Here is a 56560-nt window from a genome sequence, read left to right as displayed (position 1 = left end):
TGGCCCAGACCAACGATCCGGAACTCGACAAGGTCGCCGAAAAGGCCGCCAGAATGCTCGGTCTCGTCTACGAACGCCGCGCCACCGGCTATGGCGACCTGACGGCCGGAATGGCGCACGCCGCAGCGGTCACCGGCTAGGCTGCCCCTCTTCCGCGCGTAACGCTGCAAGTATATCGGCAAAGCTCGTCTTGCAGACGAAAGCCAGCCTGTCCCTCGCCCGCGACGCGTCGTAGACCCGGTCGATGGAGGAAAACATCGTCCAGCCTTTTCGCGCGTAGAGGGCCGGAAAATCCGGAAAGTAGCGCGCGACGACCGACGGGGCATCGGCAATCAGCGCCGAGCAATCATCGGGCCGGAACGGCGTCGGCGCGCAGACGATGAAAATGTCGAAACCCAGCTCTGGTGCCTTTTCCAGGGCAAGGATGTGGGCATCGGCCGCGTCCTCCACCGTCAATCGGCGAAACAACAGCTCATTGGCCTTGGTGTTGGCGTCCGACTGTTCGATCGCATGCGCCATGTCGTCGGCTTCGGGAAAGAAGCGGGCCGTGCGGAGCACCACCACCGGCAGCCCGTGCTGGATGTGATAGAGGCGGCAGAGATGCTCGGCCGAAAGCTTGGTGACGCCATAGATGTTGCGTGGCTCGGGCGACATCGCTTCCGTCAGCCAGGTCGCCTTGCGCGCACCACCGCTGAACCCGTCGCGTATTGCCTGCGAAATCATCAGCGAGGTCGTCGAGGTGAAGACGAAGCGCTGCACGCTGGCCGCCACCGCCGCGTCGAGCAGGTTGAGCGTGCCTTGCACATTGGTGGCGACGAAATCGCTGTTGGCGCGGCTCTCTATGTTGGGCTTGTGCAACGCGCCGCTGTGGATGATCGCCTCGATCCGGTTGTCCCGAACTGTCCGCATGACAAGGTCGCGATCAGCGATTGAGCCGACGATGAGGGTCTCCGCCGATGGTACAGGATCGAGGCCGGTGACATCGTGCCCGAGCGCGCGCAGACGCGGCGCCAAAGCGCTGCCCAACCAACCCGACGACCCCGTGAGCAAGATTCGCATTCGTCACACCATGATTTTTGACCGTGACGCTGTTAAGCACGGATGACAGGCGCCAGCGACCCGATAAGTTATGCACCAGCCGGCGCTGCGCCAGACTTCAACCGGGAGGCCTCCTATGACACTTCGCCCGCTGTTCGTCCTTGTCGGCCTGCTCTGCTGCACTCTTCCCGCTCATGCCGACGGCGAGATACAGAAACTCATCACCCCAGCCGACAAGACGCGGCTCGACAAATATGGCGAGACCCGCAAGGCAGCCCTTGCCGAGGCGAAGGCAGGCAACCCGGTCGAGGTCAAGCAACTCGATGCCCTGCTGGCAAAGCCGCTGGTGGCCTTTTCCGACAAGGACCTGACCGGCAGCTGGCAGTGCCGCACGATCAAGGCCGGCGGACCTTTGCCGCTCGTCATCTATGGCTGGTTCAAGTGCAAGGTGACCGACGACGGTTCCGGCTGGCGGCTGGAAAAGATCAGTGGCTCGCAGCGCACCAAGGGCCGTTTCTTCGACGATGGCGAGAAACGCGCGATCTATCTCGGCTCCTTTTATGTCAACGATGATCCGGCAAAGCCCTATGGCAGCGGCCCGCAAACCGATCAGGTCGGCTACGCCTTCCGCAACAGCGCCAAGGAATGGCGCATCGAATTCCCGGCGCCCTACTATGAATCGAAGCTCGATATCATCGAATTCAAGCGCTGACCGTGTATCGAACGGCTGATCACCAAGGATTAACCCGGACACCCTAGCATCCGTCCATTGTCGAGAACGGGTTGCTTGGAGGGGGCAGGATCCATGGCAGCAGCAAGATCCAGTACACGTCCGATCGTGGTCGTCACCGGGGGCGGCCAGCATGTCTGGGCTATGATTAATGCAATTGCCGATCGCGTTGGTCCTGTCAGCGTCGTCCTCGAAACGCCTGAATCCAAAAAGCAATTGCTTCGCGGCCGGGCTCGCCGCCAGGGCTGGATCTCCGCCGTCGGCCAACTTGGCACGATGGTGCTGAGCAGGTTGGGCAAGCGATTCCTGGCCGGCCATAGCGCGCGATTGATTGCCGAGGAGAAGCTGGAGGTTGAGCCGCGACCAGGCCAGGAGATCATCCAAGTAGCCTCGGCCAATGGGCTTGAGTGCCTGCAGGTGATCCAGAAGATCCGGCCAGGCGTTGTGCTGCTCAACGGTTGCCGACTAATCTCGGCTGAGATGCTGAGCAAAATGCCCTGCCCGGTGCTCAATTACCATGCGGGCATCACGCCGAAATATCGCGGCATGAATGGCGGCTATTGGGCTCTGGTATCAGGCGATGCGCAGAATTTCGGCACGACTGTCCACCTCGTCGACGCTGGCGTCGACACTGGTGGCGTGCTGAAGCAGGCGCGCGGCAGATCCAAGAAAGGCGACACCATCTCAAGTCACGCGCTACGCCAGACGGCGTTCTCGCGCGACATCTGCGTCGAGGCGGTCAGCGATGCTCTGGCTGGAAAACTCACGACGATCGATCCCGGCCTGCCTTCGAAACTGTGGTATCACCCGACGATCTGGTTCTACGTCTGGACGGGCCTCAGAACCGGCATCTGGTAGCGAGTTCCTCGCCCGTATCCGCATGCCGCACGCTGGCTCTTCCGGCGCGTCGAACCTGCCGCCGGCACACGCCGCAAACGAATAAACCCACCTTTCATTTTACGACATCCAAATGCGTCGTTTTTGAATGCACGCGCGTCGTCCCATAACAAGCGGCCCCACTGCGCTTGCGGCAATGCTCGCAGATCGAGGAGTGAGAATTCATGGCCGATCTGATCGTCGTCTACTGGCGCGACATCCCAGCCCAAATCATCGTCAAGAAGGGCCGGCAGAACGCCAAACGCGAACTGCCGCTGCGCTTCACCGAAGCGATCGACATGTGCGCCATGCGCACCGGCGCCGGCGGCACCGATGACTATCTGGCCGAATGGCGCAAGGCCGATCCCATTCCGGTCGGCGACGACCTCGAAGCCGAGGTCGAGAAGGCGTTCAACGACATCGATACCAAATACGACCGTGAGCGGCTGGTCGCTCTGGTCAAGGCGGGCGGCAAAGAAAATGTCTGAAACCATTCCTGCCAAAGATGGCCAAAGGGTTGTCCAGCCGGTTACCCAGGCCACTCTGGTCAAGAAGGCAGCGCCGAAATCCGACTACAAGCCGGCCGACGTGTCGCCGCAGCGGCGCGTGCAGCGTTCCTTCGCGGTCAGATTATGGTCTGTGCGGCACTCGCGATTACTCGAATGGTTCTACGCCAAATTCGCCGACATGTTCCTGCTCCTCCATCCCCTCTGGAAGGGCATAGGCTACGGCCGCATCGAAGGGCCGATCAAATTCGTCGAGAAGCGCGTCAAAGGCTTCATGTTCGACTGCCGCATGTGCGGCCAGTGCATCTTGTCCTCGACCGGCATGTCGTGCCCGATGAACTGCCCCAAGCAATTGCGCAACGGCCCTTGCGGCGGCGTCCGCGCCAACGGCAATTGCGAGGTCGAGCCCGATATGCCCTGCGTCTGGGTCAAGGCCTGGGAAGGCTCGCAAAACATGGTGCACGGCGACAGGATCCTGACCGTGCAGAAGCCGGTCGACCAGTCGCTGCGCGAAACCTCGGCCTGGCTGCGGGTGACCGCGCAGGCGGCCACCGCGCGCGAAGCGGCCGCTGCTGCCAAGAATGAGACGGCCAACACCGGGGCGTCGGCATGATCGGCCGCCAGCGCGACGAGAACCCGGCTGGCATCCACCTGCCGCTCGAACCCCTGCCCGGCCACACCTCGCGCGGCCGGCTGGAACGCGTCCTGCGGCGCGGCGAGTTCGCGGTGACCACGGAACTCAACCCGCCCGACAGTGCCGATCCGGAAGACGTCTATAACAGGGCAAAAATCTTCGATGGCTGGGTCGACGCCATCAACGCCGTCGACGCATCGGGCGCCAATTGCCACATGTCGTCGGTCGGCATCTGTGCGCTTTTGACCCGCATGGGCTATGCGCCGATCATGCAGATCGCTTGCCGCGACAAGAACCGCATCGCCATCCAGGGTGACGTGCTGGGTGGTGCCGCCATGGGCGTCGCCAACATGCTGTGCCTCACCGGCGACGGCGTGCAGGCCGGCGACCAGCCCGGCGCCAAGCCGGTGTTCGACCTTGACTGCATGTCACTGTTGGAAACCTGCCGCATCATGCGCGACAATGGCAAGTTCCTGTCCGGCCGCAAACTGACCACGCCGCCGCAGCTTTTCCTGGGTGCTGCGATCAATCCGTTCGCGCCGCCGATCGATTTCCGCCCGCATCGCCTGGGCAAGAAGATCGCCGCCGGCGCGCAATTCGTGCAGAGCCAGTATTGCTTCGACGTGCCGATGTTCCGCACTTACATGCAGAAGGTGCGCGACCTCGGCTACACCGAAAAATGCTTCATCCTGGTTGGCGTCGGCCCGCTCGCCTCGGCGAAGACAGCCAAGTGGATCCGCTCGAACGTGCCGGGCATCCATATTCCCGATTCTGTCATCAAACGGCTGGAAGGCGCCCAGGACCAGAAGAAGGAAGGCAAGCAGCTCTGCATCGACATCATCAACGAGGTGAAGGAAATATCAGGCGTTTCCGGCGTCCATGTGATGGCCTACCGGCAAGAGGAATATGTCGCCGAGATCGTCGATGAATCGGGCGTGCTGAAGGGCCGCCAGCCGTGGAAGCGTGAGATTCGCCGCGACGACCAGATGGTCGCCGATCGGCTCGAGCACATACTGCACGACGACATTACGGAAACGCAGGTGGACATGGTGAAGACCGCGCACTGATGTATGTCGCCCAAAAGTGGGAACCGGTTTTGGGACAACGACATACTTTAACTCGAGGCGAAGCGCGGACGGCCACCCATTCGCTTGAACGAAACCAGACACCGATATAAAGAAATCTTTATATCACGGCGGAGAGAATTCATGACCCGTACCATCGTCGCTTCGGCGACACGAGAAATCATCATCGGCTTCGACCAGCCGTTCTGCGTGATTGGTGAACGCATCAATCCGACCGGTCGCAAGAAGCTGGCCGCCGAGATGATCGCGGGCAATTTCGAGACCGTCATCAGGGACGCGCTCGAGCAGGCAGCGTGCGGCGCCACCATGCTCGACGTCAATGCCGGCGTCACCTCGGTTAACCCGAACGAGACCGAACCCGGCCTCTTGGTGCAGACGCTGGAGATCGTGCAAGGGCTTGTCGACCTGCCGCTGTCGATCGACAGCTCCGTCACCGCCGCGATCGAAGCCGCACTGAAGGTTGCCAAGGGCCGCCCGCTGGTCAACTCCGTCACCGGCGAGGAAGAAAAGCTCGAAGCCATCCTGCCGCTGGTCAAGAAGTACAACGTGCCCGTCGTTGCAATCTCCAACGACGAGACTGGCATTTCGATGGACCCGGACGTGCGCTTCGCCGTCGCCAAGAAGATCGTGCAGCGCTGCGCCGATTTCGGCATCCCCGCGCATGACGTCGTCGTCGACCCGCTGGTGATGCCGATCGGCGCGCTGGGCGATGCCGGCCGCCAGGTCTTCGCGCTGCTGCGTCGGCTCCGCGAAGAGCTCAAGGTCAACACCACCTGCGGCCTGTCCAACATCTCGTTCGGCCTGCCGCATCGCCACGGCATCAACGCCGCCTTCATCCCGATGGTGATCGGCGCCGGCATGACCTCGGCCATCATGAACCCGGTGCGTCCGCAGGAAATGGAAGCCGTGCGCGGCGCCAATGTGCTGAACGGCACCGACGAGAACTGCACCAACTGGATCCGCACCTACAAGGATTACAAGCCGGCCGAAGGCGGCCAGGCGATCGCCGCCCCGACCCAGGTCAATGCGCCGGGTGATGGTGCTAGCAATGGAGGTCGCCGCCGTGGCGGCCGTGAAGCCCGGATGGGCCGAGGATAAGCGCGCAATCGTGAATTCACCTGCAAACATCACCGACCCGCTCGTGCTGTTCATGCCGTCGGGCAAGCGCGGGCGGTTTCCTGTCGGCACCCCGGTGCTAGACGCCGCGCGCCAGCTTGGCGTCTATGTCGAAAGCGTCTGCGGCGGACGCGCCACCTGCGGACGCTGCCAGATCGAAGTGCAGGAAGGCAATTTCGCCAAGCACAAGATCGTTTCCTCCAACGACCACATCACGCCCAAGGGCGCCAAGGAAGAGCGCTATGAGCGCGTTCGCGGCCTGCCCGAACGGCGCCGCCTCTCCTGCTCGGCGCAAATCCTCGGCGACCTCGTCATCGACGTGCCGCAGGACACGGTCATCAACGCGCAGACCATCCGCAAGGATGCCGACACCAGGGTCATCGCCCGCGATTCGGCGATCCGCATGTGCTATGTCGAGATCGAAGAACCCGACATGCACAAGCCGCTTGGCGATCTCGACCGCCTGAAGATCGCGCTGATGCACGACTGGGGCCTGAAAAGCCTCGATTTCGATTTTTATCTGCTGCCGCAGGTGCAAGGCATCCTGCGCAAGGGCAACTGGACCGCGACTGCCGCCATCTACAAGGATGCCGACTCAGAGACCGCGCGCGTCGTAGCGCTTTGGCCCGGCCTCAAGAACGAAGCCTATGGGCTGGCCTGCGATATCGGCTCGACAACCATCGCCATGCATCTGGTGTCGCTGCTGTCGGGCCGCGTCGCGGCCTCGTCGGGCACGTCGAACCCGCAGATCCGCTTCGGCGAGGATCTGATGAGCCGCGTCTCCTATGTGATGATGAATCCCGACGGCCGCGAAGGCATGACGGTCGCCGTGCGTGAGGCGATCTCGGGTCTCGTCGACAAGGTCTGCGCCGAAGGCAATGTCCAGCGCAACGATATCCTGGACAGCGTCTTCGTCGGCAATCCGATCATGCACCATCTGTTCCTCGGCATCGATCCGACCGAACTTGGTGGCGCCCCCTTCGCGCTCGCCGTTTCGGGCGCGGTGCACATCAAGGCATCCGATATCGGCCTCAAGCTCAACCAGGGCGCCAGACTCTACATGCTGCCTTGCATCGCCGGCCATGTCGGCGCGGACGCGGCGGCGGTGACGCTATCGGAAGGCCCGCATCGCCAGGACGAGATGATGCTGATCGTCGATGTCGGCACCAATGCCGAGATCGTGCTCGGCAACCGCACGCGGGTCGTGGCTGCTTCTTCTCCCACCGGCCCTGCCTTCGAGGGTGCCGAAATCTCCGGCGGCCAGCGCGCCGCCCCCGGCGCCATCGAGCGCGTGCGCATCGATCCCGACACGCTGGAACCGAAATATCGCGTCATCGGCTCGGAACTGTGGTCCGACGAGCCGGGTTTCCTCGACAGCGTTCAGGCGACCGGCGTCACCGGCATATGCGGCTCCGGCATCATCGAAGTGGTGGCCGAGATGTATCTCGCCGGCATCATCTCGGAAGACGGCGTCATCGACGGCGGACTTTCGGCCCGCTCGCCGCGCGTCACCGCCAACGGCCGCACCTTCTCCTATGTGCTGAAGGAAGGCTCCGCCGCATTGACGGAAGATGGGCCGAAGATCACCATCACCCAGACCGACGTGCGCGCCATCCAGCTTGCCAAGGCAGCGCTTTATGCCGGCACCAAGCTGTTGATGGAAAAGCAGAACACCGAACATGTCGACCGCATCCACTTCGCCGGCGCCTTCGGCTCCTTCATCGATCCGAAATACGCCATGGTGCTCGGCCTGATCCCGGATTGCGACCTCGACAAGGTCTCGGCCGTCGGCAACGCCGCCGGTGCCGGTGCCCGCATGGCGCTGCTCAATCGCGGCTATCGCCGCGAGATCGAGGACACGGTCAGCAAGATCGAGAAGATCGAGACGGCGCTGGAACCGAAATTCCAGGAGCATTTCGTCTACGCCATGGCGCTGCCCAACAAGGTCGATCCGTTCCCGAAACTGTCGGCGGCGGTGAAACTGCCGCCGCGCAAGACGGTCAGCGAGGACGGCGTTGCCGGCGACGCCGCTCCGCGACGGCGTTCGCGCGAAGGCCACGCCGCCAGGCGTGGACGGGAATAAGCGGCCGCGCCCAGGCCACCGCCTTTCCAAACTCATTTGCATGCAAATGTTTCCGAATCGCTTGATCCGGAAACCAAAACGCTGTTTTCGTGAAATTCGCCAGATACATGGCAGGCGCATTCAACCGGCATCGAATGGCAGGCTGGAGATATCTTTCAGCCGTCGCAACGCTCCAGAGGAGACAACGATGTCAATGCTCGAAAGCCTCGGCCGCTATGGCACGGCCATCAAGAATGCTCACGACCGCAGCAAGGCGCGGCGCTTGTTGAACAGCCTGCCGCCTGAGATTCAGAAGGACATCGGCTGGCCGGTGTCGCCGCGATCCAGCGAAAAGGCAGCACTCATCAACACCATCTGGAGCGCCGCGCGCTGATGACCTTCGCCGACAAATGCAAATTGCTCGGCATGCGCCGGGGATCTCGCATGTCCCCGGCGACCACCAGCAACCGGCTGCGTGCCGCACTTTTGCCGCGCCGCTGAGCATCGCGGCGCGGATCACACCAGCGTGTAGACGCGGGCGTGAATCTTGACATTTTCAGCCACGGCACGATCTTTCGATTTAGGGGGTTCTCTTAGTCGGCTTTGGCCGAAGTTCGCGTATCCGCATGCCAAGTTTGAAAAGCCATGTCGTGTCTTTTGTCCTGCGGCACAGCCGCAAGCAGGCATTTGCCAGTCCGGAAAATCTGCAGCGCTGGATCGCGGCCGCCCGCAAAACCGAGAACCACCGCCCGCCCGCCTCGCTGCACCAGCGTCTCGACATCGAGATGCATACGGTCGATGGCTTCCCCGTCTACGAAATCGCACCCAGGACCGGCGAGCAGAAGCGGATTCTCTACTTGCACGGTGGTGCCTATGTCTTTGAAATCACCCCCTATCATTGGCACCTAATCGCCGAGATGGCGGATCGGCTGGGCTACGGGATCACGGTGCCGATCTATCCAATCGCTCCCGAACACGATTTCCATGCCATGTTCGGAATGGTTGGCGATGTCTACCGGCAGATGCTCACCGAGACGGAAGCCGAAGACATCGTCTTCATGGGCGATTCCGCCGGCGGCAATATGGCTGTGGTGCTGACCATGATGGCCGCCGAAGAAGGACTGCCCCTGCCGTCGCGGCATGTGCTCATTTCGCCGGGTCTCGACGTGTCGCTTACCAATCCCGCAGTGTTCGAGGCGGAACGCAACGACCCTTGGCTGGGCATAGCTGGCGGACGAGAGGCAATTCGCCTGTACAGTGCCGGCATCGATCCCAGCGATTGGCACATCAGCCCGGTCTATGGAGATTTGTCCGTGCTGCCAAGAACGCTGCTTTTGACCGGCTCGCGCGATCTTTTGACTCCCGACAATCTGATCTTCGCCGAAAAAGCCCGCGCAGCCGGCGTTGAAATCGATCTTGTCTATGAGGAAGGCATGTTCCACGTCTGGCCGCTGATCGACATGCCGGAAGCGCGGCGCGCCCGCGAGCGCATCGTCGAATTTCTCGGGGAGAGCCGGATCGTACAAGATACGAGATTAAGGCCTGAAGAGCGCCCAGCCGAAGCGGCGGAGTAGCTTATATAATCGTCCTTACCAGCCGGTCAGAACTTGCCGGTTTCCCGGAAGACTTCGAAAGTCGCGCGGATATGGTCGGCAACGGCCTTGACCGGGGCACTGGCATCCGGCGCCACCACCATTGCCAGATTGTAGGTCCCGATGTCGGGCATGCCGTCCTTCGGGCAGAGTTCGACCATGTCATTGCCGAGGAACGACTTCGGCAATGGCGCCACGGCGAGATCGGACATGATCGCGGCGCGCTGGCCGGCCGTGTGCGCGCTCATATAGGCGATGCGGTAGTTGCGGCCCTCGCGGCCAAGCGCGTCGAGCGCCCCGGCACGCCAGGCGCAGCCCTCTTCCCAAAGCGACACCGGCAAGGGCTCGCGCAAATGCGCGCAGCCGCCCTTGGCACCGGCCCAGACGATCGGCTCGGTCAGCAGCACCTCGGCGCCGAGCGCGCTGGTCTTGTAGGAATTGGTCAACAGCGTGATGTCGAGCGCCCGGTCGTCCATGCGCCGGCGCAGATTGCTGCTCTGGTCTATGGTGACGTCGACGGCGATCGACGGATGCGACTGCGCGAAACGCTTCAGCACATGCGGCAGCACGCGCTCACCGTAATCGTCCGGCGAGCCAAGTCGCACCACACCGACAATCTCGGGAATGATGAACTTCGACACCACCTCGCGATTGATGGACAGCAGCCGGCGGGCATAGCCGAGCAGCATCTCGCCGTCCGTCGTCAGCGACACCGAGCGAGCGTCGCGCGCGAACACGGAGCGGCCGAGAATGTCCTCGAGCTTCTTGATCTGCATTGAAACGGCCGACGGCGTGCGGAACACGGCATTGGCGGCGGTGGTGAAGCTGCCGGTCTCGGCAATCGCCACGAACGTGCGCAAAACATCGAGATCGAGCAGTGGCAGCGGATGATTGAGCGGGGCGTTCATGGCAACCGACCTTCAATTTTTCTGATACAAAACATCATTCCATTTCGTTTGATTGAACATCAGAATGGGAGGATAGTCAACTCCATCGAAGCAGTAGCTGCCACAAGCAGCCATGAAACGACCTCGACACAGACCTGCATTCGACACGAAATGAAGTTGAAACAAACCCGCAGTAGCCAACTCGCTGTCTGGCACTAGCCAACCCAAAGGAGAAAGAGATGTCTATCCTGTCGTCCCTTGGTCGCATCGCGACCGAATTCAGCGCGGCACGCGCCCGCTATCAGACCGAGCGCGCTATCCGCTCCCTGCCGATCGAACTGCAGAAGGATATCGGCTGGCCTGAAGCTTCCGACACCAAGACCGGTACTCGCAATGGCATCGGATCCTGGGCTGGAGCAAAGTAGATCGTGTGTACCATGTGCTGAAGGCCTGCCGTGCAGCCCGCCCGGCAGGCCTTCTCTGTTTTACTTGTATTCAACTGAGCTTTGGAGCCATGTCGCCGGCGCATGACGCATATGAGAAAGCCGCATAGCGGCTCCTGTTTCCAATTAATGCCTTGTAAATAATCGTAAATTTTGGGCACCTTGCTCAAATCTGTCGCTATCGATGTCGCATTTCATATCAAGCGCTTCGCTTTTGCGATTTAGTTTCTGCTTACACAAGCCTATATCGGCGCCAGCAAACGAGCTGCCCCACTCCATCAAGCGAAGGCGACCCGTCTAAGCAACAAATGGAGATGATTATGAAGCTTTTTGCACGCCTCTTTGCCCGCCGCGAAATGAACCTGACCACCGCTCTCGAGCGTCAGCGTCTTGCCAACACCATGCCCGGCCAGACCGGCGCCATGAATGCGGCGCGCCTCGGCTTCATCGCCTGAAGATTTCTAGAGGCAGCGCATCCCCGCCGCTGCTTTAAAACTGCAACGCCGCCTGGCTCCAGCCAGAGCGGCGTTTTGTTCTGCGCGCAGGCCGTACGTTGCCCGTCCCTTGAACAGTTCGTGCCACTTCCAGGGCTCGCTGCACGCCGATTGCCCATTTGCGACCCATGTCGCAAATTTAATCTTGTCGTAGCGGCGTAGCCGATTGACAGACATGGTTTTTCCTGATGTCGCTATGCTATTCGCGACATCCTGTTCGCGCCATGGCTGTGTGAGGTTCCCTTGAACGCGGTAAAGCATCCGATCAAGCGATCGTTTGTATTCTTCCTTATTCCCGATTTCACCATGATCGCTTTTGCGACCGCGCTCGACCCGCTGCGCTCGGCCAATCGCATGCTCGGCTACGAGGCCTATCGCTGGCGCCTCGCCAGCATCGACGGCAAGCCGGTGCGCGCCTCGAACGGGGTCGAATGCGCGGTCAACACGTCGCTCGAGGATGAACGCAAGAAGATGGCAGGTCCCGACCGGCCGAACATGGCCATCGTCTGCAGCGGCATCAATGTCGAGCGCTACCAGAACAAGTCCGCCTTCGCCTGGCTGCGCGAGGAATACAATCGCGGCGTCGCCGTCGGCGGCCTGTGCACCGGCGCGCATATCCTTGCCGCCGCCGGCCTGTTGTCCAACAAGCGCTGCGCCATCCACTGGGAGAACCTGCCGGGCTTTTCCGAAGCGTTCCCGAAGGCCAATGTCTTTGCCGACCTCTTCGAGATCGACCAGAATATCTACACCTGCGCCGGCGGCACTGCCGCGCTCGACATGATGCTGAAGCTGATCGGCGACGACTTTGACGAGAACCTCGTCAACCGCGTCTGCGAGCAAGTGCTGACCGACCGCGTACGCAGCCCCACCGACCGCCAGCGCCTGCCACTACGCGCCCGCCTCGGCGTCCAGAACTCGAAAGTGCTGACCATCATCGAACTGATGGAGGGCAATCTGTCGGAGCCGCTGTCACTGATCGAGATCGCCGACCATGTCGATCTGTCGCGCCGCCAGATCGAGCGGCTGTTCCGCACCGAGATGGGCCGCTCCCCTGCCCGCTACTATCTGGAAATCCGGCTCGACCGCGCCAGGCATCTGCTAATCCAGTCGTCGATGCCGGTAGTCGAGGTGGCGGTCGCCTGCGGCTTCGTCTCGGCATCGCATTTCTCCAAATGCTACCGAGAACTCTACGCCCGCTCGCCGCAGCAGGAGCGCGTAGACCGCAAGCAGCTGCTGGCGGCCTGATCCGATACGCCCACGGACAAACAGGCTAGTGTCATGATATCGTCAGGCAGCGGCGCGCCCCGCTGCCTGAAACCAACCTCAGTAATCGTCGCAGGTGCATTCCGCCGAGGAGATACGGTCGTTCCAGTCACTGCCGCCCAAATTGCGGATCCTGCGCGTGATCTCGATCGAGCGGCCGCCCATCCGAGAATCCTCATAGGCCACGAGCGTGCAGCCGCGGCGAACGATCACCGACGACACACGGTCATTCCAGAACTGGCCGCCACGAAAATTTACGGAATCCTCGGCACCCATGCCGATGGACCGCCCGCGAAAATTCCCGTTCTCGAACATGATGCAGGCAGCCTGGTTGTATTGGGCGCTGGCGACGTCGGCATACAGCAAGGACGCGACTGCGGTCAGGATGGCAAGACGTCTCATCGGTGTTTCCTCGGTTTGGCAGCGCTCCTGGCTGGATCACGCGGCCTGCCCAGTTTGCCACTGCTTCGGTAGCGGAGGCAAGCCTGGAGCTTAAGCCCGAGCAGATAGGCAATGGGAGCCGGTTCGGTCAAAGATCACGCTCAATGGGAAGAGCTTTAGCGGCTGTCGAACATCCAGCTGCGGTTTCGCCACATTTTCTCGCCGACCAGACAGTCGGTGGTGGACCTCTCCTGTGCCAATATCACCGGCGGATGGGCGGCTTCTTCCGCCGCCCATTGCGGCGAGGCCGGACCGGCGAGTTCCAACACCAGCTTGCGGCGAATGGCTTCGGGAAACTGCGTCCAGTCATTGACCGGGATCATGAAGGCTCCGGGACCACCAATAACGCAGTCGCTGTAGTAGCGATCGAGATTGCTGACGTCGTAGGCGCCGGTGAAGCCGCCTCGCGTCATCAGCGGCAGACCGTTGATGACGATGCCTTGCTTGATCAGCTCGTCGCGGGTCAGGTTGACCGGCGCGCCCTGATTGTTGGGGCCGTCGCCCGAAATGTCGATGACCCGCTTCGTGCCTCGGTAGCCGCTTTCGGCGAACAGGTCGTTGCCGAACTCCAGCGCTCCGGAGATCGAGGTGCGCCGCGCGCTGTTGGGCGGCTGCGCCGACAACTGCGCAACCACGCGCTCGGCGTCGGTGCGGCTGGCGATCACCGTCCACGGCACGATGACGCGCTGCCAGGTGGTACCGGCCCATTCGACATAGGTGACGGCGATCTTGCCATGGGCGCCATCGGCAATGGCCTGCAGCACATTGTCGTGCGTCAATGCGGCTGCGTAGCCATGACGCTGGATCTCGAGCTCTTCCGGCGACATCGACAGCGAGACATCGACGGCCAGCACCAGCTCGACATCGACGGGCTCGTCAGCAAGGGACGCCGGCGCCAACCAAAACGTCAGCGCGAACGCGGCACAGCCCGAAAGCAAATGTCTAGCACAGGCAAAAGCAGACATTCCGCAAGGGTAAGCGAAAGCAGCCCGTTTAAAAAGGGAAAAGCCCGACCAAGGCCGGGCTTTGCGTTCTCAAATTCTGCTGCTTCAACTGCGCGGCTTCAAATTCTCCGGATCATAAAGCGGCTTGTAGCCGACGGCGGCGACTTCGACCGGATATGTCTCGCCGAAATACTCGATGGTGAGCTTGCGGCCTTCCTGGGCGTACGCCCATGGCAGATAGGCGAGGCCGATGTTCTTGCCGATGGTCGGACCATAGGCCATCGACGTGGTGAACGACCGGCGGCCGAGGTCGTCGACCAGCGTCTCGCCGGTCTTCGGGTCCATCACCGGCATCGTGCCGACAGGATAGCGGGCAACGCCTTTGGAATCGACATTACTGGTCATCACCAGCGTGCACAGCATGGCCGGTTGGTGCTCGCGGGCGCGGTATTCGACATGCTTGGCCTTGCCGCAAAAGTCGTTCTCCTTGACCTTCGGACGCGCAAGATCGGCTTCGAGCAGGTTGTACTCGGTCAAAAGGTCGGCGTTCTGCAGGCGCAGGCTCTTTTCCATACGGCGGGTGTTGGCATAGGTCTCAACGCCGAAGGGCATCACGCCGGTCGAGCGCAGCGCGTCCCAGACAGCCAGGCCGTCCTCGTAGCGCATATGCAGTTCCCAGCCCTGCTCGCCGACATAGGAGATGCGGAAAGCGGTGACATCCTTGCCGCCGATCCGGACCGGCTTGATCGCCGCGAATGGGAAGTTCTCAACAGAGAGCCCGTCCGGATTTTCGACCACCTTCTGCAAGGTCGCCCGGGCGTTCGGCCCCCAGATGCCGATAGTGACATACTTCTCGGTCACGTCGGTGATGGTGACGTCGAAATCTTTGTCCTGTGCCGTGCGGCGCATGTACTGGAAGTCGCGCGGACCGGCGTCGGCGCCATCGATCAAACGGCAGCGATCGGCCATGCGGATGACGGTAAAGTCGGCGCGCACCATGCCTTCCTCGTCGAGGAAGTGGGTGTAGATGCCCTTGCCGATGTTGTTGTCGCCGCCGATCTTGGCCGCGCACAGCCATTCCAGCAGCGCGACATGGTCCGGACCTTCGATGTCATACATGGCGAAATGCGACAGGTTGACGATGCCGCAATCCTCGCTCATGGCGAGGTGTTCGGCATTGGAGACGCGCCAGAAATGGCGGTTGTCCCACTCGTTCTCACGCACCGGCACCCGGTTGCCGTATTTCTCCAGCAGATGCTCATTGGCGGCGTAGCCGTGGGCGCGCTCCCAGCCGCCGAGCTCCATGAAATAGCCGCCGAGTTCCTTCTCGCGTTCCCAGAACGGCGAGCGCCTGAGGTTGCGGCCTTTGGAGAACGGCTCGCGCGGATGCACCGCCGGATTGTAGACCTTCATCGCCGTCTCGGTGCAGCGATCCCAGATGAATTGCTCCTTGGTCTGGTGCGGATAGAACCGTGCATAGTCGATGGCATGGTGATCGATCGCGGTGCGACCGTCGGTCATCCAGTCGGCGATCAGCTTGCCCATGCCGGGACCATCCTTGACCCAGATGGCAACGGCATACCACAGGCCCCGCACCTTCTGGCTCTCGCCCATGGACGGGCCGCCATCCGCGGTCACCTGCAAGAGACCGTTGAAGGAATGGCTCTCATTGTAGCCGAGTTCGCCGAGGATCGGCGTCAGTTCCATGGCGCGTTCGAGCGGTGCCAGGATCTGCTCCATGTCAAGGTCGCGCTGTGAGGGCGAAAGCCGCGCCTGGTCCTTCTCCAGCAGGTCGCGCGGATGGCAAAGGCGCGGATTGGTCTCTTCGTAGTAACCCCACTCGATCTGCCCGCCCTCGGCGGTCTTGGGGTCGCCGGTGTCGCGCATATAGGCGGAGTTGCCCTGGTCGCGCAGCAGCGGCCAGCCGATCTCCTTGCCGGTGCCGGCGAACTCGTTGTATGGGCCGAAGAAGGTCAGCGGATGGTCGATCGGCATGACCGGCAGGTCCTCGCCGACCATTTCCGCGATCAGCCGGCCCCATATACCGGCGCAGACGACGACATAGTCGGCCTCGATGGTGCCGCGGTCCGTCACCACGCCTGATATGCGGCCGTCCTTGACGACAAGCGACCGGGCCGGCGTGTTGGCAAAGGATTTGAGCTTGCCCGACGCTTCCGCCTGGTCGACCAGCTTGCCGGCGACGGTCTGCGAGCGCGGAATGACCAGACCGGCGTCCGGGTCCCACAGGCCGCCTTGCACTATCGCTTCTTCGATCAGCGGAAACTTTTCCTTGATCTCGGCCGGTTCGATCAGCCGGGCGCGCGTGCCGAACGCCTTGGCCGAGGCAATCTTGCGCTTGATCTCTTCCATGCGGCTATCGTCGCCGACGCGGGCGACCTCAAGACCGCCGATGCGCGCGTAGTGGCCCATCTTCTCGTAGAAATCGATGGAGTAGAGCGTCGTCCAGCACGACAGGAAATCGTGGCTGGTCGTGTAGCAGAAGTCGGAGGCGTGCGCGGTCGAGCCGATATCGGTCGGGATGCCTGATTTGTCGATGCCGACGATGTCGTCCCAGCCGCGTTCGATCAGATGATGGGCGATCGATGCGCCGACAATACCGCCCAGGCCGACGATGACGACCTTCGCCTTTTTCGGAAACTCTGCCATTGCCCGCGACTCCAAAGTGATAAAGCGGGCGGACTATAGGGCGGAGCGGCAGCACGATTGAAGCCTGTTTGCGACATTGGCAAAAAGCCGAGCGACCCGACGGCAGAATGCTTCACACCGGCGCCTGGGGCGGTTCGCTTTTCGGTGGGCTAACTCAGGCGAAGGCCCAGATGTCCTCGGCCTGGAAACCGACCTGATAGCCTGATGTCTTCAGCTTGACCACGACCTGGCCGATCTCGGCGGCCGGCAGCGCGCCAACCTCGACCTTGATCATACCGGGGCGGTAGCGCTTGAGGTCGAGCTGTTCGAAGACGATCCAGTCGGCGCCCTCGCAATCGACGAGGAAGGCGTCGATATGGGTGATGCCGTTGCGGTCGAGCAGCGTCTGCAAGGTCTCGGATGGCACCTCGATGTCCCTGAGATGCGGTGCGAACTTGTTGAAGTTGGTGTCGGCCTCACCCCAGGCATTCTTGCCCGACATCAGATTGGTGTCTGTGACCGACGAGCAGCCGATGAACTCGATCGGCAGCGTGCCGGCCTCGAGCGCGGCGGCATCGAAGGTGTGAACGGTGATTGTCCCCTTGGTCTTCGTCACCGCCACCGGCTCGATGATGAACCGACCCGTGTCGGGGTAGTTGGCGCGCAGTCGTTTCTGATTGTACGGGATCGGCTCGACCAGCATGGCGCGTGCGCCAGATATGCGGTGTAGCCACGGCGTGACGTCATCGAACAGCGCACCGTCGCAGGCTCCGACATTGACCATCTGAAACGGCCGTCCTGCCCCACCAAACCGCGCCTTCAGCGCTGCCTTGGCCAGGAATTTCGTGCCGCGCAGCGACGGCCCGCGATCGAGAACGCCACTGGGAAGACCGAGCGACAGGGCAACGCGCGCCAGGCTGGATAGCGAACTCATGACTTGTCTCCGGGAATGATTTGCGAGGCAGCGCGATTCTGGCTGCGGGCCACGGCTGCCCACCACGCCATGAACGGCGTCGCCAGCAGCAGGAATGGCGGGATCAGATGCGGGAAATAGATGCGTGTGTCGTGGATCGGAAAGACGGTGAACTTCGCCAGCGCGCCGAGCACCAGTGCCGCGAACAGAATGCCGGCGCCGCGATCGAGACGGAAGCCGGCGCGGGAGGTGGCAAACCAGCCGGCAAGTGCCAGCACCGACACGCCGACCCAACTGTTCAGGTTGACGGCGCGCAGCAGCGAGGTGGCGAAAGCTCTGAGATAGGCACCCACCGAGAATGGCGGTTCGAACCCGTCCATATTGTAGTGCTGCTCGATGCTGGAGAACCACAGATGCGGCCACCAGCCGGGATGATGCGCCCAGTGCGAGATGGCGAAATAAGCGACGAAAGACGAGGCAAAGCCGGCCAGAGCACCCCATGACTTCTGCCGGAACACGACCAGCAGGATTGCGAAAATCGCAAGGAAAACAATATTGTCCGGCCGCACCATGAAGGCGAGGAAGAGCAAGGTCGCCGTCGCCACCTCGCGGCCGCGGACATAGGCATAAAGCCCGCCCAGCAACAGCGCCGATGTGAGCAGATCCGGCGTCGAGGCGCGCGCCGCATCGCCGAAATCGGCCATGATCAGCACCGCGCCGACCACAGGCGCCAAGGCCAGGGCCCCCTCGGAGCGCAGCCACATCAGGGCGATCGCGCCGAACAGCAGAACCGAGAACACTGAGACCAGGCGCATCGCCTCGACCGGCGACATCACCGCGCTCATCGTCGACAGGATCTCGGCGTAGAGGAACTTGATCCGGTACATGCCGAGCAGCGAATGGAAGTCGGCGGCATTCTCCGCCATATGGCTGCGGAAGCCGCCGCCATCATCGGTCAGCGCCTTATAATCGCTTGCCGAAACGCCCGATTTGACTGTGTTGTAGGCATAGTCGTGCAGCGCTTGTGCATCGGGATAGGTGCCCTCCTCCGCTATGGCGAGATAGGGCAGCATGTCCCAGTTCGCGTCGGGCATCACCCACGCCGTGAACGCCGTCAACAATATGTAGAGCGCGAAGGCCGCGGCGCCGATGGGTGCCGCCAGCCGCGCATAAGTCCCCTCGCCCCACGCCAGACCGGTGAGCCGGTCGAGTGGGTTTTGTGGAGCGGGCGACTTGGTCAGCATCGTTGTACCCAGCGAACTCGCTTAACGAACCTGGCTTTTGACGAAATCCTTGACGATCGACACGATGCCGCGCGACAGCAGGCTGTCGAAGGCATCGACGAAGCGGTCGACATGCTCGCGCTGGCAGATCAACGGCGGCTCCAGCCGGATGACGTTGCGGTTGTACTCGGTGAAGGCGACCAGCACGTCGTAGTCGCGCAGCAGCAACGCGCCGACGAAGCCCGACAGCGAGCCCTTCAGCTTGTCGTCGAGCACGCTGACGATCGGCCGCAGCACCATCGGCAAGGTCTGCGAGAAGTCGTGGAACTCCAGGCCGACCATAAAACCCTTGCCGCGCACATCCTTGATGATCTTCGGGTACTTTTCCCTGAGCGCTTGCAGCCGCTGCAACAGATAGTCGCCGGTGACGGCGGCGTTGTCGATCAGCCCCTCGTCATAGAGCACGTTGAGCCCCTCGATCGAAGTGACGCAGGCCTCGCCCATGCCGCCGAAGGTTGCCATGGCATGGATCATCGCCGTTTTCGGCGTGCCATAGGCCTTCATGTAAACCTCGCGCCGCGCGATCATGGCTCCCACCGCCGCCTTGCCGGCGCCAAGCGACTTGGCCAGCGCCGTCACATCGGGAATGACGCCGTAATGCTCGAAGGCGTAGAAGCGGCCCGAACGGCCGTAGCCGCACTGCACTTCGTCGGCGACCCACAGCACGCCATACTGGTCGCACAGCGCCCGCAGCTTCTGCCAATATTCAGCAGGCGCCTGGATGATGCCGCCGCCGCCCTGGATGGTTTCCAGCACGATGACGCCCACCTCCGGGTCGGAACGGAACAGGCGCTCGACCGCCTCGATGTCGGCAAACGGGATGCGGACCGTGTTCTCAGCCATCTTGAAGTCGGCGCGGTAGAGTTGGCCGTCGGTGATACCCAGCACGCCCTTGGTCTTGCCGTGGAAGGAATTTTCGGCATAGACGATCTTCGGCCGCTTCGGGCCGGCGGCGCGCTCGGCGAGCTTCACCGCCGCTTCCATCGCTTCCGAACCGGACGAGCCCAAAAATACCATGTCGAGATCGCCGGGCGAGCATTTGGCGATGTTGTGCGCAAGTGCCGCCGCATATTGCGACATGAAGGCGATGGCGATTTCCTGGCGCTTCTCCTCCTGGAATTTCTTGCGTGCTTCCAGGATGCGCGGATGATTGTGGCCAAAGGCCAGCGAACCGAAGCCGCCGAAGAAGTCGAGGATCTTGCGGCCGTTCTGGTCGATGTAGAACATGCCTTCGGCACGCTCGATCTTGATCTTGTGGAAGCCGAGCAGCTTCATGAAGTGCAGCTGGCCGGGGTTGAGATGCGCTTTGAACAGGTCGGTCATGCGGGCGACATCCATCGCCTTGGCCTGTTCGACGCTGATCAAATCGGGCTTGGCGATGGTGGCGGGCGACAGCGCCGGCGCGCTGACCATGGTGCGCAAATTGGTCTGTTCGGGCTTGGCCATGACGGTCATTTCAATCTCCTGTCTGCGCGCACGACCAGGGTCGGGCGCAACGAAAGCTGTTTTGCGAGCCGCTATTCGGCGGGCACATGTTTGGTGGCGACTGCGTGACCGGCTTTCTTGGCGCGGTACTCGCTGTAGGCGGCGATCAGCATGTCCTCGTCGCGATATTGCGGCACCCAGCCGAGCTGGCGCCCGGCCTTGGACACGTCGAGCACGCAGTCCTCGTCGGCGATCAGATACTGTTCCGGGTCCATGATCGGCATGTTCAAGAGGTCGAGCAGGTCGAGCGTGCGCTTGACCGTCCAGCCCGGTGTCGGGATCAGGATCGATTTCGAGCCGGCATGCCTGATCAAATCGCCGAGCAATTTCTTGACCGGCGGCGGATTGAGCGAACCGAGATTATAGGCCTCGTTTGGCACGCCGGCCTTCCAGGCCGCGCGCGCGGCCTCGGCGCAGTCGAACACCGAGATGAACTGATAGGGATTCCTGCCCGAACCGATCATCGGCACGGGAAGGTTCCAGTCGATCAGCTTGAACAGTTTTTCCAGAATGCCGAGCCGGCCGGGACCGATGATCAGGCGCGGGCGAAACAGCGAGATCGACATGCCGCGCTCGCGCCATTGCGCGGCAAGTTCCTCTGTCTTCTGCTTCGACCAGCCATATTCGCCCAGCGGCGCCACCGGGTGCTCCTCGGTCATCGGCGTGACCGTATGGCCGTAGATCATGTCGGTCGTGTAGTGGACGAGTTTTGACGCACCGGCTCCGTCCATGGCCTGCATGATGTGCTCGGTGCCATGGAAATTCACAGGGAAAAAGAAATCGTGCCGCTTGGCGCGCACCTGGATCGGCGACAGCATCTTTGCCGACAGATTGTAGACCATGTCGTCGGCCGTGAGCCCAACCGCCGCGACCGAGGCCGGATCGGTGACATCGCATTGGATAAAGCGGACGCTGCGATAGTGCGGCAGGTCGCTCTTGACGATGTCGGCGACGACAACCTCTTCACCATCGGCGACAAGCTTCGGGGCAAGATGGCGGCCGACGAAACCGTCGCCGCCGAAAATCACATGTCTCATCGAACGATCTCGTTTGCTTGGATCTTGTCGGGCGTGATGGAAGCGGTCTGGTCCTCATGCCCTTGCTTACCCAAATCCCGGCCACTTTGCGCGATCAGCACCGTGCCGACGCAGATGAAGGCGATGCCGGCGATGCGCCAGCCATTGAGGTCCTCGCGGAAGACGAAATAAGCGAAGATGGCGACGGCAACATAGGCGAGGCTGAGGAACGGATAAGCGAAGGAGAGCTCGACCTTGGACAGCACATAGAGATGCGAGGCCATCGAGATGACGAAGGTACACAGGCCAAGGAACACCCAGGGGCTGAAGACGATCTGCAGCAGCTTGACGAGCGGATTGACGCCCTCGAACGAGATCGGTCCGAGCGACATCATGCCTTGCTTCAGCATCAGCTGCGCGGCGGCATTGGTCATGACGGTAAAGAGAATGAAGACGATGTATTTCATGTGTTCCAAGCCACCCCTTCGCGCTTCCTATTACAAACCCGCAAACATTTGGTGAAGTCCCAACAATGTTTTGAGTGAATTGCGTTGTTAATCACCAATTAATCAAGAATTATTCGAATTTTATCTACTCGGCGGCCTCGACGGAGCCTCGTCGCGCATCCAATCTCTTCGCAGTGCGCGCCCAGAAGTCAGACATGAAGGCGTGGTCGCGGAGCGCTTCCAGCCGCTGCCATTCAGGAAAGGACGAAGCGAAGATTTCGGCCCCCATGCGGGCGTCCTTGTACGGATTGACCGCGCCGCCGGCCTCGACCGTGATGCGGTCGAGCTCCCGCAGCAGCGCCAGCGTCGCAGTCCCCCTGTTGGGGAAATCCAGTGTCAGCGTGTAGCCGGGACGCGGAAACGACAGCAACGCCGGCGAGCGGATGGAGCCGAAGCGTTTCAACACGGTGAGGAACGAGCCCTGCCCGGCTTGCCTTGCAGCCGCCAGCAATGCCGGCACGGCCTCCCGCGCCGTCTCTTCCGGCACCACGCTCTGGTGCTGGAACAGCCCTTTTGGCCCATAGAGCCGGTTCCAGTCGCGCACCCCGTCAAGTGGAAAGAAGAAGCCCTGATATCCGGCCTGGCGCGGCACCGTTGCTCGGCTCTTCCTCCACCTGTAGGCAGCGTTGAAGGCGGTCAGGAACGGCCGGTTGAGCACATTGAACGGCGGTTGGACCGGTACCGAGAAATTGCCGCCGGCGCGCGAGGCGGCATGCGAGCCGTGCTCGGCGTGATTGCCTGTAAACAGCAACCCGCGACCGCTGTTGCGGCCGCCGGCCAACTGGTCGATCCAGGCGACCGCATATTCATTGGCCTGATCCGCCGCCCCGGCCAGGTCGAAGAATTCGCAGAGATCGCGAAACGGCGTCGCCTTTTCGACGATGTCGAGGGAATGCACCCGCATCAACCGGATCGAGGCCGACAGAATGAGGCCGGTCAGCCCCATGCCGCCGATCGTCGCCGCAAACAGCCGCGCATTGTCTGTCGCCGAGCAGCGATGGGTCTTTCCATCGGACCTGAGCAGCGTGAAGCTCTCGACATGGCAGCCGAAGGTGCCGCGCCGATGATGGTTCTTGCCATGCACGTCATTGGCGATGGCGCCGCCGAGCGTGACGAATTGCGTGCCTGGCACAATGGCGGGGAAGAAGCCGTAAGGGGCGGCGTGGGCGATGATGTCGGACAAGAGCACGCCGGCCTCGGCCTCGAGAACACCGGTTTCGGCGTTGAAGGCGTGGATCCGGTTCAGCGATCGCATATCGACGACCGCTCCGGCCTCGTTCTGGCAGGAATCGCCGTAGGAGCGGCCATTGCCATAGGCAAGCAGCGACGCCGGCTTGGCCCGACCGCCCTTCAGCAGCGCGATCGCCTCATCGGCCCCGATGGCGCGCGGCGCCGGCGGTGTGGCAAGGCCAAAGCTTGGGAAACGTCCGGCGGTCATGCCTACCAGCCCCCGATGACCAGCATCACCGCACCGATCAGCACCACGATCTGGCTGCGCCAGTCGCGGATGATGAACACGACCGGATCGTCATGCATCTCGTTGCGGCGCGCCAGGATCCAGACGCGCATGGTGAGATAAAGCACGATCGGCGCCAGCGGCCAGATCAGCCATGGATGCGGATAGAGCTCCCGCACCGCGACACTGTCCATGTAGAGCGCCAGCACCAGCGCCGAGGAGAAGGCCGAGGCCATGCCGGCCTGGGCGACGATCTCCTGGTCCTCCGTGCGATAGCCGCGACCGGCAATGCGCTCGCCAGGCGGGATGGCGGTGGTGCGCAATTCGACGAAGCGCTTCACCAGCGCCAGCGACAGGAAAAAGAAGATAGAGAAGGCCAGCAGCCAGAACGAGACGTCGACGCCGGTCGCCGCCGCACCGGCCAGGACGCGGATCGTGTAGAGGCCGGCGAGCGTCAGCACATCGACCAGCAGCATGCGCTTGAACGACAGCGAATAGGCAGTGGTGACGACCATGTAGCCGCCGAGCACAGCCATGAATTCGGGCGACAGGAACAGCCCGGTGCCGATGCCGATCGCCAAAAGCACCGCGATCGCGCCAAGGCCGAACGGGATCGACAGCGCACCGCTGGCGAACGGCCTGTTGCGCTTGGTGAGGTGTTTGCGGTCGAGCGCGAGGTCGAAGAAATCGTTGAGGATGTAGATGGCCGATGCCACCGCACTGAACGAGACGAATGCCAGCAGGCATTCCCAGATCATGTCGGTGTTGAAATATTCATGCGAGAGCACCATCGGCACTGCGATCAGCGAATTCTTCAGCCACTGATGGACACGCAGCATCTTGACGATGGTCCGCAAAGTCGGCTTTGGCGCCGGCATCGTCTCGGCACCATGTGCCGCCTGCCAGCGCGCGGCATGGCGGTCGGGCGCGACGACGATCGCGTTGCGCGCTGCATCGAAGACCTGGAGATCGTGACGGCTGTTGCCGGCATAGTCGAAACCGCCATCGCCATAGGCTGCGATCAGCGAAGCGCGCTTCCTGCCCGAGGTGAGATTGGCGAGACCATCGGTGGCCAGCACCTGGTCGAAAATGCCGAGATGGGCCGCGATGGCGTCGGCGAACTTGCGCGGCGTACCGGTCGCCAGCACGATCTTGCGGCCTTCGCCGTGCTCAGTCCGGAGGCGGCAAAGCAGCACCTCGCGATAGGGCAGCGATGCCGGATCGATGTCGATGCGCTGCGCGATCGCCTGCTTCAGCCGCGCCGGCCCGCCGGCGGCCCAGAAAGGCACGAGGAAGATATAGAGCGGGTTCTTCTTGAGAAGGATGAACAGCCCTTCCCACAACAGGTCGGTCGCGATCAGCGTGCCGTCGAGATCGACCGCAAGCGGTATTGCGTTCCTGTCCGACCGCGCATCCATGTCCTGCCCTGCCCGCGTAGAGTTGCGCGCCGCTTTTCGGCGTCTTGAGGCTGGTATAGCGGGCGATGACGTAGCGAACGTTAAAACGCACGGTTGCAGACGGCTGCCATGGGGGTATTTCCGGCGTCATTGTTAAACAACCGCTACCGGAAACGATAAAAGGCCGGGCAAATTCCCGGCCTCCGCAATCGTGACGCCAGGATTACTTGATGCGGGCGACACCGCCCGAGATCTCGACGGTTTCCGAACCGGTCAGGGCTTCGAGGTCGCCATTGGGCAAGGTGACGAAGCAGCCATTCGGGCAGAACTCAACCGTTTCGCCACCGGCCAACGCAAGGTCGGTCTTGCTGCCGCCCTCGGTGACGACCAGCGTTCGGGTCTCGGCGTCCTTGTTGACCGCGCTCGCGGCATGGACCGAGCCGATAGCGGCGACCAGGGCGACGGCAGCGACGAGAGACTTCCACATGGTGCAATATCGGTGTTCCCACCGCCTCTGTTGCATTTCGCAAGGCATTTTCGCCTTTGCATGGAGCTTATATGAGATGGAAGCTGAACCGCAACTGAATGCCCCATTCATGCCGCAATCGGCTTTCGATGGTTGAGACTCACGGATTCCCAGCTTAATCTGGATCCGGCTTCCTGGTTTTGCGGGACTTGACCAGTCGCTTCTTCTCCGCCTCGGCTTCGGCCTTCACCTGCTCCTGTTCGGCGAAGTCGGCCTCGATCTTGTCGTCGTCTGTTGGCCAGGCCTTGGGCTTGTGGGCCTCGACCACGGCGCGTGGCGTCGAGGGCATCTCGATGTGTTCGCTGCTGAATTTTTCAAGCACGGCAAAACGGATGTCGTTCTGCGCGATGTTGCCGTTCATCACATCGGCCAGGAACACGCGGATCTCGAATTCCAGGGCGGCAGGGCCGAAATTGGAAAATAGCACGAAGGGTTCGGGGTTCTTCAGCACCATCGGGTGGCTGCGGGCGATCTCCAGCAGGACGGCATGAACCTGCTTGACGTCGCTGCCATAGGCGACGCCGACCTTGATGTCGATGCGGCCGAGCTTATTGCGGTGCGTCCAGTTGCCGACGGCGTTGTTGATCAGGTTCGAGTTGGGCAGGATCACCGATTGCCGCTGGAAGGTTTCGATCTCGGTGGCGCGCACGCTGATCTTCTTGACTGTGCCGCTGACATCGCCGGCAACGATCCAGTCGCCCACCTTGAACGGCCGTTCGGCCAACAGGATCAGGCCGGAAACGAAATTGGACACCACGTTCTGCAGGCCAAAGCCGATACCCAGGGAAAGCGCGCCTGCGACCAGTGCCAGGCTGGACAGGTCGATGCCCGCCGCCGAGATGCCGACCAGTGCCGCGAGCGCGACGCCGGCGTAGCCGACCGCCAGCCGGATCGAGTTGCGCACGCCGGTATCGACCTTGCCACGCGCCATCACGGAACCGTCGAGCCAGCCCTGGAACCAGCGTGTCAGGAAATAGCCTATGACGAAGACGACGATGCCGGAGAGGATGCCGGTGACCGAGATCGTCACCGAGCCGATGTTGATCCCGGTTGCGAGCTTGTAGGCCCAGGCCTGGATATCGCCGGGCTGGAAACCCCACATCAGCAGGATCAACGGCAGGAACACCAGCACGATCATCACATTGATGGCAACGCTGACGACAAGGCCGAGCTGGTCGAGGGCTGTATCCTCGTAGCTGGATTTGGCCGACAGCCAGCGCCCGACGGTCGTGTTGGCGAAAGCACCCTCCTCGCCGATCGCCTGCGCCGACAGGAAGCCGATATAGGCGGTGATCAGCACGGTGCCGGTAACGACGACCTGCAACGAAACGAACAGAGCAAGGCCGATGTAACCGAGCAGCGCCGCGACGATGGTGAAAAGACCGAGCGCAAGCGCCGTATAGCGCAGCCATGCCGGCCAAGGCCGCCAGCTTCCGTCACGCGCCTTGAACGGCCTCAGCATCGCCATCAGGATCAGGATGACGCCGACGATGATGGTGGCGCCGAAACTGCGGGCGATGGTCAGCGACAGCGGCGAGCCCATCTTGTCGTTGATGACCGACAGGAAATAATTGACGCCGATGACCACGGCCATTGCGGTCGTCAGCCGCACCAGCCAGCGCGCCGGACCTGTCTCGACGGGGATAAGGCGCCAATTCGGCAGCCGCGGCTCGAGCGCCGCATTGGTCAATCGGTTGACGCAGAACACCACCCCGATGACGGCCGCGAGCGCATTCAGGAAGAGGCCGATGTCGCCACGCAACACATTGTAATAGTTGAAAAAGAACACCGTGGAGGCCAAGAACACGCCAACCGCCAGCGTCGGCAGCAAGGTCGACCAGAAGGCCACCGACAAGCGGCTGAGATAGGATGGATCCTCATTGGCAGGGTCGGCTTCGAACACGCGCCCGAACAGGCGCCGGCCACCGACCAGCAGCACCAGCGCCAGCCCGAGCGCCACGAAGGTTGCCGCCAGAATGGCCTGGAACTTGAACTTGAAAGCGAAGCTTAGCCATGACGACACCGCTTTGTAGAAACTGCCGAATTCGTCCCTGGCGTCCGAAAAGACCTGCGGGCTGAGCGCGTCGGACAGCACATAGCGCTTGGTGAGCACATTGCGGAACAGCTCGCTGCGCATGTTGCCGATCTTGTCGATCAGCCCGCTGATACGGATCGAAAGCGATTGGGCTTGCGCAATGACGGCGTTGATCTCCGCCTTTTCCGACACCAGCGCCTCGCGTTCGCCGCTGACGATGTCGGGCTCCGGCGGCTGACCCGCCGCAGGTGCCGCGCCAAGCTGCTCAAGACGGCTGTTGATCTCGCCAAGACGCGTACGGAAGGCCAGTGCGCTGTTCAGCGATTGCCGCGACAGCTCCTCGAGTTGCAAGCGGATATCGACAAGGCTGCTATCCTCCTCGCCGTCCTGCTGTATCTGCTTCTCGAAATTGTCGGTCTTGGTCGTCAGCGCCTGGATGATCTTCTGCTGGTCGGCGACCAGTCCGGCAGGCGCCTGGCCAAGCCCCTGTGCCACCGCATCGAACGACAGCGGCGCCGAGACGACAAGCGTGAGGATCAAAATGAGACGAAGCAATCGGAAAAGCATGATTTGTTGGCGACTCATCGGCGGCAAAGGCAATTTGAAAGCCTGTCCTTGATAAAGACGGCCCTATCATGGGGCAAGCCGTCGCATTGCGGACCCATCCGGTCATTGACGCCGACCGATCCCCGACCAATGCGTCGGCCAGTCGAAAGGCAATGGCGCAATACTGGCTTTGCGGATGCAGCCTGCTCTATAGTCTGCCGCATCGCCCGAACCGGATGACAAATGATGGCAGAGTACTCGGCCTTTTCGCTGCTCGCGAACGCGCTCAACGGAAACAAGGATTGGAAGCCGGCATGGCGCAAGCCGGACCCGAAGGCGTCCTATGACGTCATCATCATCGGCGGCGGCGGTCATGGGCTGGCGACCGCCTATTATCTTGCCAAGGAACACGGCATCACCAATGTCGCCGTTGTGGAAAAGGGCTGGCTCGGCTCCGGCAATGTCGGCCGCAACACAACGGCGGTGCGCTCGAACTATCTGCTGCCGGCCAACACCCGCTTCTACGAACACTCGATGAAGCTGTGGGAAAACCTTTCGCACGAGCTCAACTACAATGTCATGTTCTCGCAGCGCGGCTGCCTGAACCTGGCGCACACGCCGGCCCAGTTCGACGACTATGCAAGACGCGGCAATGCCATGCGCCATCTCGGCGTCGACGCCGAACTGATGACGAAGGCGCAGATCAAACGTCTGATTCCGGCGATCGATATCTCCGACAGCGCGCGCTTTCCGGTGGTTGGCGGCCTGATGCAGCGACGCGCCGGCACCGCCCGCCATGATGCGGTGGCCTGGGGCTATGCGCGCGGCGCCGACCGTCGCGGCGTCGACATCATCGAAAACTGCGAGGTCACCGGCTTCCTGCGCGACGGCGACCGCATTTCAGGCGTGACGACGTCCCGTGGCGACATCCGCGCCAGGAAGGTGGCCGTTGCGGTCGCCGGCAGCACCGGACGTGTGATGCAACTGGCCGGCATCGAGACGATGCCGATCGAAAGCCATGTGCTGCAGGCCTTCGTCACGGAATCGCTGAAACCATTCATCGACACCGTAGTCACCTTCGGCATGGGCCATTTCTACATGTCTCAGTCGGACAAGGGCGGCCTCATCTATGGCGGCGACATCGACGGCTACAACAGCTACGCCCAACGCGGCAATCTGCCTGTCGTCGACGAGGTGATGAGCGAGATGCTGGCGCTGTTTCCGGGCCTTGCCCGCGTGCGCATGTTGCGCTCCTGGGGCGGCGTCTGCGACATGTCGATGGACGGCTCGCCGATCATCACCGCCGGTCCCCTGCCCGGCATGTATCTCAACTGCGGCTGGTGCTATGGCGGCTTCAAGGCGACGCCGGCTTCCGGCTGGTGCTTCGCCTGGACCATCGCCAAGGACCAGCCGCATGACCTCAACGCACCCTTCACGCTCGACCGCTTCCATCGCGGCCTGGTGATCGACGACAAGGGCCAGGGTGCAAACCCGCGGCTGCATTAGGCATTAGGTAGAATCCAATGTTGATCACTTGCCCCTATTGCGGCCCGCGCGACGTCACCGAGTTCACCTATCAGGGGGACGGCAACCGCGAGCGGCCCGACCCCGCCTCGCAGAATTTCGAGGCATGGAACGCCTATGTCTATGACAGGCTGAACCCGGCCGGCGACCACAACGAAATCTGGCAGCATTCCGGCGGTTGCCGCGCGCATCTGCGGGTCGTGCGCAACACGCTGACGCATGAGATTTTGAGCGTCGCCTTCGTAAGGGGTGATCATGGGCGCGGCGATCACACCTCGGCCGCGCGCCGCAAGGCGGAGGGCAAGTCATGAGCTCGCGCCGCACCGACACTGGCGGCCGCATCGACCGGCTGAAGACCATCCGCTTCACCTTCGACGGCGCGTCCTACACCGGCCATGCCGGCGACACGCTGGCATCGGCACTGCTGGCCAAGGGCGTCACCCTTTACGGCCGCTCGTTCAAATGCCACCGTCCGCGCGGGCTGCTGACGGCTGGCGTCGAGGAGCCCAACGCGCTGGTGACGGTGCTCAAGGGCGAGGCTCGTGAACCCAACATCCCGGCGACCATGGTCGAGATCCATGACGGCTTGGTTGCCGTCAGCCAGAACCGTTTTCCCTCGCTTGCCTGGGATATCAACGCCGTCAACCAGCTCGGCGGCAAGATCCTGTCGGCCGGCTTCTACTACAAGACCTTCATGGGACCGGTGGTCGGCCCGCTCAAAGGCACGCGCTTCTGGATGTTCTGCGAGCATTTCATCCGCCGCGCCGCCGGCCTTGGCAGCGCCGGATCGGCGAAGGACCCGGCCCGCTACGAACGCATGAACGCCTTTTGCGACGTGCTGGTGGTCGGCTCCGGCCCGGCCGGACTGATGGCCGCCAAGGCCGCCGCCGATCAGGGCGCGCGCGTCATGCTGGCCGATCTCGAGCCGCGTTTCGGCGGCTCGGCCAACTGGTCCGATGAGACGATCGATGGCGCGCCGGCCGCAGACTGGGCCCGTCGCACCGTCGCCCAGCTCGAAGGCCGCGACAATGTCCGGCTTTTGCCGCGCACCACGGTGTGGGGCTATTACGACAACAACACGCTTGCCGCGCTCGAACGGGTCAGCGACCACAAGGAACAGCCAGGCAAGGGCGAACCGCGCCATCGCTATTGGGCGATCCGCGCCAAATCCGTGGTCCTGGCCACCGGTGCTTTTGAGCGCCCGCTGGTATTCCCCGGCAATGACCGGCCAGGCGTGATGCTGGCGCATGCCGCCGAGCGCTACGCCAACGAATTCGGCGTGCTGCCGGGCGAGCGGATCGCACTGTTCACCAACAATGACAGCGCCTATCGGGCGGCGGTCGCCTTGAAGAAGGCCGGTGCCGCGGTCGTCGCCATCGCCGATGTCAGGCCGGAACTTTCGCCGGAGATGCGCAAGCTGGCCGCGGAAGCCGAGGCCGAGATCTTCGCCGGCCATGCCGTCGTCGCCACCGAAGGCGGCAAGGCGCTGTCCGGCCTCAAACTGCAGCGCTTCGACATGACCAATGGCACGCTCATCGGTGATGCCCGCAGCATCCACGCCGATTGCCTGCTGATGTCGGGCGGCTGGTCACCGACCATCCATCTGGCCAGCCAGGCCGGTGCCAAAGCGGAATGGAACGCCGCGCGGCAAGCTTTCCTGCCGCCAAAGCCGACACAGAGCTGGATCGGCGCCGGCGCCTTCACAGGCAGTTTTTCGACGCTCGAAGCGCTCGCCGAAGGACGCGCCGCCGGCCTCGCCGCCGCCGGCGGGCAGAGCACACCATCCATGCTGCCGACCGTCGAAGCAGTGCCTGACGATCCCGATCCCGCCCCGGTGTTCGAGATCAGGGCCAAGGGCAAGAGCTTTGTCGATTTCCAGCACGACGTCACGGCAGAAGACGTGCGGCTTGCACACCGCGAAGGCTTTGTCTCGGTCGAGCATCTCAAGCGCTACACCACGCTCGGCATGGCGACCGACCAGGGCAAGAGCTCCAACGTGCCTGGCCTGGCCATCATGGCCGAAGCGCTGGGCAAGCCGATCCCCGAGGTTGGCACGACACGCTTCCGGCCGCCTTTTGCGCCGGTGTCGATCGGCTCGCTGGCGGCGGAACGCTTCGGCGACCTGAAGCCCGAGCGGCTGACGCCGATGCATGACTGGCATCTGGCCAATGGCGCGACGATGTATTCCGCCGGCCTCTGGTATCGCCCTATGATCTACGGGCTTTCAGGCGAAACGGTCGAGCAGGCCTATGTGCGCGAAGCCAAGGCGACGCGCGAAAGCGCCGGCATCGTCGATGTCTCGACATTGGGCAAGATCGCCGTGCAAGGCCCTGACGCCGCCGCATTCCTCGACCGCGTCTACACCAACATGTTTTCGACGCTCGCCGTCGGCAAGGCACGTTACGGCCTGATGCTGCGCGAGGACGGCCTTGCCTTCGACGACGGCACCACATGGCGGCTCGGCGAGCAGGATTTTCTGATGACCACCACCACGGCCAATGCCGGCAAGGTGATGCAGCATCTCGAATATTTCCTCGACGTGATCTGGCCGGAGCTGAAAGTCCACGTCACCTCGGTGACCGACGAATGGGCAGGTGCCGCGATCGGCGGGCCGAGGGCCAGGCAGATCCTTGCCGCTTGCGTCACCGGCACCGCGGTCGACAATGCCACCTTGCCCTTCATGGGCATCGTGCGTGGCGATATAGCAGGCGTGCCGGTGATGATATGCCGGCTGTCCTTCTCCGGTGAAATGGCCTTCGAGGTCTATTCCGGCGCCGGCTACGGCACCCAAGTCTGGGAAGCGCTTGTTGAAGCCGGCAAGCCGTTCGGGCTGGTCACCTACGGGCTCGAGGCACTGGGCACCATGCGCATCGAAAAGGGCCATGTCACCGGCGCCGAGATCGACGGCCGCACCACGGCACGCGACCTGCATCTCGACTGGATGCTGTCGAAGAAGAAGCCTTTCATCGGCTCGGCCATGATGGACCGCGAAGGCTTGGTCGCATCGGACCGCCTCGAACTGGTCGGCCTGATCGCCCTCGATAACCGGCCGCTCAACGGTGGCGCCCACATCGTCGAGGAGGTTGACGAAGCCAATCCGCACGACTCCATCGGCCATATTACCGCCTGCTGCTATTCGCCGGCGCTCGGCAAGCATATCGCGCTGGCGCTGGTCAAGGGCGGCAAGGCACGGCAGGGCACGCGCGCCCATGTCTCCGATCCCTTGCGCAACCGGTTCGGACCGGTCGAGATCGTCTCCAACCACTTCTTCGATCCGGACGGGAGCCGCATGCATGGTTGAGCGCCAATCACCCGAGCCCTTGTCGCCGCTTGAGCCCGAATTCCACGTCGGCTCGCACGGCAATTTCGAGCATGGTGTCGAGATCATCCTGACCGAGACGAGGCCGGGGTCGATCGTGCAGCTCGCCGCCTGGCCCGGCGAGGAGAAGAAGCTGATCGCGGCCATCCGCACCGTCACCGGGCTTGCCCTGCCCGATGGCGCCGGCGGTGGCCTGAGCGACGGCGTGAAGTCGGTTTTCGGCTTCGCGCCGGGAAAGTTCACCGTTGCCGACGAGGCCGAAGGGCTGGCCGCTGCCTTTGCCAAAGCGGTCACCCCCATCATCGGCACCGTGACCGATCTTTCACATGGCCGCACCGCCATCCGCATTGCCGGGCCTAAGGCTGAATGGGTGCTGGCGAAATTCTTCGCCATCGACTTTTCGCTGCCGGCCTTTCCCATCGGCGCCGGCCGCTCGACCACCCATCACGACATCTTCGCCCAGATCCAGCGCACCGGCGCCGACCAGTTCGACATCTATGTCTTCCGCTCGTTTGCACGCTCGTTCTGGAAGGCGCTCTGCCACGCCAGCGAGGAAGTCGGCTACGAGGTGCAGTAGGCGGCGGTGCCGAACGGTCGCATCGCTCCTGCTTCTGGCATCAAGGCCAGCCGGTTCTGCCGCTAGAGAATCTGGCCGCAGGCGCCCATGGTGCGAAAACGTGGCCGCCCAACCGGCCCAGGGATATGAAATCCCTTCTTCAAGAGTCGGCACATTCGTTTGGTTCGAACATCTCCATGACCGCAGAACTATCCGCCGGCGCCACGGATCGCGCCGATGTGCCGGCCAGAGCCTTGCTCCTGCTGCCGCTAACGGTCGCCTGCGGCGTGTTCATGACCAGCCTCGACCAGAATGTCGTGGTGACCGCGCTGCCGGGCATCAGCGAAAGCCTCGGGCGTCCGCCCAGCCAACTCGGCCTCTTGATTACCGTCTATGTTGCCAGCCTGATCATTTCGATGCCGCTTGGCGGCTGGGCCGCCGACCGCTTCGGCCTGCGCAACGTCTACTGCTTTGCCTTGCTGGTATTCGCCGCCTCGTCGGCGCTCTGCGGACTGTCTGATAACATCTGGACGCTGGTCGGTGCGCGTGCGCTGCAAGGCTTTGGCGGCGCCTTGATGGGCACGCTCGGACAGGTCGTCATCCTGTCGACCTTTCCGCGCAGCCGAACGCTGAAGATCAACATGTACATCTCGCTGGCCGGCCAGTCCGGACCGTTGGTCGGTCCGCTCGTCGGCGGCGCGCTGACCACCTACATTTCCTGGCGCTGGATCTTCTTCATCAACGTGCCGTTCGCGCTGGCTGCGGCAATTCTTGCCGCCTCGCTGTTTCCGACGATGACCAAGCCGGTGCGCACGCCGTTCGATTTTCCGGGCTTCCTGCTGGTCGGCAGCGGCATGGTCCTGCTGGTCTTCGGCATGGATTCGCTTGCCGCCAAGGATGCCGCGGGCGGCATCATCGCCGCCGAACTGGCGCTGGCGCTCGTTATCCTGACCATCGCCTCGTTCTACTGCCTGCGCGTGCGCAATCCGCTGCTCGATCTCAAGCTGTTGCGCATCCGTACCTTCCGCATTTCGTTCCTCACCGGCGGCGGGCTGGATACGATCGGGCTCAGCTCGGTGGTGTTCCTGCTGCCCTTGATGTTCCAGCTCGGCTTCGAGATGAGCGCGGTGCAGGCGGGATCGCTGACCTTCGTCGCCGCGGTCGGCTCCGTGGCCATGCGGTTCTTCATGCCGCGTGTCCTCAACCGTTTCGGCTTTCGCCGCGTGCTGGTCTACAACACCCCGATCGTCGCCGTGATGGTCGCCGGCTTCGCCTTGATGCAGGCGACCACGCCGGTGTGGATCGTGCTCACCTACATCTTCGTCTTCGGCGTCTTCCGCTCCGCGCAATGGGCCTCGACCGGCAACCTCGCCTATTCCGACATCGCGCCCGAGCAGCTCGCCCGTTTCAGCGCGCTCTATTACATATTATGGCAGCTGGCGGTGGCGATCAGCGTTGGCTTGGCCGCCGCGGCACTGTCGTTTCTGGCGGGCGGCGGCCCTGCCGTCGCCGACGACTTTCGCGTCCTGTTCGTGATCGAGGGCGTCATCACGCTCTGCGCGCTGCTTGCCTACCTCAAGCTGACGCCGCAAGACGGCGCCCATGTCAGCGGCCACGGCGCACAGATGAACACGGAATGAAGCTGGCTGGCTTACTCGCTGAACGTCACCCACTCTTCCAGCGGCACGCGGTCGGTGCGGAAGGCGTTTTCAGGTTTTGACGTATCTTCATAACCAACCGCCATGCCGCAGACGACGATCTCCTCGTCGGGAATGTCGAGCACCGGTCGGATCTGCCGGTGATAGGGCGCAAAGGCTGCCTGCGGGCAGGTGTGCAGACCCCTGCCCCTAGCTGCGACCATGATGTTCTGCAGGAACATGCCGTAGTCGATCCATGAGCCCTGGTTGAGGCGGCGATCGATGGTGAAGATCATGCCGATCGGGGCGTCGAAGAAGACGAAGTTGCGGTCGTGCTGGGCGCGCATCTTGTCGACCTCGCGACGACCGATCCCGAGCGCGCCATAGAGGCCGAAACCGTTGGCGCGGCGGCGGGTCAGATACGGCTCGAAGAACTGCGTGGGATAATACCGGTACTCGTCCCAATCAGCTTTTTCGGCGCGAATGCCGGAATTGAGGATGGCGTCTGATATCCGCTGCTTGCTCTCGCCCTTGGTGACATAGACTTTCCATGGCTGCATGTTGGTGCCGGATGGGGCGCGCGCCGCAACCGCCAGAATGGCGCGGATGGTGTCGTCGTCGACCATGTCGGGCAGGAATGCGCGCACCGAACGGCGCGACAGGATCGCCTCGTCGACAATCTCGGCATCGCCCGCGATTCGGGGGTTATTTTCCAGCATGGGCCGTCCCTTACCCTTTGTCTCGATCGGACGTCCCCACTCGCCGCTCTCGGCGGAGCCTTTGCATGAACCGTCAAAATCGCGCAAGCAAATCTTGTGCATCCGTGAAAATCTACTTGATTTTTTCATGAGCTTGATTTCTCATGAAATTTGACGGTATTTTTTCATGAAGAGAGCGTTTTGCCTTCGACTACCGCAAGAACATTGCAGGGACCTGACGAACGCGTGCTGGCCGGCGATATCAGGGCCCTGCGCAAGGCGCGCGGGCTGACGCTCGCCGAGATCGGCCTGAAGCTTGGCCGTTCGGTCGGCTGGGTCAGCCAGGTCGAGCGCGGCCTATCGATGCCATCGCTCGGTGACCTCCGAGCCTTCGCCGAACTGTTCGGCGTGCCGATCAGCCTGTTCTTCAGCCATGACGTGCCTGTCGAAAGCGAGCGCGGCGTGGTCGTGCGTGCCGGCAGGCGCCGCACGCTTGGCACAAGCGAATCCGGCCTGGTGGAGGAGCTTCTGTCGCCCGATCTCGGCGGTAGCTTCGAGATGGTGCGTTCGGTCTTCGCGCCGGGCGCGGAACTGAAGGCCGAGGCGCAGCGACCGACCGAGGAAGCCGGATACGTCGCGTCCGGACTGTTCGACATCGAGATCGGAGGTGTCTGGCATCGGCTTGGCGAGGGCGACTCCTTTCGCTTCGAAGGCAAGCCCTACCGCTGGCGCAATCCGGGTGCCGAGCCGGCAATTGTCATCTGGGTGGTTTCACCACCCGTCTATTGAGTTCAAGTTTGGAGAAGAACATGGCGGGTTTGCCGAGCACGGCGCGCGTGGTGATCATCGGAGGCGGTGCCGTCGGCACCTCCTCGCTCTATCATCTCGCCAAGGCGGGCTGGACCGACTGCGTGCTGCTCGAAAAGAACGAGTTGACCTCCGGCTCGACCTGGCATGCCGCCGGCAACGTGCCGACCTTCTCCTCGTCCTGGTCGCTGATGAACATGCAGCGCTATTCGACCGAGCTTTATCGCGGGCTGGCCGACGCGGTCGACTATCCCATGAACTATCACGTCACCGGCTCGCTGCGCCTTGCCCACACGAAAGAGCGCATGCAGGAATTTCAGCGCGCCAAGGGCATGGGCCTCTACCAGGGTATGGACATAGACATTGTCGGTGTCGACGAGATCCAGCGCCGCTATCCTTTCATCGAGACGCATGACCTGAAAGGCGCACTTTACGACCCAAGCGATGGCGACATCGATCCGGCGCAGCTCACCCAGGCGCTGGCCAAGGGTGCGCGCGACATGGGCGCGAGGATCATCCGCTTCTGCCCGGTCACAGGCGTGCGCCGTGAGAACGACGAATGGGTGGTCGAGACGGCACAAGGTGAGATCCGCTGCGAGATCGTCGTCAATGCCGCCGGCTACCGCGCCGCCGAAGTCGGCCGGATGTTCGGCCGCGACGTGCCGATGATGGTGATGAGCCATCAGTACATTTTGTTCGAGGAGATTCCCGAACTGGCGGCATGGTCGAAGGAACAGGGGAAGAAACTGCCGCTGCTGCGCGACGTCGACACCTCCTACTATCTTCGCCAGGAGAAGAACGGCATGAATCTCGGCCCCTATGAGCGCAATTGCCGCGCGCATTGGGCCACCCACAACGACCCGATGCCGGAGGATTTTTCCTTCCAGCTGTTCCCCGACGACCTCGACCGGCTGGAACATTATCTGGCCGATGCCGTCGCCCGCGTGCCGATCCTTGGCACCGCCGGCCTGTCCAAGGTCATCAACGGCCCGATCCCCTACACGCCGGACGGCAATCCGCTGATCGGCCCGATGCCCGGCGTTCCCAATGCCTTCGAGGCCTGCGTCTTCACCTTCGGCATTGCCCAGGGTGGCGGCGCCGGCAAGGTGCTGGCCGAATGGGTGACAGAAGGCCAGACCGAATGGGACATGTGGTCATGCGACCCGCGCCGCTTCACCTCCTTTGCCGCGGCGCCGGACTATTGCGTCGCCAAGGGCATGGAGATCTACGGCAATGAATACGCCATCCAGTTCCCGCGCCATGCCTGGCCGGAAGGCCGCGACCGCAAGCTGTCGCCGATCCACGATCGCATCAAGGCGCTCGGCGGCCGCTTCGACGCCTATAATGGCTGGGAGCGCGCCACCTGGTATGCGCAAGAGGGCGATGATGTTTCAGAGGAAGCGACGCTGACCTTCCGCCGCGAAGGACCCTGGCACCATCGTGTGCGTGAAGAATGCCTGGCCGTGCGCGATGCCGCCGGCATTTTGGACCTGCCGGGCTTCTCGCGCTTCAACCTCGAAGGCCCGGGTGCCGCCGAATGGCTGAGCCTGCAGGTCACTGGGCTGGTGCCGAAGCCAGGCCGCATCGGCCTGGCCTATTTCGCCGACGACAAGGGCCGCATCGTCACCGAAATGTCCGTGGTGCGCCACGACGATAACCTGATGACGCTGATCACCGCGGCGGTCGCGCAATGGCATGATTTCGAATGGCTGAAATCGCGCATGCCCAAGGATACGCCGTTCAGGCTGATCGACCGGACCGAGGAATTCTCGACCCAGATCCTGGCTGGCCCGAACTCGCGAAAAATTCTCGCTGATGTCTGCGAAGCCGACCTCACTCTGCCATGGCTGACGCATCAGGAAACCAAGATCGCCGGCCGCTGGGCGAAGCTTGTGCGCGTGTCCTTCGCCGGCGAACTCGGCTGGGAAATCCACACCAGGATCGACGACACCGCCGCCATCTTCGATGCCATCTGCGCGGCGGGACAACAGCATGGGCTGAAGCCGTTCGGCATGTATGCGCTGGATTCACTCAGACTCGAAAAAGGCTACCGCACCTGGAAGGGCGACCTGTCGACCGACTATTCGATCCTGCAGGGCGGGTTGGAGCGCTTCGTCAAATGGGACAAGCCCGACTTCCGCGGCAAGGCAGCACTCCAGAACGAAAAGCAGCAAGGCGTGAAGAAGCGTTTCGTCACACTGGTGGTGGAAAACCCCGGCGATTGCGACGCTCCGTCAGTTTCTACACTCTGGCACGACGGCAAGATCGTCGGCGAGACCACGTCGGGCGGCTGGGGTCACCGGGTCGACAAATCGATCGCACTCGGCATGCTGCGCGCCGACCTGGCCGAACCAGGTACATCAGTCGAGGTCGAAATCTTCGGTGACCGCTTTCAGGCGATCGTGCAGAAGGATGAACCGCTGTGGGATCCGAAGAACGAAAGGCTGCGCGCATGAAGAAAATCATCCTCACCGATGGCGGGATGGGCCAGGAACTGGTCCGCCGCAGCAAGTCCGAGCCGACGCCGCTATGGTCGGCCAGGGTGCTGATCGACGAACCGGATCTGGTGCGCGACCTGCACGCGGAATTCATCCGTGCCGGCGCCCGCGTGATCACCATCAACACCTATTCTGCGACACCCGAACGCCTGGCGCGCGAGGGCGCGGAAGACCTCTTCAAGCCATTGCAGAAGCGCGGCATCGAATTGGCCAGGCAGGCCCGCGACGAGGCCGGCGATGCAGCCATCTCCGGCTGCCTGTCGCCGCTTTTCGGCAGCTATGCACCGGCACTGACCATTTCCTTCGAGGACACGCTCGATATTTACCGCCGCATCGTTGCCGAGCAGGCCGATGGCGTCGACCTGTTCCTGTGTGAAACCATGGCGTCGGCGGACGAAGCCCGCGCGGCGGTCACCGCGGCATCGGAAAGCGGCAAGCCGGTATGGGTGTCGTGGACGCTGGCCGACCACGGCAAGCCACGGCTGCGCAGCGGCGAGACAATAGCCGCCGCGGCAGGCGCGCTCGATGGCCTGGCAGTCGCCGCGCGGCTGGTCAATTGCTGCCGGCCGGAAGCAATCGCCGCGGCTTTGCCTGAACTGATCGACCTCGGCGGCCCGGTCGGCGCCTACGCCAATGGCTTCACTTCAACCGAAGCACTCAAGCACGGCGGCACCGTCGATGTGCTGCACGCCCGTCACGACCTTGGCCCGGATGCTTATGCCGACCAGGCGATCGGCTGGGTGGAGGCCGGGGCAAGCATCGTTGGCGGCTGCTGCGAAGTCGGACCGCCGCACATCGCCGCCCTGCGCGACCGGCTCGAACAGGCCGGCTACGAAATTTCGGGAGTTTTGCATGCCTAGACCATCATCGCGTATTTCCGGCATCGTGCCTTCGGGCAAGGACGGCTGGGAAGTCCATTTCGCCGCCTGGACGCGCAAGGAGGCCGGCGAAGACATCATCATGCTGTCGGTCGGCGACCATGATTTCGACACGCCCTCGCCGACGATCGAAGCCTGTGTGACCGCGGTTCGCGGCAGCAATCATCACTACACCCCGCTTCCCGGCTTGCCGCGCCTGCGCAGGGCGATGGCGGCGGCCTCGAGCGCCTGCACCGGCGTCGAAACGTCGCCGGATCAGGTGATCGCCACGCCGGGCGGCCAGGCCGCACTCTACGCCGCCGTGCAGGGCGTGCTCGACCAGGGCGATCACGCCATCGTCGTGGCGCCCTATTATGCCACCTATCCCAACACGTTCAGCGCTGCTGGCGCTGAGTTCACCGTCGTCGAGACACCGGCCGAGGATGGCTTCCAGCCGCGTGCCGACATGATCCGCGCGGCAATCCGGCCGAACACGCGCGCCGTCCTGATCAACACGCCGAACAATCCGACAGGTGCTGTCTATTCGCGCGAGCGGCTGGAGCAGTTGGCAGAAGTCTGCCGGGAGCACGACCTCTGGCTTCTGTCGGACGAAGTCTACTGGACGCTCGGCGGCGGCGAGCACGTCTCGCCGCGCTCGCTGCCAGGGATGGCCGAGCGTACGCTGGTCATCAATTCGATGTCCAAGAGCCACGGCATGACCGGCTGGCGCATGGGCTGGCTGACGGGACCGGAGGAGATGATCACGCTCATGATCAATCTCAATCTGGTGACGACCTACGGCCTGCCGGCCTTCATCTCGATCGCTTGTTCCGAGGCGCTGGAGAACCGTTACGGCGTCAAGGAGATCGCCGAACGTTACGCGGCACGCCGCACCGTCTTGCTCGACGCCGTGCGGGGCATGAACGATGTCACCGTGCGCGGTTCGGAGGGCGGCATGTATGTCATGCTCGACATCTCGGCCGTCGAACCGGACGACGAGAAATTCGCCTGGGCCCTGCTCGACAACGAAAAGGTTGGCGTGATGCCCGGCTCCAGCTTCGGCGAGGCGGCCGCCGGCCACATTCGCATCAGCCTCTGCCAGCCCGAACCCGTGCTGCAGGAAGCTGCACTTCGTCTGCGCCGCTTTGCTTCCAGCTACCGTCGCGAGGCAGCATGACCGCCAAGGCAGTTCCCGCCAAAGCAAGAGCGGTCATCATCGGCGGCGGCGTTTCCGGCTGTTCGGTCGCCTATCACCTGGCCAAGCTCGGCTGGACCGACATCGTGCTTCTCGAACGCAAACAGCTGACGTCGGGCACGACATGGCACGCCGCCGGCCTGATCGGCCAACTGCGCGGTTCGCAGAACATGACGCGGCTGGCGAAATATTCCGCCGACCTCTACGTCAAGCTGGAAGCCGAGACGGAGGTCGGCACCGGCATGCGCCAGGTCGGTTCGATCACCGTAGCGCTGACCGAGGAGCGCAAGCACGAGATCTACAGGCAAGCGTCGCTGGCGCGTGCCTTCGATGTCGATGTCCGCGAGATTTCGCCCAGGGAAGTCAGCGAGATGTACCCGCATCTCAATGTTTCCGATGTCGTCGGCGCCGTTCATCTGCCGCTCGACGGCCAATGCGACCCCGCCAACATCGCCATGGCCCTGGCCAAGGGCGCGCGCCAGCGCGGCGCCACCATCGTCGAGAATGTGAAGGTCACCAAGGTCCATACCAAGGCCGGCCGCGTCAGCGGCGTCTCCTGGGCACAGGGCGAAGAGCAAGGCACGATCGAGGCCGACATCGTCGTCAACTGCGCCGGCATGTGGGCACGCGCACTGGGAGCGCAGAACGGCGTCACCATCCCGCTGCACGCCTGCGAGCATTTTTACCTCGTCACCGAACCGATCCCCGGCCTCACCCGTCTGCCGGTGCTGCGGGTGCCGGACGAGTGCGCCTACTACAAGGAGGACGCCGGCAAGATGATGCTGGGCGCTTTCGAGCCGGTGGCAAAACCCTGGGGCATGGACGGCATAAGCGAGGATTTCTGCTTCGATCAATTGCCCGAGGACATGGAGCATTTCGAGCCGATCCTCGAAATGGGCGTCAACCGCATGCCTATGCTGGCGACCGCCGGCATCCACACCTTCTTCAACGGTCCCGAGAGTTTTACGCCTGACGACCGCTACTATCTCGGCGAGGCGCCGGAACTGTCCGGCTACTGGATGGCGGCCGGCTACAATTCGATCGGCATCGTCTCCTCCGGCGGCGCAGGCATGGCGCTGGCGCAGTGGATCAATGACGGCGAAGCTCCCTTCGACCTGTGGGAAGTCGACATCCGCCGCGCCCAGCCGTTCCAGAAGAACCGGCGCTATCTCAAGGAACGCGTCTCCGAAACGCTCGGCCTGCTCTATGCCGACCATTTTCCTTACCGGCAGATGGCGACATCGCGGAATGTCAGGCGTTCGCCGCTGCACGAGCATCTGAAGGCGCGCGGCGCCGTTTTCGGCGAAGTCGCCGGCTGGGAGCGCGCCAACTGGTTCGCACGCGAGGGCCAGGAGCGCGAATACCGCTATTCCTGGAAGCGCCAGAACTGGTTCGACAACCAGCGGGAAGAACACCTCGCGGTCAGGAATGGCGTCGGCCTGTTCGACATGACCTCGTTCGGCAAAATCCGTGTCGAGGGCCGCGACGCTCGGCACTTCCTGCAAAGACTGTGCGCCAACGACATGGACGTCGCGCCGGGCAAGATCGTCTACACCCAGATGCTCAACCAGCGCGGCGGCATCGAGAGCGACCTGACGGTTTCGCGGCTGTCGGAAACCGCCTACTTCCTCGTCGTCCCCGGCGCCACACTGCAGCGCGACCTGGCTTGGCTGCGCAAGCACGTCGCCGACGAGTTCGTCGTCGTCACCGACGTGACGGCGGCCGAAAGCGTGCTCTGCCTGATGGGCCCGGACGCAAGAAAGCTGATCCAGAAGGTCAGCCCCAACGACTTTTCCAATGATAAAAATCCGTTCGGCACGTTCCAGGAAATCGAGGTCGGCATGGGCCTGGCCCGCGCCCACCGCGTCACCTATGTCGGCGAACTCGGCTGGGAACTCTATGTCTCGACTGATCAGGCGGCCCATGTCTTCGAGGCGATCGAGGAGGCAGGTGCGGGTGTCGGCCTGAAGCTTTGCGGCCTGCACACGCTGGATTCCTGCCGCATCGAAAAGGCCTTCCGGCATTTCGGCCACGACATCACCGATGAAGACAATGTGCTGGAAGCCGGCCTCGGCTTCGCGGTGAAGACCGCCAAGGGCGACTTCATCGGCCGCGATGCCGTGCTGCGCAGGAAGGAAGCCGGCCTGTCACGCCGGCTCGTCCAGTTCCGCCTGAAGGATCCAGAGCCCCTGCTCTTCCACAACGAGGCGATCCTGCGCGACGGCAAGATCGTCGGCCCGATCACTTCAGGCAATTACGGCCATCATCTCGGCGGCGCAGTCGGGCTAGGCTATGTGCCCTGCAAAGGCGAGAGCGAGGCGAATGTGCTGGCCTCAACCTACGAGATCGAGATCGCCGGCGAGCGCTTTGCGGCGGAAGCCTCGCTGAAGCCGATGTACGATCCGAAATCGGAGCGGACAAGGATGTAGCGCCTCTTACCCTCCCCCTTGTGGGGAGGGTCGGCTCGCGGTCGGAGCGGAGCGGAGATTGCGGGACGGGGTGGGGATAGCGCCCTACGAGACCCCGCTTCTCAAAACCGCTCCAGCTTCGCCCGCACCTTCGCCAGAAACGCCGCCCGCGTTGCCGGCGTCGAGGCATCCATCAAATAGTGCGCCAGGAAAAACGTCCGGCAGCGCGTCGCGCATAGCGCCCGCATGCCGCGCAGCAGGGTCTTGCGTCCCGGCTGGCCGACGACGATGCTCCACCAGGTCGGGGCGCCGCAGGTGGTGATGACGCCGACCTTGGTTACATGCGTCATCAGCGACTTGATCCGCCCCTTGCCGGCCGGCAACTTGAAGGCGACGTCCGTCGCCCACACCCGGTCGAGCCAGCCCTTCAGCATCGCCGGCAGTCCGTACCACCAGGTCGGATAGACAAACAGGATCGCTTCGGCCCAGTTGAGCAGTTCGAAATGCGGCTTCAGCGCCGGGTCCTGCGGCGCCTGGTCATTGTAGGAGCGTCGCTCGTCGCAGCCCATCACCGGGTCGAACTTCTCGGCATAGAGGTCGAGCAGCCGCACCTCCCAGCCTCGTCGCATCAGCACGTCGATGGCGGTGTCGCGAATTGCCGCACAGAAGCTGTCCGGCACCGGATGGCAGTAGACCACCAGCGCGCGCATCAGAAGGCATCCATGCGTGCCGCGACCTTGGCCATGAAGGTCTTGCGCGTGCTGTCGGTCGACAGATTCATCGAATAATGTGCAAGATAGCTCACCGGTGCGCCCGGTTTGACGGTGGCGCGCAGCATGCGCTTGATCAGTTTGCGCGGCGGATCATCCATCAGCATGGCGCGGAACCGGCTGCCGCCATAGGTAGTCACCGCGGCAACCTTGCGTATGTTGTGCAGCGACGGCTGCGCCTTGCCGTCGACCAATTTGAACGACACGCCGGGCAGGAAGACGCGATCGAAAAAGCCTTTCAGGATCGCTGGAAAGCCGTAGTTCCAGACCGGATAGGAAAGCACCAGCGCATCGGCGCGCAGCAGGCGTTCGACATAAGGCGCGGCAGCGTCAGCGGCGCCGCGCTGATTGTGGTAGCCCAGCCTTTCCTGCCGCGTCATCCGCGGATCGAAATCCTCCGCGTAGAGGTCGCAGTCATCGACCGTATGGCCCGCCGCCGTCAACCGCTCTACGATCATGCGGTGCAGGCCGGCATTGAAGCTGGTCTCGACCGGATGGGCGTAAAGGACGAGGATGTTCACAGGGGAATATCCGCAAGGTCAGTGCGAGGCACCCCCCTCTGCCCTGCCGGGCATCTCCCCCGCAAGGGGGGAGATCGGACTGCCGTATCGCTTTCGCTAACTGTCGACGCCGCAGAATGGTCGCGACTCAAAGGCTGCCAATCTCCCCCCTTGCGGGGGAGATGTCCGGCAGGACAGAGGGGGGTACTCAAGCGCAAACCTCTCCTCATCCCACCCTCTGCAGCCCCTTGAACAAAAAGGTCCGGCCCGACCGGTAGTCATAGTCCGGGTTCTCCCAGGCGATCATCTTGCCGGGGTTGAGCAGGCCTTGCGGATCGGTCTCGCGCTTGAAGGCGAGCTGCACCGCGTCGGTCTGCTTCATGCCGCCCTCTTCCAGCGTGTAGCGATGCGGGTTGAAGATCGGGCAGCCATTCGCCTCATGCAGCCGCACGATCTCGTCGAGCCGCGCTTCGGTGGTGAACTTGACCAGCGGCAGGCCGAAGCAGGTGATGTTGCCATCGAGCCGCACGAATTCGAGATGCGAAAAAACCTCGCCCGGAAACATCCCGTCCATCTTTTCGACCAGCGCCAGCTGGTTGGGAAACGGATAGAGCGATTGCAGATAGGTAATCGAAGGGTCGACGCGCAGCGCCCTCAGCGTCGTGTGATTCCATGCCAATTCATAGGCCGGCGGCAGGCCCTTTTTCTCCTCCGGCGTCGCGGTCGCGGCGTTAAAGATCACTTCGCCGCCGGCGCGCCGGGTGAAGGCCAGAAAGGCATCCAGCCCATGCTGCGCCACCATGACGACACAGACGCTTTGCCCTTCCCGTAGGAATTTCTGGTGCCGCTTGAAATAGAGCTGCGGCACGGGTGCCGCTATCGGCGTGATCAGCTTGGTCAGGATGCCGTCCTGGCAGGCCAGCGCATTTCCGAAGCGGGCGGCGTCCATGAAGGCGTCGAAGCCGACGATGACATCGACCCAGTCATAGGCTGCCGTCAGCGGCATCTCGACCTCTGATATGATCCCATTGGTGCCATAGGCATGGGTCACCTTGTGCAGATCTTCGCCGGTGAGTTCGAGCACCTTCGGCTCGGCCTCCATGGTCACCACGCGCAGGCGAAGCACGTTGCCGAAATCGCGCAGGCCGCCGAAATTGATCGAACCGACGCCGCCCGAACCGCCGGCGATGAAGCCGCCGATCGAGGCCGTGTTGTAAGTGGACGGCGACAGCCGCAGCTCCTGCCCGGAATGCGCCCGCGTTGCCTTGTCGATGTCGGCCAGAATGGCCCCCGGTCCGGTCACAACGCGACCCGGCGCGATCGACTTGATCTCATTCATCTCGGCAAGGTTGAGCACGACGCCGCCGGAGAGCGGCATCGCCTGGCCATAATTGCCGGTGCCGCTGCCGCGTGGCGTCACCGGCACGCCATGCCGATGACAGGCGGCAAGCACGCGGATCAATTCGGCCTCGGTCTTCGGCGACACGATCAAATCGCCGATGACATGGTCGAGCTGCTGCTTCAGCACAGGGCTGTACCAGTAGAAGTCACGGCTCTTCTGCTGGACGATGGCTGGATTGTCGTCGAGTTTCAGGCCTTCGAGATCGCGTTTGAGCGCCGAAACATCCATCATTCCACCATCAGTTCGTCGAGTTCGCCATAATCGGGCAATTGCCGCTCGATTGCGCGTCCGGCGCGCACGACGATGCGATCCGATTCGGGCCGCGACAGCAATTCCGTCCAGCTTCGACCTTTGAACACGATGAAATCGGCATCGCCACCAGCGGCGAGCGTACCGAAGCCGTCAAGCCGCATCACTTTGGCGGGCGTCGCGGTGATTGCTTGCGGCCAGTCGGCGACCGGATGATCGAAGTGCAGGATGCGCGTCGCCATGCGGTAGACCTCCAGCATGTCGAGATCGCCATAGGCATAGAACGGGTCGCGCGTGTTGTCGGATGCGACCGCCACCAGAATGCCCCTCGCCTTCATCTCATGCAGCAGCGTCACGCCACGCCAGCGCGGCGTGGTTTGGTTGCCGCGCCGATCCTGCAGATAGAGATTGCACATCGGCAGCGACACGACGGCCAGCCCCGCCTTCGCCACCTTGTCCAGCGTGTCCAGCACATCGAGGTCCGGCTGGCGCGCCAGCGAGCAGCAATGACCGACGAGGATATTGCCCTCGAAGCCGTTCCAGAGCGCGGCCTCTGCAATCTTCTTCAGCGATATGGCGGAAACATCGTCGGTCTCGTCGGCATGGAAATCGAGATCGAGGCCATGCTTGATGGCTTGCGCGAAGACATGGTCGAGCAGTTCTTCGAGGTCCGGCACCATATAGGTGACGACACCGAGCACGCCCTTTGCCGCGGCAACCCTCTTTGCCAGCCTGTCGAACCACTTTTTGTCGCGCACGCCTTCGATGCCGAGCAAACAGGCGCCCTGCAACTCGATGCGGCCGCGCCATGTCTCGCGCATCGCCTCGAACACCGGCCAGGAGATTTCCTCCTGCGGCGCGACGCTGTCGAGATGCGTGCGCAGCGCCCTGGTGCCATGCGCGTAGGCTGAGCGCAGCGAGAAATCCATCCGTTTCGCAACGTCCTCGGCGCTCCAGCGTGCCACACGATCGGCGCCGGCGGCATTCAGCGCGCCCATGAACGTGCCGTCGGGATTGGGCTTTCGAGGCCAGATATGGCCCTTGTCGATATGCGTGTGGCTGTCGACGAAGCATGGCAGCACGATGCGGCCGCCAAGATCGACGGCATCAGCAGGCGCTGCACGACCGTGGGCGGCAATGCCTGCGATTTTGCCGTCTGCGATAGTGACGTCGGCAAGCGCAAAGCCATCCCTGTCGAGAGCAGCGCCAAGGCCTGGGGTCAGGGACGCGTGAAGCCTGACATTGGCGAGCCGGTATGAACCTGTGTTCGGAATCAAGGGCCTAGCGCTCCTGCTTCAGTGCGCTTTCGTGCCAGCGCCGCAAAATGAGATGCGAAATCAGCGACAGCACGAGGAAGATCAAAATGCCGGTCAACGAGATCAGGAACAGCGCCGCGAACAGCCGCGGCGCGTTGAGCCGGTAGCCGGCCTCGATGATGCGCGAGGCAAGCCCGGACGACTGGCCGGTGGTGCCGGCGACGAACTCGGCCACCACCGCGCCGATCAGCGACAGGCCGCCGGCGATCTTCAACCCGCCGAGGAAATAGGGCATCGCGGCCGGCAGCCTGAGATAGCGCAATTGCTGCCAGCGCGTCGCGCCGTTGAGCTTGAACATGTCGCGCAGATTGCGGTCGACGGAGTTGAGGCCAAGCGTGGTGTTGGACAGGATCGGAAAGAAGGCGACGATCCAGGCGCACAGCAGAAGCTTGGTCGTCTGGTCGTTCACATAGATATTGATCAGCGGAAAGATCGCCACGATCGGCGTCACCTGCAAAACGATGGCGAAGGGGAAGAACGACATTTCGACCCATTTCGATTGCGCGAACAGCACCGCCAGCCCGACCCCGCCGACGACCGCCAGAGCCAGGCTGAGGAAGGTGATGCGCAAGGTCACCAGCAGCGAGGAAAACAGCAGGCCGGCGTCGTTGTAGAGCGTCCACAGCACCACGCCCGGGCGCGGCAGGATGTATTGCGGGATCTCGTTCCAGACGCAGATGCGATCCCACAGCCAGATCGCCAGGATCATGATCGTTAGCGGCAGCACCCAGCGGCCGATCCGTTCGAACCGCTCCTGGCGCACGCGGCGCGCTTCCTCGGGGTCGAGTTCGAGCACGCGCTCGTTAATGGCCGTCATGATGCGCGCCTGCTGTTGAATTGATGGCCTGGACCAGCACGTCGGAGGCCTGACGGCAGAGTGCCGCATAGTCGGGCGAGGTGCGAAACGCCTCGTCGCGCGGATAGGAGGCCTCGATGGCGAGTTCGTCGAACACCCTGCCCGGACGCGCCGCCATGACGACGACGCGGTTGGAGAGGAACACGCTTTCAAAGACGCTGTGGGTGACGAAGACGACGGTGAAGCGTTCGTCCTGCCACAGCTCCAGCAGATCGTTGTTGAGCTTGAAGCGGGTGATCTCGTCGAGTGCCGCGAACGGTTCGTCCATCAACAGCACGCGCGGTTTGGTCACCATCGCGCGTGCGATCGAGACGCGCATCTTCATGCCGCCGGACAGTTCGCGCGGCACCGCGTCTTCGAAACCGGTCAGGTGCACCCGCGCCAGCATCTCCGTGATCGCCGGTGTCGCCTTGGCGCGCGAAATGCCTTTCAGCCGAAGCGGCAGCCAGACATTGTCGAAAACATTGGCCCAGGGCAGCAGCGTCGGCTCCTGGAAGACGAAGCCGATGTTCGAACGGTCAAGCGAGCCGCCGCCGCGCCAGTCGAGCACGCCGGAGGTCGGCGTCGACAGGCCGGCGATCAGCCGCAGCGCCGTCGACTTGCCGCACCCCGACGGCCCGAGCAGGCTGAGGAAATCGCCTTCCCGGATGGTCAGGTCGACGTCGCTGAGCGCCGTCACGCCGTTGGAAAATACCTTGCCGACGCCGCGCAGCGCCAGAAGCGTCGGGGCCGTACCCGACACAGCCGGCGCTGGCGCCACTTTTTCCCTTATCATGCGGGGACCGGCCTATTTCTTCAGCTCGAGCCCGACGCCCTTGTTGATGAAGGTCAGCGTGTAGGCCTTCTTGATGTCGATGCCGGCTGGCGTGACCTTGGCCTTGACCATCTTGTCGTAAAAACTCTTGATCCGCTCGTCGGTCATGGCGCCGATGCCGAGCTTTTCGGTGTCGCCGGAATCGGCCAGGCCGAACTTCTTCATCTGCTCGATCGAGAACGCGATCTGCTCGTCGCTCATGTCGGGATTGTCTTTCTTGATCAAGTCGTTGGCGGCCTTGTTGTCGCCGTAGAGATATTTGTACCAGCCCTTGGCGGAGCCATCGACGAAGCACTGGACCACCTCCGGCTTCTTGTCGATCGTGTCCTGCATCACCTCGATCGTCGTAGAGTAGGTGTCCCAGCCATAGTCGGCGAGCAGGAACTGGTTCGGCACGAAGCCGCCCTCCTTCTTGACCGCGAACGGCTCGGAGGTGACGTAGCCCTGCTGGATCGACTTCTTGTTGGCGAGGAAGGGAGCGGTGTTGTAGGTGTATGGCGCGCGCTTGGAGGCATCGAAGCCGAGTTCGATGACCATCCACTGGAAGAAGGTCTGCACGCCCTCGTCACCCAATATGTACTGGTCGGCGTTCTTCAGGTCCTCCCATTTGTCGAGCCCTTCGCCGGGATGGGACATGATGACCTGCGGGTCCTTCTGGAAATCCGCCGCCACCACCCGCATGGGAATGCCTTGCTGCACGGCATCGAAAGCCGACAGCAGATTGCCGCCCATGTAGAAATCGATCTTGCCGGCCAGCAGCATCGGCCGGCCACTGACCTGCGGACCGCCCTGCATAATGGTGACGTCGAGGCCGCAGGCGGCATAGGTGCCGTCCGCCACGGACTGGTAATATCCGCCATGCTCCGGCTCGGCCAACCAGTTGGTGCCGAAGGTGACTTTCTCATTCGCAGCAGCACCCAGCGTGCTGGCTGCAAGCAGGGCCACAACCGCCACCGAGATCTTCTGTTTTCCGTACATCGACACCACCCTCTGTTTGCTCCGGCGCGCCACGCGCCAGGCTCGACACCAAAGATTCAAGAAGCAAGACACATGCCACCGGCGTCTGGCGCCGGGGCCGCCCGCTTGAAAGACGTTGCCATGCCAAGCGCGGACGGGTCATGCTGTACGAAAGGCATCGTGCCTATTTTTTGAACGGCTGTCCACAATCGCCCGGGCAACATGCACCGCCATCTTGAAGGTGTAGTGGGTCCAGCTTTAGGCTGACGGCATCCAGGAGATTGCCATGTTCAGATTCCTCACCCCGAAGTCGATCAAGCCGCCCTTTGCCCACTACAGCCACGGCGTCGAGGTACCGCCTGGCAAGCGGCTGGTGCTGTGCTCGGGTCAGGTCGCCATCACCGCGGACGACCAGATTCCCGAAGACGCCGGCGCGCAGGCCGAACTCTGCTTCCGCAACATCGAAGCGATTCTCGGCGAAGCCGGGCTGGGCTTACGCGACATCATCCGTATCAACGCCTATGTCACCGACCGCGCGCATCTGCGGCCCTATATGGATGTCCGCGACCGGCTGTTTTCCAGCCCCGCGCCGGCCTCGACGCTGATGATCGTTTCCGGCTTTGCCCGCCCCGAATTCAAGGTCGAGGTCGAGGCCATCGCGGCCGGGTGATCGACAGACCGCGCTTGCCGCGCTAGGTCTGCCGGACCATTGAAGAGGCATGACATGACCGTACCCAAAAGACGTGTGTGGTGGGGCGACTACCGGACCACCGAATACGCCTCGATCGATCCGGAGGCGACGATCGCCGTGCTGCCGGTGGCGGCGATCGAGCAGCATGGGCCACATCTGCCGGTCTCTACCGACACTTCGATCATGAACGGCATGCTCGACACGGTTATTTCGCGCCTGCCCGACGATCTCGACATCCGCATCCTGCCGGTCCAGGCAGTGGGCAAGTCGAACGAACATCTGCACGCGCCGGGCACCCTCACTCTGCCGGCAACCACGCTGATAGAAGCCTGGACCGAGCTTGGCCTGTCGATCGCGCGCGCCGGCGTGCGCAAGCTGATCGTGGTCAATTCGCATGGCGGCAACGAAGAGATCATGGGCATTGTCACGCGCGAACTGCGCGTGCGTGAAAAGATGCTGGCGGTAAAGACCAGCTGGCAGCGTTTTGGTCGTCCGGCCGGCATGTACACCGAACTGGAGGACCGTCACGGCATCCATGGCGGCGATGTCGAGACCTCGCTGATGCTGCATTTCCGGCCGGACCTCGTCGACATGGGCAAGGCCGACAATTTCGTTTCCAATGTCGCCAAGGCCGAGAAGGAATTCTCGCTGCTGCGCCACACCGGCACCCACGCCTTTGCCTGGATCGCTGGCGATCTCAACCCGAATGGCGTCGTCGGCGATGCCAGCATCGCGACGGCGGAGAAGGGCCGGCTGACGGCAGAATATCAGGCCGACGGGTTCATCAGCCTGCTGGGGGATGTGCGCAAGGCGAAGCTCGCGGACTGGTTGACGTAGCCTCCAAACCAGTGGTCTGGCATCGAAAGGCAAACGCTGTCCTCTTGAACAAACAGGCGACGGAGGGCGGATCAGACAATCACGCTTTTGCACAAGCGATTTCCGCACAAGAGATTTTGACAAACTTTGCCAAAATGGACCATACTGGACGGGATATGGAGGCCAGTATGGCAACGATGAACGTATCATTGCCCGACCCGATGAAAGATTGGGTTGAGGCGCAAACCGAAACGGGCCGTTACGCCAACGCGAGCGACTATGTGCGCGATTTGATCCGTCGGGATCAGGAGCGCAACGACAAGATTGCCGCCATGCAGCGCTTTGTCGATGATGGCTTGAAGAGTGGCATCGGCAATCGATCCAGGGACGCGCTTTTCACGGAGGCGGTTAAACGCGCTGAAAAGCCATCCGGCAATAGGTAGTGGAATTTCGCCTTTCTTTAGCCGCGGAAGAGGACATCGTCGGTATTGCCGAGCAAGGGGTGCGCCTGTTCGGCGCTGTGCAGGCCAGACAGTATCATGACGAGTTGTTCACGATCTTTGACCTGATCGCTGCCAGTCCCCCGAATAGCGCGGGAGCGGCTTGAATTGAGGCCACCGATGCGTATCCATCCCTTCAAAGCCCATCTTATCGTCTACCGGATCGAAGCCGCCGACGACGTGTTCATTGTCCGGGTACGCCACGGGCATGAAGATTGGGCGAATGAAGGCACTCGATAATCGAACAATGACATGGGGCAGCTAGCTGTCGATCCTCAGCGCAAAGGGCGTGCCTTCAAAGGCATCCGCACCGCGGCCGATCGATTCGATCGCCTCGATCATGCGACCGTTGCGATCAAGCAACGCATCGGCCACCGCGATCAGTCGCGGATTGGGTGTTGCCGAGGGCGACAGCGCCCGCAGCGTCCGCGCCAGTTCGGCCTCGTCGCGTTTCGGCGCCAATGCGGCCGCGATGATATAGGCCGAAGCCGTCGAGCGGCTGATGCCGGCATAGCAATGCACGAGCATCGGCCTTGCCCGGTCCCAGCGGCGCGCGAAATCGAGTAAGTTACGGACATGCTCCTCGCCCGGCATGGTCATGCCGTCCTGCGCCGCCGCGATGTCATGCATGACCAGATGCAGATGGTTTTCTCGGGCGATCGACGGCGGACGGACCACCGCCGTTCCGGCGGCAAGCAGCGACAGCATGCGGTCGGCGCCGGTCCTGGCCACCGTTTCCTCGATCTTTGCAAGCGAACAGACATGGATCATTGTTTCGAACCCTTCGATTGATGCTCGCGCCGCGACGCCCATTCGGCAAGAACGGTCTCGAGCCGCTGCCATTCCTCCTCACTCCCCGGCAGGCCGGCGCGCAGAACGTCAGGCCGATCGGCAAAATGGCGAAGCAGGATGCCGCGCTCGCCGAGCGCGGCAAACAAATCGGCGGCATGCGGCAGGCGAAGAAAACGGAACAGCGTGGTGCCGCCCACGACGGGAATACCGAAGCGGCCGAACAGCGCATCGAGCCGCGCCGATTCATCAGCCAGCGCCGTCCGCATCGCGTCCTGCCAGCCAATATCGGCAAGCGCGCGGATGCCGTATTCCAGCGCCGGGCCGGCGACGGCCCATGGCCCGAATTGTGTTTCCAGCCGTTCGACCGTCACAGCATCGGAAAGTGCAAAACCGAGCCGCAGGCCGGCCAGACCAAAGAACTTGCCGAACGAGCGCAGCACGACGACGCCGCCCTGGCCGACATCGCCGCAGAGGCCATGCTCGCGCGGCCCAACATCCATGAACGCCTCGTCGACAACCAACAGCCCGCCCTTGGCGCGCAATCCGGCAGCCAGAGCCAGCAACCGGTCGCGCTCGATGATGCGTCCATCCGGATTGTTCGGATTGACGATGATGGCAAGGTCGGCGTCCGCCAGGTCAGCGAAATCGCCGACCTCGGTCACCGCGTGCCCGGCGATCGCGGCGGCGCGGGCATGTTCGGCGTAGGTCGGACCCAGCACCAGCGCCTTGCCGGGGCTGATCAGCGAGGCGACGCGCGGCAACAGGATCTGCGTGCCGGGCGCCGACACGACGTTGGCTGGAGACGGCGCACCGTACGTACTGGCCGCGATCTCTGTCAGGTCGCGCGTGCGCGCGGCTTCCGGCAACCGTGACAGCGAGGTGGCGGGCAGGTCGAAAAGCGGGTAGGAGTGCGGATTGATACCAGTCGAGAGGTCGACGAAAGGCAGCAGGGCGTTGGGGAAAAGCGCCCTCGCCCGGCCAAGACTTCCACCATGGTCCACCGCTCCTTCAAGAAGCTTCATGTCAGTCCTGATCGCTTTCCTGTCATTGGCCGTCGAATTCGCCCTCGGTTACCCCGATTGGCTGTTTCGCGCCATCGGCCATCCGGTGACGTGGTTCGGCAGGCTGATATCCTTTCTCGACCACAGGCTCAACCGCGCCACTGATCCCGACGCGCTGCGTCGCAAGCGTGGTGTCCAGGCGCTGCTGGTCATCGTGCTGGTGCCGGCGATAATTGGCCTGGGCGTGCAGATCCTGTTCTGGTTCGTTCCCATGGGCCTCGTCATCACGGCCCTTCTGGCAACGTCGCTTCTGTCGCAAAAGAGCCTCTATGAGCATGTCGAGGCGGTGGCTGACGCGCTCGACACGGGCGGCCTGGCTTTGGGCCGCGTTGCCGTTTCGCGGATCGTCGGCCGCGACCCTGAAACGCTCGACAGGGCCGGCGTCTGCCGCGCGGCGATCGAGAGCCTGGCCGAGAATTTCTCTGACGGCATCGTCGCCCCAGCCTTCTGGACCGGCGTCGGCGGCCTGGCCGGCGGCGCCGCCTACAAGGCCGCCAACACCGCCGATTCGATGATCGGCCACCGCACCCCGCGCCACGAGGCGTTCGGCTGGGCAGCGGCGCGCTTCGACGACTGGATCAATCTGCCGGCGTCGCGGCTGACGGCACTGCTGATCGTGCTGGCGGCGTTCCTCGTCAAAGGCGCTGATGCGAAAAATGCCTGGCATGCGGTATTGCGCGACGCGAAAAAACATCGCTCACCCAATGCCGGCTGGCCGGAAGCGGCGATGGCCGGCGCGCTCGGCCTGGCGCTCGCCGGGCCGCGCAGCTACGGCGGCGTCCTGGTCGACGACGTCTTCATGGGCGAAGGTGGGCGGCGCGAAGCCGACAGCCTCGACATCAGGCAGGCGCTGAAACTCTATCGCGTTGCCGACTATCTGCTGATCGCCCTGTTCGGGTTGGTTTCGATCATCGTCATTCTGGCGTGACCTCACCGCCTCGTGAGTTCTCTCCCGAAGGGAGGAAGGGAGCCGTGCTGCAACAGGTTCGCGCCTTTCCTCTCCCCCGTCGATCGGGGGAGAGGTGGCTCGGCGAAGCCGGGACGGAGTGGGGGTCGACCAGCTCGGCAGTCGCGTTTTCGCATCCGCCGGGTCGCGCCTGCCAGTCTGCGGCCGCGCGTTCGATAATCGCCGTCCCCCAATCCGTCGCTGCTTCGCAGCGCCACCTTTCCCCCCTCCGGAGGGAAAGGAAGGGAGCCTCGCTGAGAGCGCTGGCGACCAGACTTGAACGGCCTACCCACAGAAGGGGACAACAGCTCTCAGAACTCGATCCCCTGCTGGGCCTTCACGCCCGCGGAAAAATGGTGCTTGGTCACGCCCATTTCGGTGACGAGGTCGGCCGCCTCGATCAGCGCCGGCTTGGCGTTGCGGCCGGTGACCACGACATGCAGGCCCTCACGCCGCGCCTTCAACGCCGCAACCACTTTGTCGAGATCGAGATAGTCGTAGCGTAGCGCAATGTTCAGTTCGTCGAGCACCAGCAGGCTGATCGACGGATCGGCCATCAGTTCGAGCACCTTGACCCACGCGGCTTCGGCGGCTGCGATGTCGCGCTTCAGGTCCTGCGTCTCCCAGGTGAACCCCTCGCCCATCGCGTGCCAGACGACGCGGTCGCCGAAGGCAGCAAACGCATCCTTCTCGCCGGTGTGCCATTTGCCCTTGATGAACTGGACGACACCGACACGCTTGCCGTAGCCGAGCATGCGCAGCGCCAGGCCGAAAGCAGCCGTGGTCTTGCCCTTGCCGGGACCGGTGTTGACGATCAGCAATCCCTTCTCGACCGTCTTGCTCGCCACCTCGGCATCCTGCACCGCCTTGCGCTTGGCCATCTTGGCGCGGTGGCGTTCTTCGTCCTTATCGTCGATGTCGGTCATGTCATTTCACCTTGAGCGGTAGCCCCGCCACCATCAGCAGCACCGTATCGGCGACGGCGGCGACCTGCTGGTTGAGCCGGCCGGCGGCATCGCGAAAGCGGCGCGCCAGTGCATTGTCCGGCACGATGCCTTGTCCGACCTCATTGGACACCACGAACCAGGGCCCGCGCGGCCGCGACAGCACCTCCGTCAATCGCCGGCATTCCAGCTCGAAATCGCGTTCGGCCAGCATGTGGTTGGTCAGCCACAGCGTCAGGCAGTCGACAAGCACCGGCCGATCGTCCGGCAAGGCGGCAAGCGTCCCGGCGAGATCGAGCGGTGCGTCGATGGTCGTCCAGCCTTCGCCGCGCCGCGATAGGTGCAACGCGATGCGTTCATGCATCTCGTCATCATAGGCTTGCGCCGTGGCGACATAGGTCCAGGGCGGCGGCAAGGCGGTCGCCAAAATTTCGGCGTGGGGGGGGGGGGGGGGGGGGGGGGGGCGGGGGCGGGGGGGGGGGGGGAGATGGTAGAGGTAAACGCTATCGACTAGGGGGGAGGGCGGG

The 56560-nt window shown here is 63.0% G+C and carries 53 protein-coding genes and 1 pseudogene (1 of these 54 cut by a window edge); 28 read left to right on the top strand and 26 right to left on the bottom strand.

Annotated features, from left to right (window positions below):
- Positions 1-140, top strand: partial view of a DUF1638 domain-containing protein gene (locus NKH52_RS24095; protein ID WP_127291795.1) — the 3' portion only. Its footprint begins 493 nt before the window's first position; only the last 140 of its 633 coding nucleotides appear in the window; its start codon lies beyond the left edge, outside the window; it ends in the stop codon at positions 138-140.
- On the opposite strand, the gene NKH52_RS24090 is transcribed toward NKH52_RS24095, so the two are convergent.
- Positions 130-1059: an NAD-dependent epimerase/dehydratase family protein gene (locus tag NKH52_RS24090; protein WP_352734019.1), complete on the bottom strand. Its 930-nt coding sequence runs from the start codon at positions 1057-1059 to the stop codon at positions 130-132. The genes NKH52_RS24095 and NKH52_RS24090 overlap by 11 nt on opposite strands.
- A 115-nt stretch (positions 1060-1174) precedes the next feature.
- On the opposite strand from NKH52_RS24090, the gene NKH52_RS24085 reads away from it, so the two are divergent.
- The 9 genes from NKH52_RS24085 to NKH52_RS24045 all read left to right on the top strand — a co-directional run bounded on the left by NKH52_RS24085 (position 1175) and on the right by NKH52_RS24045 (position 9621).
- Positions 1175-1750, top strand: coding sequence for a DUF4893 domain-containing protein (locus NKH52_RS24085; RefSeq protein WP_352734017.1), 576 nt, complete (start codon positions 1175-1177; stop codon positions 1748-1750).
- Positions 1751-1843: 93 nt separating this feature from the next.
- Positions 1844-2626 (top strand): formyl transferase, encoded by a 783-nt coding sequence (locus NKH52_RS24080; protein WP_352734015.1) that lies wholly within the window; start codon positions 1844-1846, stop codon positions 2624-2626.
- A 203-nt stretch (positions 2627-2829) separates the two neighbouring features.
- Positions 2830-3132, top strand: a complete 303-nt coding sequence (locus NKH52_RS24075) for a virulence factor (protein WP_027034742.1) — start codon at positions 2830-2832, stop codon at positions 3130-3132.
- Positions 3125-3763, top strand: a complete 639-nt coding sequence (locus tag NKH52_RS24070; protein ID WP_352734013.1) for a methylenetetrahydrofolate reductase C-terminal domain-containing protein — start codon at positions 3125-3127, stop codon at positions 3761-3763. Before NKH52_RS24075 ends, NKH52_RS24070 begins: the two co-directional genes overlap by 8 nt.
- Positions 3760-4851, top strand: a complete 1092-nt coding sequence (locus tag NKH52_RS24065) for a methylenetetrahydrofolate reductase (protein ID WP_063168204.1) — start codon at positions 3760-3762, stop codon at positions 4849-4851. The genes NKH52_RS24070 and NKH52_RS24065 overlap by 4 nt, the downstream gene beginning before the upstream one ends.
- Before the next feature lie 141 nt (positions 4852-4992).
- Positions 4993-5967 carry a methyltetrahydrofolate cobalamin methyltransferase gene (locus NKH52_RS24060; protein WP_027034745.1) on the top strand — a complete coding sequence of 325 codons (975 nt, stop codon included), beginning with the start codon at positions 4993-4995 and terminating at the stop codon, positions 5965-5967.
- On the top strand, positions 5918-8068 hold the full coding sequence (locus NKH52_RS24055) for an ASKHA domain-containing protein (RefSeq protein WP_352734010.1): 2151 nt from the start codon (positions 5918-5920) through the stop codon (positions 8066-8068). The genes NKH52_RS24060 and NKH52_RS24055 overlap by 50 nt, the downstream gene beginning before the upstream one ends.
- A 187-nt stretch (positions 8069-8255) precedes the next feature.
- Entirely contained in the window at positions 8256-8441 is a 186-nt protein-coding gene (locus NKH52_RS24050) for a hypothetical protein (protein WP_127258513.1), read from the top strand.
- A gap of 232 nt (positions 8442-8673) precedes the next feature.
- Positions 8674-9621: an alpha/beta hydrolase gene (locus tag NKH52_RS24045; protein ID WP_352734008.1), complete on the top strand. Its 948-nt coding sequence runs from the start codon at positions 8674-8676 to the stop codon at positions 9619-9621.
- Positions 9622-9647: 26 nt separating this feature from the next.
- Here the strand turns inward: NKH52_RS24045 and NKH52_RS24040 are convergent, their stop codons facing one another.
- Entirely contained in the window at positions 9648-10547 is a 900-nt protein-coding gene (locus NKH52_RS24040) for a LysR substrate-binding domain-containing protein (protein WP_013531163.1), read from the bottom strand.
- 218 nt (positions 10548-10765) lie between these two features.
- On the opposite strand from NKH52_RS24040, the gene NKH52_RS24035 reads away from it, so the two are divergent.
- From NKH52_RS24035 to NKH52_RS24025, 3 genes are all read left to right on the top strand, one after another.
- A complete protein-coding gene (locus tag NKH52_RS24035) occupies positions 10766-10951 on the top strand; it encodes a hypothetical protein (protein WP_013531162.1) in 186 nt (61 codons plus the stop codon).
- A 338-nt stretch (positions 10952-11289) separates the two neighbouring features.
- Positions 11290-11424: a hypothetical protein gene (locus NKH52_RS24030; RefSeq protein WP_023812324.1), complete on the top strand. Its 135-nt coding sequence runs from the start codon at positions 11290-11292 to the stop codon at positions 11422-11424.
- Between the two features lie 345 nt (positions 11425-11769).
- Positions 11770-12708, top strand: a complete 939-nt coding sequence (locus NKH52_RS24025; RefSeq protein ID WP_348625597.1) for a GlxA family transcriptional regulator — start codon at positions 11770-11772, stop codon at positions 12706-12708.
- 78 nt (positions 12709-12786) lie between these two features.
- On the opposite strand, the gene NKH52_RS24020 is transcribed toward NKH52_RS24025, so the two are convergent.
- The 12 genes from NKH52_RS24020 to NKH52_RS23965 form a co-directional block, all read right to left on the bottom strand.
- Complete coding sequence (locus tag NKH52_RS24020; protein WP_352678313.1) at positions 12787-13128, bottom strand: peptidase inhibitor family I36 protein; 342 nt, start codon at positions 13126-13128, stop codon at positions 12787-12789.
- A 155-nt stretch (positions 13129-13283) separates the two neighbouring features.
- A complete protein-coding gene (locus tag NKH52_RS24015) occupies positions 13284-14132 on the bottom strand; it encodes a DUF1194 domain-containing protein (protein WP_352734006.1) in 849 nt (282 codons plus the stop codon).
- 84 nt (positions 14133-14216) lie between these two features.
- Complete coding sequence (locus NKH52_RS24010) at positions 14217-16778, bottom strand: GcvT family protein (RefSeq protein ID WP_352734005.1); 2562 nt, start codon at positions 16776-16778, stop codon at positions 14217-14219.
- 154 nt (positions 16779-16932) lie between these two features.
- Positions 16933-17691 (bottom strand): FkbM family methyltransferase, encoded by a 759-nt coding sequence (locus NKH52_RS24005; RefSeq protein WP_352734003.1) that lies wholly within the window; start codon positions 17689-17691, stop codon positions 16933-16935.
- Positions 17688-18914, bottom strand: coding sequence for a hypothetical protein (locus NKH52_RS24000; protein ID WP_352734001.1), 1227 nt, complete (start codon positions 18912-18914; stop codon positions 17688-17690). The genes NKH52_RS24005 and NKH52_RS24000 overlap by 4 nt, the downstream gene beginning before the upstream one ends.
- Positions 18915-18935: 21 nt before the next feature.
- Positions 18936-20366: an aspartate aminotransferase family protein gene (locus NKH52_RS23995; RefSeq protein ID WP_352734092.1), complete on the bottom strand. Its 1431-nt coding sequence runs from the start codon at positions 20364-20366 to the stop codon at positions 18936-18938.
- Between the two features lie 104 nt (positions 20367-20470).
- Complete coding sequence (locus NKH52_RS23990; protein WP_352733999.1) at positions 20471-21475, bottom strand: NAD-dependent epimerase/dehydratase family protein; 1005 nt, start codon at positions 21473-21475, stop codon at positions 20471-20473.
- A complete protein-coding gene (locus NKH52_RS23985) occupies positions 21472-21921 on the bottom strand; it encodes an EamA family transporter (protein ID WP_352733998.1) in 450 nt (149 codons plus the stop codon). Before NKH52_RS23985 ends, NKH52_RS23990 begins: the two co-directional genes overlap by 4 nt.
- 124 nt (positions 21922-22045) lie before the next feature.
- Entirely contained in the window at positions 22046-23398 is a 1353-nt protein-coding gene (locus tag NKH52_RS23980; RefSeq protein WP_352733996.1) for an FAD-binding oxidoreductase, read from the bottom strand.
- Between the two features lie 2 nt (positions 23399-23400).
- Positions 23401-24834, bottom strand: coding sequence for a UbiA family prenyltransferase (locus NKH52_RS23975; RefSeq protein ID WP_127291837.1), 1434 nt, complete (start codon positions 24832-24834; stop codon positions 23401-23403).
- 202 nt (positions 24835-25036) lie between these two features.
- Positions 25037-25300, bottom strand: a complete 264-nt coding sequence (locus tag NKH52_RS23970) for a hypothetical protein (protein WP_023812335.1) — start codon at positions 25298-25300, stop codon at positions 25037-25039.
- A gap of 154 nt (positions 25301-25454) precedes the next feature.
- Entirely contained in the window at positions 25455-27941 is a 2487-nt protein-coding gene (locus NKH52_RS23965; RefSeq protein WP_352733994.1) for a mechanosensitive ion channel domain-containing protein, read from the bottom strand.
- A 225-nt stretch (positions 27942-28166) separates the two neighbouring features.
- Here NKH52_RS23965 and NKH52_RS23960 point away from each other — a divergent pair, with 225 nt between their 5' ends.
- The 5 genes from NKH52_RS23960 (at position 28167) to NKH52_RS23940 (ending at position 34959) form a co-directional block, all read left to right on the top strand.
- The gene (locus NKH52_RS23960; RefSeq protein ID WP_352733992.1) at positions 28167-29426 is read left to right on the top strand and encodes a sarcosine oxidase subunit beta; all 1260 of its coding nucleotides are present in this window, start codon (positions 28167-28169) and stop codon (positions 29424-29426) included.
- Between the two features lie 17 nt (positions 29427-29443).
- Positions 29444-29755 carry a sarcosine oxidase subunit delta gene (locus NKH52_RS23955; RefSeq protein ID WP_127291845.1) on the top strand — a complete coding sequence of 104 codons (312 nt, stop codon included), beginning with the start codon at positions 29444-29446 and terminating at the stop codon, positions 29753-29755.
- Complete coding sequence (locus NKH52_RS23950) at positions 29752-32745, top strand: sarcosine oxidase subunit alpha (protein ID WP_352733990.1); 2994 nt, start codon at positions 29752-29754, stop codon at positions 32743-32745. Before NKH52_RS23955 ends, NKH52_RS23950 begins: the two co-directional genes overlap by 4 nt.
- Positions 32738-33340 (top strand): sarcosine oxidase subunit gamma, encoded by a 603-nt coding sequence (locus tag NKH52_RS23945; protein WP_352733988.1) that lies wholly within the window; start codon positions 32738-32740, stop codon positions 33338-33340. The genes NKH52_RS23950 and NKH52_RS23945 overlap by 8 nt, the downstream gene beginning before the upstream one ends.
- A 176-nt stretch (positions 33341-33516) precedes the next feature.
- Entirely contained in the window at positions 33517-34959 is a 1443-nt protein-coding gene (locus NKH52_RS23940; protein ID WP_352733987.1) for an MFS transporter, read from the top strand.
- Between the two features lie 11 nt (positions 34960-34970).
- Here the strand turns inward: NKH52_RS23940 and NKH52_RS23935 are convergent, their stop codons facing one another.
- Entirely contained in the window at positions 34971-35675 is a 705-nt protein-coding gene (locus tag NKH52_RS23935) for a nitroreductase (RefSeq protein ID WP_352733985.1), read from the bottom strand.
- A gap of 180 nt (positions 35676-35855) precedes the next feature.
- Between NKH52_RS23935 and NKH52_RS23930 the strand changes: the two genes are divergently transcribed.
- Genes NKH52_RS23930 through NKH52_RS23910 form a run of 5 tightly spaced genes read left to right on the top strand, consistent with a single transcriptional unit; the run spans position 35856 to position 43440 of the window.
- Positions 35856-36443, top strand: coding sequence for a helix-turn-helix domain-containing protein (locus NKH52_RS23930; protein WP_502908099.1), 588 nt, complete (start codon positions 35856-35858; stop codon positions 36441-36443).
- Between the two features lie 20 nt (positions 36444-36463).
- Positions 36464-38917 carry a GcvT family protein gene (locus NKH52_RS23925; RefSeq protein WP_352733983.1) on the top strand — a complete coding sequence of 818 codons (2454 nt, stop codon included), beginning with the start codon at positions 36464-36466 and terminating at the stop codon, positions 38915-38917.
- Positions 38914-39819 carry a homocysteine S-methyltransferase family protein gene (locus NKH52_RS23920; protein ID WP_352733982.1) on the top strand — a complete coding sequence of 302 codons (906 nt, stop codon included), beginning with the start codon at positions 38914-38916 and terminating at the stop codon, positions 39817-39819. Before NKH52_RS23925 ends, NKH52_RS23920 begins: the two co-directional genes overlap by 4 nt.
- Positions 39812-40993 (top strand): pyridoxal phosphate-dependent aminotransferase, encoded by a 1182-nt coding sequence (locus tag NKH52_RS23915; RefSeq protein ID WP_352733980.1) that lies wholly within the window; start codon positions 39812-39814, stop codon positions 40991-40993. The genes NKH52_RS23920 and NKH52_RS23915 overlap by 8 nt, the downstream gene beginning before the upstream one ends.
- Positions 40990-43440, top strand: a complete 2451-nt coding sequence (locus NKH52_RS23910; protein ID WP_352733978.1) for a GcvT family protein — start codon at positions 40990-40992, stop codon at positions 43438-43440. The genes NKH52_RS23915 and NKH52_RS23910 overlap by 4 nt, the downstream gene beginning before the upstream one ends.
- A 101-nt stretch (positions 43441-43541) precedes the next feature.
- Here NKH52_RS23910 and NKH52_RS23905 read toward each other — a convergent pair whose 3' ends face one another.
- The 7 genes from NKH52_RS23905 to NKH52_RS23875 form a co-directional block, all read right to left on the bottom strand.
- A complete protein-coding gene (locus NKH52_RS23905; protein WP_352733976.1) occupies positions 43542-44129 on the bottom strand; it encodes an NAD(P)H-dependent oxidoreductase in 588 nt (195 codons plus the stop codon).
- Positions 44129-44710: an NAD(P)H-dependent oxidoreductase gene (locus NKH52_RS23900; protein ID WP_352733975.1), complete on the bottom strand. Its 582-nt coding sequence runs from the start codon at positions 44708-44710 to the stop codon at positions 44129-44131. The genes NKH52_RS23905 and NKH52_RS23900 overlap by 1 nt, the downstream gene beginning before the upstream one ends.
- Positions 44711-44915: 205 nt before the next feature.
- Positions 44916-46319 (bottom strand): FAD-binding oxidoreductase, encoded by a 1404-nt coding sequence (locus NKH52_RS23895; RefSeq protein ID WP_352734088.1) that lies wholly within the window; start codon positions 46317-46319, stop codon positions 44916-44918.
- Positions 46319-47617, bottom strand: a complete 1299-nt coding sequence (locus tag NKH52_RS23890) for a cytosine deaminase (protein ID WP_352733974.1) — start codon at positions 47615-47617, stop codon at positions 46319-46321. The genes NKH52_RS23895 and NKH52_RS23890 overlap by 1 nt, the downstream gene beginning before the upstream one ends.
- 4 nt (positions 47618-47621) lie before the next feature.
- Positions 47622-48473 carry an ABC transporter permease gene (locus NKH52_RS23885; RefSeq protein ID WP_352733973.1) on the bottom strand — a complete coding sequence of 284 codons (852 nt, stop codon included), beginning with the start codon at positions 48471-48473 and terminating at the stop codon, positions 47622-47624.
- The gene (locus NKH52_RS23880; protein WP_352733971.1) at positions 48460-49287 is read right to left on the bottom strand and encodes an ABC transporter ATP-binding protein; all 828 of its coding nucleotides are present in this window, start codon (positions 49285-49287) and stop codon (positions 48460-48462) included. Before NKH52_RS23880 ends, NKH52_RS23885 begins: the two co-directional genes overlap by 14 nt.
- 12 nt (positions 49288-49299) lie before the next feature.
- Positions 49300-50304, bottom strand: a complete 1005-nt coding sequence (locus NKH52_RS23875; protein ID WP_127258460.1) for an ABC transporter substrate-binding protein — start codon at positions 50302-50304, stop codon at positions 49300-49302.
- Positions 50305-50569: 265 nt separating this feature from the next.
- On the opposite strand from NKH52_RS23875, the gene NKH52_RS23870 reads away from it, so the two are divergent.
- The 4 genes and pseudogenes from NKH52_RS23870 to NKH52_RS23855 all read left to right on the top strand — a co-directional run bounded on the left by NKH52_RS23870 (position 50570) and on the right by NKH52_RS23855 (position 52530).
- The gene (locus NKH52_RS23870) at positions 50570-50953 is read left to right on the top strand and encodes a RidA family protein (RefSeq protein ID WP_352733969.1); all 384 of its coding nucleotides are present in this window, start codon (positions 50570-50572) and stop codon (positions 50951-50953) included.
- 54 nt (positions 50954-51007) lie between these two features.
- Positions 51008-51811, top strand: a complete 804-nt coding sequence (locus tag NKH52_RS23865; RefSeq protein ID WP_352733968.1) for a creatininase family protein — start codon at positions 51008-51010, stop codon at positions 51809-51811.
- Positions 51812-51978: 167 nt separating this feature from the next.
- Entirely contained in the window at positions 51979-52233 is a 255-nt protein-coding gene (locus tag NKH52_RS23860; RefSeq protein ID WP_023812358.1) for a type II toxin-antitoxin system ParD family antitoxin, read from the top strand.
- Positions 52233-52530, top strand: a pseudogene (locus NKH52_RS23855) (type II toxin-antitoxin system RelE/ParE family toxin). The gene NKH52_RS23860 and the pseudogene NKH52_RS23855 overlap by 1 nt, the downstream one beginning before the upstream one ends.
- Before the next feature lie 21 nt (positions 52531-52551).
- On the opposite strand, the gene NKH52_RS23850 reads toward NKH52_RS23855, so the two are convergent.
- Positions 52552-53061: a tyrosine phosphatase family protein gene (locus tag NKH52_RS23850; RefSeq protein ID WP_352733966.1), complete on the bottom strand. Its 510-nt coding sequence runs from the start codon at positions 53059-53061 to the stop codon at positions 52552-52554.
- Positions 53058-54104: a threonine-phosphate decarboxylase CobD gene (cobD, locus tag NKH52_RS23845; RefSeq protein ID WP_352733964.1), complete on the bottom strand. Its 1047-nt coding sequence runs from the start codon at positions 54102-54104 to the stop codon at positions 53058-53060. Before cobD ends, NKH52_RS23850 begins: the two co-directional genes overlap by 4 nt.
- Here cobD and cbiB point away from each other — a divergent pair.
- Positions 54103-55071 (top strand): adenosylcobinamide-phosphate synthase CbiB, encoded by a 969-nt coding sequence (cbiB, locus tag NKH52_RS23840; RefSeq protein WP_352733962.1) that lies wholly within the window; start codon positions 54103-54105, stop codon positions 55069-55071. The two genes, cobD and cbiB, sit on opposite strands and share 2 nt — an antisense overlap.
- A 329-nt stretch (positions 55072-55400) precedes the next feature.
- Here cbiB and cobO read toward each other — a convergent pair whose 3' ends face one another.
- Positions 55401-56015: a cob(I)yrinic acid a,c-diamide adenosyltransferase gene (gene cobO, locus NKH52_RS23835; RefSeq protein ID WP_352733960.1), complete on the bottom strand. Its 615-nt coding sequence runs from the start codon at positions 56013-56015 to the stop codon at positions 55401-55403.
- Between the two features lies 1 nt (position 56016).
- A complete protein-coding gene (locus tag NKH52_RS23830; protein WP_352734086.1) occupies positions 56017-56463 on the bottom strand; it encodes a bifunctional adenosylcobinamide kinase/adenosylcobinamide-phosphate guanylyltransferase in 447 nt (148 codons plus the stop codon).
- Positions 56464-56560: the final 97 nt, after the last annotated feature.

The sequence above is a fragment of the Mesorhizobium sp. M1066 genome (genome assembly GCF_040318635.1).
GTDB lineage: Bacteria > Pseudomonadota > Alphaproteobacteria > Rhizobiales > Rhizobiaceae > Mesorhizobium.
Note: the sequence above shows the minus strand (reverse complement) of the source record. Positions and strands in the feature narration are given on the sequence as shown.

Coding starts and splice junctions, on each gene's coding strand:
- NKH52_RS23955 (WP_127291845.1), top strand. CDS start 29,444: ATGTTGATCACTTGCCCCTATTGCGGCCCGCGCGACGTCACCGAGTTC.
- NKH52_RS23880 (WP_352733971.1), bottom strand. CDS start 49,287: ATGATAAGGGAAAAAGTGGCGCCAGCGCCGGCTGTGTCGGGTACGGCC.
- NKH52_RS24035 (WP_013531162.1), top strand. CDS start 10,766: ATGTCTATCCTGTCGTCCCTTGGTCGCATCGCGACCGAATTCAGCGCG.
- NKH52_RS23960 (WP_352733992.1), top strand. CDS start 28,167: ATGGCAGAGTACTCGGCCTTTTCGCTGCTCGCGAACGCGCTCAACGGA.
- NKH52_RS23905 (WP_352733976.1), bottom strand. CDS start 44,129: ATGCGCGCGCTGGTGGTCTACTGCCATCCGGTGCCGGACAGCTTCTGT.
- NKH52_RS24075 (WP_027034742.1), top strand. CDS start 2,830: ATGGCCGATCTGATCGTCGTCTACTGGCGCGACATCCCAGCCCAAATC.
- NKH52_RS23870 (WP_352733969.1), top strand. CDS start 50,570: ATGTTCAGATTCCTCACCCCGAAGTCGATCAAGCCGCCCTTTGCCCAC.
- NKH52_RS23865 (WP_352733968.1), top strand. CDS start 51,008: ATGACCGTACCCAAAAGACGTGTGTGGTGGGGCGACTACCGGACCACC.
- NKH52_RS24085 (WP_352734017.1), top strand. CDS start 1,175: ATGACACTTCGCCCGCTGTTCGTCCTTGTCGGCCTGCTCTGCTGCACT.
- NKH52_RS24020 (WP_352678313.1), bottom strand. CDS start 13,128: ATGAGACGTCTTGCCATCCTGACCGCAGTCGCGTCCTTGCTGTATGCC.
- NKH52_RS23985 (WP_352733998.1), bottom strand. CDS start 21,921: ATGAAATACATCGTCTTCATTCTCTTTACCGTCATGACCAATGCCGCC.
- NKH52_RS23920 (WP_352733982.1), top strand. CDS start 38,914: ATGAAGAAAATCATCCTCACCGATGGCGGGATGGGCCAGGAACTGGTC.
- cobD (WP_352733964.1), bottom strand. CDS start 54,104: ATGAAGCTTCTTGAAGGAGCGGTGGACCATGGTGGAAGTCTTGGCCGG.
- NKH52_RS23935 (WP_352733985.1), bottom strand. CDS start 35,675: ATGCTGGAAAATAACCCCCGAATCGCGGGCGATGCCGAGATTGTCGAC.
- NKH52_RS24000 (WP_352734001.1), bottom strand. CDS start 18,914: ATGCTGACCAAGTCGCCCGCTCCACAAAACCCACTCGACCGGCTCACC.
- NKH52_RS24050 (WP_127258513.1), top strand. CDS start 8,256: ATGTCAATGCTCGAAAGCCTCGGCCGCTATGGCACGGCCATCAAGAAT.
- NKH52_RS24080 (WP_352734015.1), top strand. CDS start 1,844: ATGGCAGCAGCAAGATCCAGTACACGTCCGATCGTGGTCGTCACCGGG.
- NKH52_RS24030 (WP_023812324.1), top strand. CDS start 11,290: ATGAAGCTTTTTGCACGCCTCTTTGCCCGCCGCGAAATGAACCTGACC.
- NKH52_RS23895 (WP_352734088.1), bottom strand. CDS start 46,319: ATGGATGTTTCGGCGCTCAAACGCGATCTCGAAGGCCTGAAACTCGAC.
- NKH52_RS23925 (WP_352733983.1), top strand. CDS start 36,464: ATGGCGGGTTTGCCGAGCACGGCGCGCGTGGTGATCATCGGAGGCGGT.
- cbiB (WP_352733962.1), top strand. CDS start 54,103: ATGTCAGTCCTGATCGCTTTCCTGTCATTGGCCGTCGAATTCGCCCTC.
- NKH52_RS24055 (WP_352734010.1), top strand. CDS start 5,918: ATGGAGGTCGCCGCCGTGGCGGCCGTGAAGCCCGGATGGGCCGAGGAT.
- NKH52_RS23910 (WP_352733978.1), top strand. CDS start 40,990: ATGACCGCCAAGGCAGTTCCCGCCAAAGCAAGAGCGGTCATCATCGGC.
- NKH52_RS24040 (WP_013531163.1), bottom strand. CDS start 10,547: ATGAACGCCCCGCTCAATCATCCGCTGCCACTGCTCGATCTCGATGTT.
- NKH52_RS24065 (WP_063168204.1), top strand. CDS start 3,760: ATGATCGGCCGCCAGCGCGACGAGAACCCGGCTGGCATCCACCTGCCG.
- NKH52_RS23995 (WP_352734092.1), bottom strand. CDS start 20,366: ATGGTCAGCGCGCCGGCGCTGTCGCCCGCCACCATCGCCAAGCCCGAT.
- NKH52_RS24005 (WP_352734003.1), bottom strand. CDS start 17,691: ATGAGTTCGCTATCCAGCCTGGCGCGCGTTGCCCTGTCGCTCGGTCTT.
- NKH52_RS24070 (WP_352734013.1), top strand. CDS start 3,125: ATGTCTGAAACCATTCCTGCCAAAGATGGCCAAAGGGTTGTCCAGCCG.
- NKH52_RS23885 (WP_352733973.1), bottom strand. CDS start 48,473: ATGACGGCCATTAACGAGCGCGTGCTCGAACTCGACCCCGAGGAAGCG.
- NKH52_RS23965 (WP_352733994.1), bottom strand. CDS start 27,941: ATGCTTTTCCGATTGCTTCGTCTCATTTTGATCCTCACGCTTGTCGTC.
- NKH52_RS23975 (WP_127291837.1), bottom strand. CDS start 24,834: ATGGATGCGCGGTCGGACAGGAACGCAATACCGCTTGCGGTCGATCTC.
- NKH52_RS23875 (WP_127258460.1), bottom strand. CDS start 50,304: ATGTACGGAAAACAGAAGATCTCGGTGGCGGTTGTGGCCCTGCTTGCA.
- NKH52_RS24045 (WP_352734008.1), top strand. CDS start 8,674: ATGCCAAGTTTGAAAAGCCATGTCGTGTCTTTTGTCCTGCGGCACAGC.
- NKH52_RS23980 (WP_352733996.1), bottom strand. CDS start 23,398: ATGACCGCCGGACGTTTCCCAAGCTTTGGCCTTGCCACACCGCCGGCG.
- NKH52_RS23945 (WP_352733988.1), top strand. CDS start 32,738: ATGGTTGAGCGCCAATCACCCGAGCCCTTGTCGCCGCTTGAGCCCGAA.
- NKH52_RS24025 (WP_348625597.1), top strand. CDS start 11,770: ATGATCGCTTTTGCGACCGCGCTCGACCCGCTGCGCTCGGCCAATCGC.
- NKH52_RS24090 (WP_352734019.1), bottom strand. CDS start 1,059: ATGCGAATCTTGCTCACGGGGTCGTCGGGTTGGTTGGGCAGCGCTTTG.
- NKH52_RS24010 (WP_352734005.1), bottom strand. CDS start 16,778: ATGGCAGAGTTTCCGAAAAAGGCGAAGGTCGTCATCGTCGGCCTGGGC.
- NKH52_RS23950 (WP_352733990.1), top strand. CDS start 29,752: ATGAGCTCGCGCCGCACCGACACTGGCGGCCGCATCGACCGGCTGAAG.
- NKH52_RS23915 (WP_352733980.1), top strand. CDS start 39,812: ATGCCTAGACCATCATCGCGTATTTCCGGCATCGTGCCTTCGGGCAAG.
- NKH52_RS23970 (WP_023812335.1), bottom strand. CDS start 25,300: ATGTGGAAGTCTCTCGTCGCTGCCGTCGCCCTGGTCGCCGCTATCGGC.
- NKH52_RS23940 (WP_352733987.1), top strand. CDS start 33,517: ATGACCGCAGAACTATCCGCCGGCGCCACGGATCGCGCCGATGTGCCG.
- NKH52_RS23850 (WP_352733966.1), bottom strand. CDS start 53,061: ATGATCCATGTCTGTTCGCTTGCAAAGATCGAGGAAACGGTGGCCAGG.
- NKH52_RS24015 (WP_352734006.1), bottom strand. CDS start 14,132: ATGTCTGCTTTTGCCTGTGCTAGACATTTGCTTTCGGGCTGTGCCGCG.
- cobO (WP_352733960.1), bottom strand. CDS start 56,015: ATGACCGACATCGACGATAAGGACGAAGAACGCCACCGCGCCAAGATG.
- NKH52_RS23990 (WP_352733999.1), bottom strand. CDS start 21,475: ATGAGACATGTGATTTTCGGCGGCGACGGTTTCGTCGGCCGCCATCTT.
- NKH52_RS23860 (WP_023812358.1), top strand. CDS start 51,979: ATGGCAACGATGAACGTATCATTGCCCGACCCGATGAAAGATTGGGTT.
- NKH52_RS24060 (WP_027034745.1), top strand. CDS start 4,993: ATGACCCGTACCATCGTCGCTTCGGCGACACGAGAAATCATCATCGGC.